Origin of the sequence: Paenibacillus pini JCM 16418, from assembly GCF_000576305.1 — a bacterium.
Lineage (GTDB): Bacteria > Bacillota > Bacilli > Paenibacillales > Paenibacillaceae > Paenibacillus_AQ > Paenibacillus_AQ pini.
In genome coordinates this window covers 1-57,671 of sequence record NZ_BAVZ01000016.1, presented here as the reverse complement: position 1 = coordinate 57,671, position 57,671 = coordinate 1, and the positions used below count along the sequence as shown (strand labels likewise).

47 protein-coding genes and 6 pseudogenes (1 of these 53 running past the window's edge) are annotated in these 57,671 nt (G+C 41.5%); 6 read left to right on the top strand and 47 right to left on the bottom strand.

Annotated elements, in window-relative coordinates:
- The 9 genes and pseudogenes from JCM16418_RS18375 to JCM16418_RS18335 form a co-directional block, all read right to left on the bottom strand.
- Positions 1–269 carry the start of an ABC transporter ATP-binding protein gene (locus JCM16418_RS18375; RefSeq protein WP_036651913.1) on the bottom strand. Its footprint begins 655 nt before the window's first position, so 269 of the gene's 924 nt are visible here — the first part of the coding sequence; its start codon is at positions 267–269; its stop codon lies off the left edge, out of view.
- A gap of 53 nt (positions 270–322) precedes the next feature.
- Positions 323–1,095: pseudogene (locus JCM16418_RS18370) on the bottom strand (ABC transporter permease).
- Positions 1,096–1,142: 47 nt separating this feature from the next.
- Positions 1,143–2,086 (bottom strand): annotated as a pseudogene (locus JCM16418_RS18365) (ABC transporter permease).
- Positions 2,087–2,144: 58 nt separating this feature from the next.
- A complete protein-coding gene (locus JCM16418_RS18360) occupies positions 2,145–3,767 on the bottom strand; it encodes an ABC transporter substrate-binding protein (protein ID WP_036651911.1) in 1,623 nt (540 codons plus the stop codon).
- A 359-nt stretch (positions 3,768–4,126) separates the two neighbouring features.
- Positions 4,127–4,870 carry a hypothetical protein gene (locus JCM16418_RS18355; RefSeq protein ID WP_036651909.1) on the bottom strand — a complete coding sequence of 248 codons (744 nt, stop codon included), beginning with the start codon at positions 4,868–4,870 and terminating at the stop codon, positions 4,127–4,129.
- Between the two features lie 14 nt (positions 4,871–4,884).
- Positions 4,885–5,220: an alpha-helical endospore appendage domain-containing protein gene (locus JCM16418_RS18350; protein WP_036651907.1), complete on the bottom strand. Its 336-nt coding sequence runs from the start codon at positions 5,218–5,220 to the stop codon at positions 4,885–4,887.
- Positions 5,221–5,280: 60 nt separating this feature from the next.
- Positions 5,281–5,685, bottom strand: coding sequence for a hypothetical protein (locus tag JCM16418_RS18345; protein WP_036651905.1), 405 nt, complete (start codon positions 5,683–5,685; stop codon positions 5,281–5,283).
- A 439-nt stretch (positions 5,686–6,124) separates the two neighbouring features.
- A complete protein-coding gene (locus JCM16418_RS18340; protein WP_052020519.1) occupies positions 6,125–6,718 on the bottom strand; it encodes a cupin domain-containing protein in 594 nt (197 codons plus the stop codon).
- Between the two features lie 166 nt (positions 6,719–6,884).
- Positions 6,885–8,150, bottom strand: a complete 1,266-nt coding sequence (locus tag JCM16418_RS18335; protein ID WP_036651903.1) for a chitinase — start codon at positions 8,148–8,150, stop codon at positions 6,885–6,887.
- A 397-nt stretch (positions 8,151–8,547) separates the two neighbouring features.
- Between JCM16418_RS18335 and JCM16418_RS18330 the strand changes: the two genes are divergently transcribed.
- The gene (locus JCM16418_RS18330) at positions 8,548–8,844 is read left to right on the top strand and encodes a response regulator transcription factor (protein ID WP_052020517.1); all 297 of its coding nucleotides are present in this window, start codon (positions 8,548–8,550) and stop codon (positions 8,842–8,844) included.
- A 245-nt stretch (positions 8,845–9,089) separates the two neighbouring features.
- Here the strand turns inward: JCM16418_RS18330 and JCM16418_RS18325 are convergent, their stop codons facing one another.
- From JCM16418_RS18325 to JCM16418_RS18270, 12 genes and pseudogenes are all read right to left on the bottom strand, one after another.
- Entirely contained in the window at positions 9,090–9,596 is a 507-nt protein-coding gene (locus JCM16418_RS18325; protein ID WP_036651901.1) for a DUF3231 family protein, read from the bottom strand.
- A gap of 259 nt (positions 9,597–9,855) precedes the next feature.
- Positions 9,856–10,455, bottom strand: coding sequence for a response regulator transcription factor (locus tag JCM16418_RS18320; RefSeq protein ID WP_036651898.1), 600 nt, complete (start codon positions 10,453–10,455; stop codon positions 9,856–9,858).
- Positions 10,452–11,591, bottom strand: a complete 1,140-nt coding sequence (locus JCM16418_RS18315; protein ID WP_036651897.1) for a sensor histidine kinase — start codon at positions 11,589–11,591, stop codon at positions 10,452–10,454. The genes JCM16418_RS18320 and JCM16418_RS18315 overlap by 4 nt, the downstream gene beginning before the upstream one ends.
- A 72-nt stretch (positions 11,592–11,663) precedes the next feature.
- Positions 11,664–12,719 carry a Delta(5) desaturase DesA gene (gene desA, locus JCM16418_RS18310; protein ID WP_036651895.1) on the bottom strand — a complete coding sequence of 352 codons (1,056 nt, stop codon included), beginning with the start codon at positions 12,717–12,719 and terminating at the stop codon, positions 11,664–11,666.
- Between the two features lie 388 nt (positions 12,720–13,107).
- Positions 13,108–13,812, bottom strand: a complete 705-nt coding sequence (locus JCM16418_RS18305) for a PIG-L deacetylase family protein (RefSeq protein WP_036651892.1) — start codon at positions 13,810–13,812, stop codon at positions 13,108–13,110.
- A 6-nt stretch (positions 13,813–13,818) separates the two neighbouring features.
- Positions 13,819–14,784, bottom strand: coding sequence for a GNAT family N-acetyltransferase (locus JCM16418_RS18300; RefSeq protein ID WP_036651891.1), 966 nt, complete (start codon positions 14,782–14,784; stop codon positions 13,819–13,821).
- A 42-nt stretch (positions 14,785–14,826) separates the two neighbouring features.
- Positions 14,827–16,023 (bottom strand): anhydro-N-acetylmuramic acid kinase, encoded by a 1,197-nt coding sequence (locus JCM16418_RS18295; RefSeq protein ID WP_036651888.1) that lies wholly within the window; start codon positions 16,021–16,023, stop codon positions 14,827–14,829.
- Entirely contained in the window at positions 16,024–16,884 is an 861-nt protein-coding gene (locus tag JCM16418_RS18290; RefSeq protein ID WP_036651886.1) for a carbohydrate ABC transporter permease, read from the bottom strand.
- A 20-nt stretch (positions 16,885–16,904) separates the two neighbouring features.
- Positions 16,905–17,813 (bottom strand): carbohydrate ABC transporter permease, encoded by a 909-nt coding sequence (locus JCM16418_RS18285; protein ID WP_036651883.1) that lies wholly within the window; start codon positions 17,811–17,813, stop codon positions 16,905–16,907.
- 91 nt (positions 17,814–17,904) lie between these two features.
- Positions 17,905–19,330 (bottom strand): annotated as a pseudogene (locus tag JCM16418_RS18280) (ABC transporter substrate-binding protein).
- 52 nt (positions 19,331–19,382) lie between these two features.
- Complete coding sequence (gene murQ, locus JCM16418_RS18275) at positions 19,383–20,297, bottom strand: N-acetylmuramic acid 6-phosphate etherase (RefSeq protein WP_036651881.1); 915 nt, start codon at positions 20,295–20,297, stop codon at positions 19,383–19,385.
- Positions 20,298–20,507: 210 nt separating this feature from the next.
- Positions 20,508–21,371 carry a MurR/RpiR family transcriptional regulator gene (locus tag JCM16418_RS18270; RefSeq protein ID WP_036651879.1) on the bottom strand — a complete coding sequence of 288 codons (864 nt, stop codon included), beginning with the start codon at positions 21,369–21,371 and terminating at the stop codon, positions 20,508–20,510.
- A 225-nt stretch (positions 21,372–21,596) separates the two neighbouring features.
- Here JCM16418_RS18270 and JCM16418_RS18265 point away from each other — a divergent pair, with 225 nt between their 5' ends.
- Positions 21,597–22,046, top strand: coding sequence for a copper amine oxidase N-terminal domain-containing protein (locus JCM16418_RS18265; RefSeq protein ID WP_036651876.1), 450 nt, complete (start codon positions 21,597–21,599; stop codon positions 22,044–22,046).
- A gap of 81 nt (positions 22,047–22,127) precedes the next feature.
- Here JCM16418_RS18265 and JCM16418_RS18260 read toward each other — a convergent pair whose 3' ends face one another.
- Positions 22,128–23,264, bottom strand: coding sequence for a 5-methyltetrahydropteroyltriglutamate--homocysteine S-methyltransferase (locus tag JCM16418_RS18260; protein ID WP_036651874.1), 1,137 nt, complete (start codon positions 23,262–23,264; stop codon positions 22,128–22,130).
- A 95-nt stretch (positions 23,265–23,359) separates the two neighbouring features.
- A complete protein-coding gene (locus tag JCM16418_RS18255) occupies positions 23,360–23,668 on the bottom strand; it encodes a hypothetical protein (RefSeq protein ID WP_373280732.1) in 309 nt (102 codons plus the stop codon).
- Between the two features lie 751 nt (positions 23,669–24,419).
- Here JCM16418_RS18255 and JCM16418_RS18250 point away from each other — a divergent pair.
- The gene (locus JCM16418_RS18250; RefSeq protein WP_036651870.1) at positions 24,420–24,728 is read left to right on the top strand and encodes a cyclic-phosphate processing receiver domain-containing protein; all 309 of its coding nucleotides are present in this window, start codon (positions 24,420–24,422) and stop codon (positions 24,726–24,728) included.
- Between the two features lie 82 nt (positions 24,729–24,810).
- Here JCM16418_RS18250 and JCM16418_RS26440 read toward each other — a convergent pair whose 3' ends face one another.
- The gene (locus tag JCM16418_RS26440; RefSeq protein ID WP_256203069.1) at positions 24,811–25,113 is read right to left on the bottom strand and encodes a 4-hydroxyphenylacetate 3-hydroxylase C-terminal domain-containing protein; all 303 of its coding nucleotides are present in this window, start codon (positions 25,111–25,113) and stop codon (positions 24,811–24,813) included.
- Positions 25,082–26,263 carry a 4-hydroxyphenylacetate 3-hydroxylase N-terminal domain-containing protein gene (locus JCM16418_RS18245; RefSeq protein WP_256203068.1) on the bottom strand — a complete coding sequence of 394 codons (1,182 nt, stop codon included), beginning with the start codon at positions 26,261–26,263 and terminating at the stop codon, positions 25,082–25,084. Before JCM16418_RS18245 ends, JCM16418_RS26440 begins: the two co-directional genes overlap by 32 nt.
- A gap of 71 nt (positions 26,264–26,334) precedes the next feature.
- Here JCM16418_RS18245 and JCM16418_RS18240 point away from each other — a divergent pair, with 71 nt between their 5' ends.
- From JCM16418_RS18240 to JCM16418_RS18230, 3 genes are read left to right on the top strand one after another with little or no spacing between them, the layout of a single operon-like run.
- Positions 26,335–27,267: a GNAT family N-acetyltransferase gene (locus tag JCM16418_RS18240; protein ID WP_052020515.1), complete on the top strand. Its 933-nt coding sequence runs from the start codon at positions 26,335–26,337 to the stop codon at positions 27,265–27,267.
- A gap of 38 nt (positions 27,268–27,305) precedes the next feature.
- Complete coding sequence (locus JCM16418_RS18235) at positions 27,306–28,169, top strand: class I SAM-dependent methyltransferase (protein WP_036651868.1); 864 nt, start codon at positions 27,306–27,308, stop codon at positions 28,167–28,169.
- 3 nt (positions 28,170–28,172) lie between these two features.
- Positions 28,173–28,892 carry an RluA family pseudouridine synthase gene (locus JCM16418_RS18230; protein ID WP_036651866.1) on the top strand — a complete coding sequence of 240 codons (720 nt, stop codon included), beginning with the start codon at positions 28,173–28,175 and terminating at the stop codon, positions 28,890–28,892.
- A gap of 92 nt (positions 28,893–28,984) precedes the next feature.
- Here the strand turns inward: JCM16418_RS18230 and JCM16418_RS18225 are convergent, their stop codons facing one another.
- From JCM16418_RS18225 to JCM16418_RS18120, 22 genes and pseudogenes are all read right to left on the bottom strand, one after another.
- Complete coding sequence (locus JCM16418_RS18225) at positions 28,985–29,737, bottom strand: SAM-dependent methyltransferase (protein ID WP_373280731.1); 753 nt, start codon at positions 29,735–29,737, stop codon at positions 28,985–28,987.
- Between the two features lie 86 nt (positions 29,738–29,823).
- Positions 29,824–30,477 (bottom strand): bacillithiol biosynthesis deacetylase BshB2, encoded by a 654-nt coding sequence (gene bshB2, locus JCM16418_RS18220; RefSeq protein WP_036651979.1) that lies wholly within the window; start codon positions 30,475–30,477, stop codon positions 29,824–29,826.
- A 32-nt stretch (positions 30,478–30,509) separates the two neighbouring features.
- Positions 30,510–30,853, bottom strand: a pseudogene (locus JCM16418_RS18215) (YojF family protein).
- A 172-nt stretch (positions 30,854–31,025) separates the two neighbouring features.
- A complete protein-coding gene (locus JCM16418_RS18210) occupies positions 31,026–32,246 on the bottom strand; it encodes an MFS transporter (protein ID WP_036651864.1) in 1,221 nt (406 codons plus the stop codon).
- A gap of 144 nt (positions 32,247–32,390) precedes the next feature.
- The gene (locus JCM16418_RS18205; RefSeq protein ID WP_036651977.1) at positions 32,391–32,801 is read right to left on the bottom strand and encodes a MarR family winged helix-turn-helix transcriptional regulator; all 411 of its coding nucleotides are present in this window, start codon (positions 32,799–32,801) and stop codon (positions 32,391–32,393) included.
- A 173-nt stretch (positions 32,802–32,974) separates the two neighbouring features.
- Positions 32,975–35,407, bottom strand: a complete 2,433-nt coding sequence (gyrA, locus tag JCM16418_RS18200) for a DNA gyrase subunit A (RefSeq protein ID WP_036651862.1) — start codon at positions 35,405–35,407, stop codon at positions 32,975–32,977.
- Positions 35,408–35,418: 11 nt separating this feature from the next.
- Positions 35,419–37,399 (bottom strand): annotated as a pseudogene (gene parE, locus JCM16418_RS18195) (DNA topoisomerase IV subunit B).
- A 79-nt stretch (positions 37,400–37,478) separates the two neighbouring features.
- Positions 37,479–38,468 (bottom strand): ABC transporter permease, encoded by a 990-nt coding sequence (locus JCM16418_RS18190; RefSeq protein ID WP_036651859.1) that lies wholly within the window; start codon positions 38,466–38,468, stop codon positions 37,479–37,481.
- Entirely contained in the window at positions 38,461–39,444 is a 984-nt protein-coding gene (locus JCM16418_RS18185; RefSeq protein ID WP_036651857.1) for an ABC transporter ATP-binding protein, read from the bottom strand. The genes JCM16418_RS18190 and JCM16418_RS18185 overlap by 8 nt, the downstream gene beginning before the upstream one ends.
- 45 nt (positions 39,445–39,489) lie before the next feature.
- Positions 39,490–40,395, bottom strand: a complete 906-nt coding sequence (locus JCM16418_RS18180; protein ID WP_052020511.1) for a GDSL-type esterase/lipase family protein — start codon at positions 40,393–40,395, stop codon at positions 39,490–39,492.
- A gap of 177 nt (positions 40,396–40,572) precedes the next feature.
- On the bottom strand, positions 40,573–41,331 hold the full coding sequence (locus JCM16418_RS18175) for a CAP domain-containing protein (RefSeq protein ID WP_036651853.1): 759 nt from the start codon (positions 41,329–41,331) through the stop codon (positions 40,573–40,575).
- Positions 41,332–41,599: 268 nt separating this feature from the next.
- A complete protein-coding gene (gene mglC, locus JCM16418_RS18170) occupies positions 41,600–42,625 on the bottom strand; it encodes a galactose/methyl galactoside ABC transporter permease MglC (RefSeq protein ID WP_081765501.1) in 1,026 nt (341 codons plus the stop codon).
- A 26-nt stretch (positions 42,626–42,651) separates the two neighbouring features.
- A pseudogene (locus JCM16418_RS18165) lies at positions 42,652–44,165 on the bottom strand (sugar ABC transporter ATP-binding protein).
- 95 nt (positions 44,166–44,260) lie between these two features.
- On the bottom strand, positions 44,261–45,313 hold the full coding sequence (locus JCM16418_RS18160; RefSeq protein WP_036651851.1) for a galactose ABC transporter substrate-binding protein: 1,053 nt from the start codon (positions 45,311–45,313) through the stop codon (positions 44,261–44,263).
- A gap of 133 nt (positions 45,314–45,446) precedes the next feature.
- On the bottom strand, positions 45,447–46,382 hold the full coding sequence (locus JCM16418_RS18155) for a substrate-binding domain-containing protein (RefSeq protein WP_242403899.1): 936 nt from the start codon (positions 46,380–46,382) through the stop codon (positions 45,447–45,449).
- 38 nt (positions 46,383–46,420) lie between these two features.
- A complete protein-coding gene (locus JCM16418_RS18150; RefSeq protein ID WP_052020509.1) occupies positions 46,421–48,223 on the bottom strand; it encodes a sensor histidine kinase in 1,803 nt (600 codons plus the stop codon).
- Complete coding sequence (locus tag JCM16418_RS18145) at positions 48,207–49,895, bottom strand: response regulator (RefSeq protein WP_036651846.1); 1,689 nt, start codon at positions 49,893–49,895, stop codon at positions 48,207–48,209. Before JCM16418_RS18145 ends, JCM16418_RS18150 begins: the two co-directional genes overlap by 17 nt.
- Positions 49,896–50,092: 197 nt before the next feature.
- Complete coding sequence (locus tag JCM16418_RS18140; RefSeq protein ID WP_036651845.1) at positions 50,093–50,554, bottom strand: GNAT family N-acetyltransferase; 462 nt, start codon at positions 50,552–50,554, stop codon at positions 50,093–50,095.
- Positions 50,547–51,734: a formate-dependent phosphoribosylglycinamide formyltransferase gene (gene purT, locus JCM16418_RS18135; RefSeq protein ID WP_036651973.1), complete on the bottom strand. Its 1,188-nt coding sequence runs from the start codon at positions 51,732–51,734 to the stop codon at positions 50,547–50,549. The genes JCM16418_RS18140 and purT overlap by 8 nt, the downstream gene beginning before the upstream one ends.
- Positions 51,735–51,941: 207 nt before the next feature.
- Positions 51,942–53,810, bottom strand: a complete 1,869-nt coding sequence (locus tag JCM16418_RS18130; protein WP_036651843.1) for an ABC transporter ATP-binding protein — start codon at positions 53,808–53,810, stop codon at positions 51,942–51,944.
- Positions 53,807–55,579 (bottom strand): ABC transporter ATP-binding protein, encoded by a 1,773-nt coding sequence (locus tag JCM16418_RS18125; protein ID WP_036651841.1) that lies wholly within the window; start codon positions 55,577–55,579, stop codon positions 53,807–53,809. Before JCM16418_RS18125 ends, JCM16418_RS18130 begins: the two co-directional genes overlap by 4 nt.
- 262 nt (positions 55,580–55,841) lie before the next feature.
- Positions 55,842–57,671: dynamin family protein (locus JCM16418_RS18120; RefSeq protein ID WP_036651838.1), on the bottom strand; the 1,830-nt coding region annotated here is incomplete at its 5' end.

Below are 57,671 nucleotides of genomic sequence, written 5' to 3'. Positions count from 1 at the left end.
TTCCCCCTTACAGCTTGTTGACGAGCTTGTGTAAGCTCCTCACCTTCAAATGTAATTACACCACTTACACTTGCATTGCTTGGGAGTATTCCTAGAATCGCATGAGCAAGTATACTCTTTCCAGAGCCACTTGCACCAACAACAGCAAGAATTTCACCTGCTTCTAGGTTTACATTTAAACTAGATATCACGTTATGCTGAATCTGTTTAAGCCCAGCTGTATATTGTTTAAACGATACGGATAAATTTTTGACCTCAAGAATAGACATTCGTAACTCCTCTTTCAATTAAAGAAAGTGCAACTTCTTAATCGCGATACCCATTAGTCCATTAGCAATCGGAGATTTTCTCCAATCTGATCAAACATTCTCACGATCATTAGCAAACAAAGTCCTGGAAAGAAGGCGAGCCACCACATACCTGACGATAAGTATTTCATCGATTCAGATAGAATGATCCCGATTGCGGGCTCATGTGGGGATAGACCTAATCCTATAAACGTAACTGCCGCCTCATGCAAAATAACATGGGGAAACAGTAGCATAAATCCAATTAAAAATTGCGGCAAAATATGTGGAAGAATATGATGTACAGCAATCCACCAGCGAGATTTCCCCATTTTCTGAGAAACCTGCACAAAGTCAGCAGACCTTATTTGCATCACTTCTGCCCGGATGAGTCTAGCAGCGTAGGCCAATGAGTTAGCGCTAATCCTATGACGATCCCTTTAAAACCTCCCCCTAATGTAAAAGCGATTAGAATCAGGGTTACGAGGTGAGGGACGCTCAGGAACAAATCGATAAACCATGAAATAAGACGATCCGCCGTTCTCCCCATTGTTGCAGCAGCTATTCCTAGGATCAGAGCAATGGACGCACTTCCAATCGCTCCAATTAATCCAACACCTATACTTAAAGTTAATCCCATGAACGTGCGTGTGAACATATCTCTTCCTAACCAGTCCGTACCAAAGAGGTTGTCTATGGATGGTGGAGAGTTTCGATTCGTAAGATTCGTTACAATTTTACCCTCATCTAGAAAGGAACCACCTAATATCACAAGTATAATAACACTAACGGAGAGCAGCACTTTCATTAGTGCCCATTGCTTTGTGTTTAGAGGCAATTTTTGGGGGATGGGTATCATACTTTCCTCCCCTCCCTCGTTCGCGGATCTAAAACACGATAGCTAATATCAGCAAGTACATTCCCTACAAATACAAACATCGTAGTAAAGATTACGATGCCGAGTAAAAGAGGAACATCACCTCTTAATCCTGCGTTAACTGTAGCCTGTCCTAGACCCGGATACGAGAAGACCTGCTCCGCCAATATCGCTCCACCAAACAATTCACTAAACGCTGCAAACTGCAAAGTGATCGCTGGCAATGCAATATTACGTAATCCATGTCTCCAAAATAATACAAATCCTTGTTCGCCTCTAGCTCTAGCGAATACAACAAAGTCACTTGAAAGAACATCAATCATCTTCTGACGTGTATGGAGAGCCACATTGGCAACGCAACAATACTAAGTGTCAGTGTCGGTAGAATAATATGTTGAATTCTATCCAAGAGTGTTACATCTTTCGCAAGAACTCCAGCTGGAACCCCCATTCCAACAGGGAACCACCGTAGCCACACAGCAAATACAATAAGGATAAGGAGCCCCATCCAGAAGGTTGGCACGGAAGCTAAGGTGAAGCAGTACCATTTGATGATGCGATCGATCCATGCCCCTTTTTTCATGGCTGCTACAACACCCATCACAAAGCCAATCACGCCAGATAGTAACCAAGCAGACACCATGAGAACAAGGGAATTCAAGAATCGTTCACGAATAACATCAATGACCGGACGGCGATAAATCATGGAAGTTCCTAAATCACCATTCAATACGGCAGAACCCCAATTCAAGAACTGCACCATCACCGGCTGGTCTACTCCCCAATATTCTGCAATTTTAGCCCGCTGCTCAGGACCTACCTTCAACATATCTGCACCGATGTAAGCTTGAATGGGATCAATCGGAGAATTTTTCACTAACATAAAGGATATGAAACAAATCGCAACTAATAATGAAGCCATCCGCAATCCTTTGCCCAAAATATACCATGCGAGCTTACTATTTATAGACTTACGCACATTATTCCGTCCATTTCCATTCAACAATATTATCTGTAGCAGGCCAACCATGCCCATGAACATGGATTCTTTGATCTCCGATATCAAGTCCATCTTTCACGAAATACAAATGGTTAATATTGACCAACCAAGCCCATGCAGCATCACCTTTTGCGCTGAGACCCGTTACACCATCCCATTGTGCTTTTTTCCAAAATTCATTAGCTTCTGCTTCAGTCTTCGCATGAAGGGCTAATTTAAAATATTCATCCACCGTCTTATTCGAATAAAAACCTGTGTTATTGTACTCTATCCCTGCCGTTTTGGTACTATATATATTGTATATTTCATGAGGATCATGGCTCCCCCAACCTAAAAGAACGGGATTTGAATGCATTTTCTGAGAAAGGATATCCCAGCTACCACCTTCTATTTTGATATTTATTCCAAGCGGGTTCATCATATCAGCAACAGAAATGGCAAGAGATTGTCTTATCGCATCATTCGCTAAGTAATACAGAGTGAACTCGGCCTTCAGGTTTCCTTTCTCAACGATCCCATCCCCGTTGTTATCCTTCCAACCGGCTTCTTCTAATAGCTTCTTTGCTCCGTCTAAATCACCATCTTGAATGACGGTATCTGGATTCCACCAAGGCAGACCATCCACAGAAGTATACGCCTTCGTTCCTTGTCCTTCTAAAATACCATCGACAAGTGCTTGCCGATCTACGGCCATATTAATGGCATGACGAATGGCTGGATCGGCTGTTACATCATTACCTATAGGTAATCCATCCTTTGTAACACTTCCTGATTTTACATATGGAAATGCAATTCCTCTGTTATCTACAGTTTGAATAGATTCTAACCTCATACCAGGTACTTTTTGTTTACTAAATGCCGCTGGTATATAGGCAAGGTCAACGGTCCCTGATTGTGCCGCAGCAAACGATGCATCCTCGTTTAAGAATAGAAAAGTTATCTTTTTGAAAAATGATTGTTTATCATAGTATTCAGGATTCGCTTTAATAATGAGCTGCTGACCTTTATCCCATTGCACAAGCTGATACGGTCCCGATCCTACCGGTTTCTCAGCGTAATCCTTGCCATAGGCATGCTTAGGTACAATGCCAGTTCCGATGATTGTATTAACAAACGTAGATTGGGGCTCTTTCAACGTAAATCGAACAGTGTAATCATCCACAGCCTCTACTTTACTCATACTATTAAGATCTACAACCGACCCATTGCTAGTTGCTGTTTCATATGTAAAGACAACATCCGAAGCTGTTAATGGTTGTCCATCCGAGAACTTCACATCCTCGCGAAGCTTTACTGTCCAAACTGTGCCATCTTTATTTACTTCATAACTTGTTGCAAGATCATATACAATGTTAAGCTTGTCATCTCTTTTTAAAAGAGTACTTTGAAATAGTGGTGAGCCATAACGCCCCCAGCCTGTTGTTGGATCGAAACCTGCTTCTGGTTCAGAATCAAAAGCTAACACCAACTCATCCTTTTTCTCTTGAATAACCGCACTATTCTCTTTATCAGACGGACCTGGTTTGGATGAATTACAGCCTACTAGCGTAAAAGTGGAAAATAAAACAACAAATACCATCATACCAACGAACTTCTTACTCATCTGTCTCACCTCATCATAAAATCACACTCAAAAACACCTTACTCAAAAAAGTAAGGAAAAGTTGAAGGGTGTGCAAAGCAATGACCTAAAAATAATGGTTAACAAACCAAAAACGTTTTCCAAATACATCGAATGACATATAACAAGGATATCCTTAAAGTCTTAATGAAGGAGTTGTTATAGGAGGTCTTACAAATTGCGTCATGCATGGAAGGTAGCGCATTTCACAAAAGTGAAATAGCGGAAGATATAAACATTTACATAAATCGATAAGGTAGCATGGTAGCATGTGTCGAAATTCCTTAACCTATCTTAATAGGTTATCTAACAATTGGCAACTTTTATCCTGCTGTATGGCACTATTTTATTAATATAAATGGCTTCGTTCGGCTATTCTTTAATGTTTTATCATTATTCCCAATACGTTTTTCTGTATCTAAAAACGTTTGAGATGGATAGGATTCTTGCGTAGTATTTTTAATATAACTTTTAATCTTATGTATGTAAGAAAAAGCTTCCGATGAGGAAGCTGAATGTCTGATGAGCACTTGATGACAGCGGTTGACGCTAGAAATTAAAGCTTCGAGCCATTCAGGCTTATTCTGCTGAATCAGCTTTGTTATCTCAGAAAATGGGCATACGGAATCGAAGCGAAATCGAATAGCATCATAGGTTTCCAGAAGATCCCATGTTGTACTCAGCAATTCAGTAAATAGGATCTTTAATTTTCTATTACTACTCATCGCATCTGTACTCACTGAACTAACCATACTCGCTCTCGCATACTTATCTACTAAACAAAGAAATTCTGTCATGGCCTGATGGAAGGATTTCATAGATTCTTGAATTATAGTATCGATTTCATCGCTCTTCACTACATAGCAATCTGAAATCATCGTAAGTCTTTCAAATACTAACCACCGCGAAATTTTGCTGTAATTCATCATCCTTAGCAGTGATTTCAAAGAACAGGATACCTCCTGCCCCATCATTTTGTTATTTATTTGAATTCGAAGTAGCAGCAATCTAGAAATCGAGAGATCCTCTCGAGCAATCCAGATGACAATTGTGGACCATTCGGGACTTGCCAATTCGAGATTCATATAACAACCACACCCTACTCTTCATGGTACTCTGCATGGTACTCATTATGGAACTCAGTATTAGAAGACATTTTCTCAAGTTTAATGATATCCTCTAGCTTAAATTGCAGAAGCATCTGATTTTTAATAATGTTACGCAACATACGTTCAACGCTCTCATTAATATCAAGTATGTCTTTTACATTACTATCTTCAGATTGGACAATTCTTTGTAACTTTTCGCCTTCCGCATTAATGATATGCGACAAACCCATTTCTTCCATGGCGATGGAAGATAGTAAGAGATTCACTACATCTTGTCTCTTAAGCTCAATTTCCGGCTTAATATCAGGAACGTTAGGCATACTCATAGTCATCTCTCCTTTACAATCCGTTTTATATTGAACGAGCGGTTATACTTACCCACAATCCTAAGTCTCCACATATTTGATAAACAATTCCGTCATCTCCTGTAGTTTTTTTCTATGCTTGGCATGAGTGAGGAGGAATTCTCTATGTTCATTACCTGCAAGTTGCAACATGATTCCGGCAGCATCCTCTCGGTCACTAGCCAAATTCATATGTATTAATTCATCTAACAAACACAATATATCAGATTGTACTTGAATACACAGCTGGACATATTCATGATCCTCATCTTCCAGAACCGTGGCTGTATCCTCAACAGAATCTGAGCTCATCATTAATGGTGAAGAAGGGAGTGCTTCAATATTCTCTTTCGAGCACTGCTGTACATTTGAAGTAAGAGACTTGAACGTCTGCACTCGCAATCGTTCCGCATTGTCACGAGCTTGTTGCTGTATATCCCTTGTCATTCATCATTTCTCCTTGATACACTCTAATGCTAAGCTACACGGTCCTTACGATATTGAAGTCTTGCCGAATTATCTCTCCGTATCCTCCTTCATGTTCTATATACCTACATGATATGAAATAGAGCTTATACTATATTCCTTAATAATATTTTTGTTATCTACGAATTGTAATTCAAGAAACATTTCAATCACAAATCAGTTAGCAATCCTAATATCAGATATTAGTCTCAGCATATTAAAAACCCCCAAAATCTTCAGTATAATAGAAGGGTTTGGGGTTCATATAATCCGACTTATCAAGTCAAGTGGAAAATCACTTCAAAGCGCAATATAGATAATGCTTACTCAGTAACTGAACAAAATGCACTAGAACTAGGCAGCATTGTCCAAAAAATGAACTTCTCTAATGATCCGCACTAACTCTTTATGATTTTCATCCTTAATACTGATGATGGTGTTGGGAGTAATAACCCATATGATTGGGATAGCGGGTATTCAATTGATTTGGAGCACATTCCACCGGAGGCCCCAGAATGACAGATTCCCGGATAGGGGCTACTGCCCTTGCATATTCCTGCTCGTTAATGCAGTAAGCACGTTGCATAACTTCCTTAGGTATGGACGCTAGGAAATCTGATCCATACACGATATCAGGTGTAGGATGATCGAAGATCGTTAGGATATGAGCATGATCCGTTTCTGCGACAATCCAGTGGAACCAGCCTTTAGGGAAAATGGACACTTGGCCAGGCTTCAAATGATAGGTCATGAGTCTTTGCTCAAATGGGTTAAACACGGACGTAATGACTTCGCCACTAATCACATAAACCATTTCCGTGACATTGGTATGCCAGTGTGGCTGAACGATAATTCCTTTGCTCAAGTGGGCGTTAAAAAAACCATTCTTGATTGCGGGAAGCTGCTCACCAAATAACTGAGTAATGTAATTTTGTGGATCACGCTTATAATTGAGTACTTGATTGGAATCCGCCGCAAGTTTTAAGTTCGGAGATTGCAAAACTGAATCCGTCATTATAATGGTCCTCCTTATTGGGTAAACGTCTACTGTACTGTATGCCCAGAAGGAGATAAAGGGTACTTATGATATGAGGTGCTCAAAAATACATTATGCATCCGAATACAAAAAAGATGACCCGGATATTAGCTTGGGAGTCATCTTCTTTTTCATCTCTCATTGGTTAGAAAGGTTTCATACCTAGTGTATCTACTTTCTCAGTTGAGATATCTAAGCCCATTCTACTCGCAATATCACGATAGTGGCCGGCTCGGCGCTTGACACCGCTGCCTTCCGTCTCACCTTGGTTCGCCTCTAGTCCATTAAGCACCATGATTGAAATCCCAAATCCTGGCTGACTCAAACCTTTTGCTACATCCTCTTTCGACGGTTTCCATCTATTTACGATGACGTCATGAGCAGAAGGTTTTGGTGCTTGTGGCGTCATCCAGAATAGAATTGCCGTCATAAATCCAACCTTTCCATCGGCTGAGACGATTTCTGGTTTGCTGAGCAGTACGCTTTTATCACCATAGATAATAGAACTGAATAAGCCATAATTGAAATTCCAGCTAAGCATAATAGGTCCACGGCCATAGTAACGTTTATCCTTTACACCAGGGTAGAGTTCGCTACTTGCTGGATCTACAAAGGCATCCTTATTCACACCTGTTCTACCAGCAATATTCTCATTCCAGAACAGTCCCCACTTCAATTCACCACCAGGTGCAGCAGGCCAGCCGCCTCCGGTTTCATGCGCAAGATTTGCGAGAAAGGCCGCCAGTTCACGTTTACGATCCTTCTTGAATCCTTCCTTCAAGAAAGTTCCACAATCCACAATAACCGTATCAATTTCCTTCTTCATATTCTCTGCCGAATTAAAGTCAGAAGAACGAGATATTAGAGTTTCAATCTTTGCATCCTTATCGAATCTTTGTATTTCCTGAGCTTTTCCCCCTTTACGAGTACTGATCTTTAACTTAATATTAGATACCTCAGTTACAGCTGCAATCAGATTGTCATAGGAGAAATAATCCGACTGATCCGCTTTAAAATATTCCTTGCCTTTGGCTACTTTATACCACTCTGGAGAGCCTAATCTATTCGGGAATAAAGCTTCATATTCCTTTTGTGGTAGCACTTCTTTAACCGCATTCACCGCTTGATCCGGTTTGTATTCTGGATCGATACCATCCCATTTTTCTTCAATTTGTGTCTTTGTAAGATAACGATTCTCGCCCAAAGCAAGATCACTCCCGGGGTAAGCGCTTACAATGTTTGTGACAATTTGACTTCCCTCACTTTTCAAAATAATCTGCCCACTAACGACTTTACTATTTGAATCTGCTGCAGCAACGGTAAGTGGTGAAGCTAACATAGTGGCACCAAGAGATAAGCAAAGGGTACGATGAATCATCTTTCTTGATAATGGATAATTCAATTTAGTCACAGACATTCTCCTTTTCATTAATTTACAATCACTCCTCTATTATAAGAATTGTAATTTAATTGTAAATAGTTCCAAACTACTGGAAATTTACAGAGTGTTTACAAGCGAATATGACAAAATTCATACTACATATTTCATAGTGAAAATGCTGTCTAAGAATTGCAGAAATAATTTGAAATGTACGTCATAAAATCATACTTTCTGTTTCACCTTAACTTTGATCACACAACATTACATCTATTACTTCAATTATAATAGCTATGAATAACATAGATAAAAATAAAAATTTTGACGTAGAAGACTATTCGCTGATTGGATATGTTATAAAATTCCTTTGACTACCATTACGTGGAAGTTGTAGGCTTATAAGAGAAACCACTTATTAAGGACTGACACCATGAGCGAAAAAGATAAACAATTATTACAAGAACGAGCAATGAACCATTTGGAATCTTGGAAAAAAAGCTTTGCTACTCGATATAATCTTACTCAACGAGAAGTCGAGATTTTGGCTTTAATTACTCGCCAGGGACTATCCAATAAAGAAATTGCTGAACAATGTTCGATATCTGAAAAAACGGTTAAAAATCATCTAACGAACATTATGAGTAAGATAGGAACTCGTTCTATGCGAAAGTTATTATCGCTCTTCATAAACCATGCTGCGAGATATATTTCAATATTTAAAGTTTAGATTGTGAGAAAAATTATTTCGAAACAATATGCTGTTCAATATAAGCAAAGGAGCCATCGACTAAGATGACTCCTTTGCTTATATATACAGATAAAAATTCTGACGATACTTTGGTTCAAACTAGCAATGGTTTTATTTGAAACATACAGAAGATACGCATCGATCTCTCAGATCAAAAGATATAGTTCTATCACAGAACATATTTTTAAAACTACCTTGAAAGTGAAAAAACGATTGATCTTATCCTATTCAGGTCTCTTTACTTGAAGTGGAGGTGGAATAAGCCAGCCCTTTTCTTTGTTCATTTTAAGTATACGAACTCCGAGCGCAGCTTTAGTTGCATGGTATTTAGCAAATAGTGCTCCGATATCTTCTCTAATGGATTGACCCATCGCCTGACTACAAGCAACCAACCCCAATGCGACCTCTGCCGAAATAGCTGCAGCTATTTCAGGATCAGTGAACCTTGCTCCCACAGGAATATCTTCAAGCTTCACTTCAGGTCTTTCCGGCATCATAGGCCCAGTTGCAATTCCATTCTCAGTGAGTAATCCATCGCACTCTTTAATCTCTAACTTCGCTTGATCAATAAGGTCATCCAGTACTTTCTTCAAATCCTTGTCTCCGGCATGATTTATATAAGCTTGGTAGCAGGAAACCGCAGCTCTCGCTCCTATCGAGCACAACCATACCGCATAAATTTCACCATAATGCATTGGTTCATCTTTAGAATTACCGCTTAATATTCCCATCTATCTGACACTTCCTCTTCCCCTTATTTTTAAAAAAATATAATATGCTCAAAAATCAGGGAAATTAAACGTTATAAGAGAAGGCGATCTTTAAGGACTAATGTACACAATTAGGTGAAGAGAAAAGTAAGGAGCTTATTGTCCTGCATCAAGCATGTACACAAAAAGCCGTCCATAAGAACGGCACAAATCCTAAACCATTATTTCACGGGGTGATTGATCACCTAGTGTTATTTTAAATGTACCCTACAACTATAATTCACTTAAACCATCCCTTTTCCTTGAATCGGTTGATGGCTTCAATGCGGTTCGTGACGCCAAGTTTATCTAGAATCACGGACAAGTAATTCCGAACAGTGCCGGTTGTAATATACATTTTTTTTGCAATTTCTTTTGTATTCAATCCGTCAGCAATGAGTCCAAGTACTTCTTTCTCACGCTCTGTCAGGGGGTTCTCTTCGCCATAAGCTTCATCGACGAGTTCCGATGCAAAAATGCGTTTACCTGCCATAATACTGCGTATTGAAGTTGCCAGTTCCTCACTTGGACTATCTTTTAACAAATACCCGTTAGCTCCAGCCTTAAGTGCTCGTTCAAAATAACCGCTTCGTGCAAACGTAGTAAGGATCATCACTCTACAGCCAAAACCTTTCAGCTCTTCAGCCGCATCGAGTCCAGATTTAATCGGCATTTCAATATCCATAATACAAATATCCGGCTTATGTAAATGAACAAGCTTTACGGCTTCCTCACCGTTATTCGCCCTTCCGACAACCTCCATGTCCTCTTCCAAGTCGAGTAGGGATGCAAGAGCGCCTAAGAGCATCCGTTGGTCCTCGGCAATCACAATTCGAATCATATCCCCGCCTCCATTTCTACTGGTTTGAGAACATACGGTACTCTAATCACGATCCTTGTTCCCATATCCGAAGTGATTTCCATACTTCCGTTGACGAATTCAAGCCGTTCTCTCATTCCACGCAATCCATTTCCTCTAGAATAAAGAGATTGATCGACTAGGATTCCTATACCATCGTCACTTAGTTTAACAACTAAATCACTTCGCGTGTGATCAATAACGATGGAACATTCCGTTGCACAGCTATGTTTAACAATATTGGTTACAGCTTCTTTAAGACACATACTGAGTACATTTTCGTTCATCAAGGAAATATTATGTAAATTCACGTCTCCTTCGAAAGTGAACTCAATTTCTGCAGCCTTCAGGATTTGTTTAATCCGAAATAACTCATCTGGAAGTCTTGTACCACGCATTTGAGTAACCATTTCCCGAACTTCCTTTAATGCCGTTCTCGCTGTCTGACGAACATCATTGATTTCAATTTGTGCCTGGGCTGGATTCTTCGTTATCAGTTTTCCTGCCAAGTCACTCTTTAAACCAATTAACGAGAGCTTCTGCCCGAGCGTATCATGTAAATCACGTGCAATTCTTTGTCGTTCTTCAAGTTTAACAAGTTCTGAAATTCTCTTATTGGCATCCTCTAGCTGTCCCTGAAGTTTCTCCCTGTTATTCCGATTGTAAGTCGTAACTGGCAGAAGAACGATACCTATTAAACACACGACCACAAAAGGAAGCTGCGTTATCACTATCGTATTTCGTGATACAATTTCATAATTAATCGCCACAATGGTTGTCACAAGATGAATGACATAGAACGTAACGAATGCGGGGCGATTTTTCATATTACCAATAATAAACGCAAGAAAAACAGAGAAGTATACATAACCGAATATTAAGGTCATGGCAATCGATATTAACATCTGTACACTTGTCCAAAAATAAACCGTCCATCCTTTAGAAACAAAGGAAAGGACGTAACAAACAAAGAACACAGCAATCATCACACTGCCGAGTACCACTTGGTACGTAGCTGAAGAACGAAAGATAAAATAAAAAGGGAGGATATAAAATACGACCCAAATATACGGGCTAAGCCCTGTATTCTTATGCAAAATTTGATACCACTTTTGCATAGTCTGGTCCCCCTTTTCAATTGTAATATTAACTATTATATATTCTTAAATCCTTTACATACAGTCTTAATTCTATTTACTCTCTGTAGTTGGTCGTGCCATTTTAATTTTTTCAGAGGCCACACTTGGTTTTTTCAGCAGATGTTTAATATCTCTAAATGTAACGAATGTCTTGGTCTTCTCATCCCATAAGCGGAAATTCAATGATTTCAGACTCGTACTGATCGTAATCGTTGTTGCCTTCTGTAAAGGCGGCGTTGCATTATGTGCTTTTTCCAAGTTATAGTTAGGAACCTTCGGACTCAAATGGTGAACATGATGGAATCCAATATTACCCGTGATCCATTGTAGAACTTTTGGCAACTTGTAATATGAACTTCCTTCAACTGCAGCATTCACATAACTCCACTCTTCATCATGCTCGAAATAAGAATCTTCAAACTGATGCTGTACATAGAAGAGCCAGATGCCCATCATACCCGATACTAAAAAGATAGGTGCTTGGACTAGAACAAATGCCTGCCAACCAATCGCCCAAATAAGTGATGAATACAAAACGACTAATGAAATGTTAGTGATGTAGGTACCTATCTTTTCCTTACGTTTCGCACCTTTACGATTAAAGCGATACGAGAACAAGAAAATAAAGATGGGACCTGCTCCAAAAAGTACAAATGGATTACGATAAATCCGATAGGCAAGACGAAGCCACACAGAAGCTTCTGCATATTCTTCAACCGTCAGAACCCACATGTCCCCGGTTCCTCTTTTATCAAGGTTACTACTTGTTGCATGGTGAATGGAATGTGTGTTTTTCCATTGTTGATACGGACACAGAGCGACAACACCTGTAATCGTACCTAGTATTTCATTCGCAAGACGATTCTTGAAGAATGACTGGTGACAACAATCATGAAATATAATAAATGTCCGAACAACAAATCCGGAAGTGATTATAGCAATAGGAATTGTAAGCCAATACGAAACAGATAAACTTAAGTAAGCGGCGTACCAGAGCAGCACTAGCGGCACGATCGTGTTGATGAGTTGTCTAATACTTGATTTCGTATCAATTTGTTCAAAAGGGGCAACATTTTTTTTCATATTGGATAGTTTAGCCTGATTCATTATTATGTTTCCTCCTCGAAATGACGCGTCGGAAACCGCTTCTGCTCGTCATTCGTAGTTTATAACCTTAATTATAGGGACTCCGCGCCTATCGCAACAGTCATAAACGTCTAGTGACAGGTATGACAAACGTCATATAGAAAAATGATGAGCGAAGCATTTTGTTTTCACAAGTATGTAAATGCAGAAGAAAAATGCTTTATTACCGCTATTACGGAAAGCTATTCCATCAGCCGAACAGCTATAAATAAGCATCTTCATGTTCTAACCAATGCGGGCCTGAAAGCATATGTTGAAACTGATAATGAGTAATCATTATCAGCAATTGAAACTCAAACAAAGAACACTGCGAGGATTCGTCGCAGTGTCTCTTTGTTTTCCAATATAGTTATAGCTCCGGTCTCAAAACACGCATGGTTTCTTCCGGAACCATAAAGGTTTCTGCATATTCTTTTCTAGCTTCAATACCACGAACTCGAACTAAATGCTTGTAATATTCTAAGAATGGGAATGACTTACTATTAGTTACAAACCAGTGCTTAGAAACGGCTGCAACCCACAAGTCATACGCTTCTTGATTAAAATCCACATATACATATGGTTTATAGTCAACAGCATCTTCCCAGTTCTCAGCATAATACAATTTAGAAGCGAAGAATGCTGGTTTTTCACGTTTGAATGAAGCTAGACCTGCAAAGAAGCGTGCGTCATTCACGATCAAATGCGTCGTCATATGATCTTTGTGCATGCTATTTTTAAAATGAGTAATGATGATATTCGGACGTACATCGCGAATTACATCACACACTCTCATCCGCATTTCTTCATTATTCTGTAATTCTCCATCGGGAATATCGAATACGATCGATTCGCCGCCCAGCATCTCAGCGAATTGCTTCGCCTCATTTACTTTCTGCTCACGATATTCAGCCATATCTTGACCCGCAGGAACACCGCGTTCCCCAGCAGTTAGTGCCAATGTAACAATTCGATCACCCTTAAGTGAATGGCTTGCGAGTACTCCACCTGCGGTAAGTTCTGCATCCCCTACATGGCCACCAATGGCCAGAATCGTTAACTTTTGTTCGCTCATCGTTCGTTATAACTCCCTTCTCATGATGGAAAATTGCTTAACCGTATTGAACCGAGCCTTCTTGTATATACCTATAGCAGGATTAGAGATGCCAGTATACAGTGACATATATTCAGTTCCGATATTTTTAAAAGCTTCACATAGCTTAAAGAATAAAATACTTCCCAATCCATACCCCTCGTGATCAGAATGAACTCCAATACCTGAGAAATACCCGCGTCCATTGTCTTGACGAATGACCGGTCCCGCAAAGCCAACAACACGTCCTTGCTGCGCTGCGATCACCACAGGCACTCCTTCGGAAGTATATCGAGAGATTTCTCGTTGCCATAACGGATTGTTAAATCCGGTAAGCATTTCTTCTACTCCGACATGCTGATCTGAATCAAACAATTCAACGGTATAGCCAGAGGCTGCTGCTTTATCTTGTTTAGCTCTAATATCATCTGGAACTTCAAATGTATCTAGGCTCAAATACATGGCACATTCTACTGCTCGTTCAACATATCCCTGACGAAGCAGAAACTTGTATAGCTTGCTTTCAATGGGTACTCCAGGAGCATTGTTATGTTCATGCTTATCCGTATTCGGAATATACCAAGGTAGCTGCATCGGGTTGAAAAAAAGAACATCCGACTGCTTCTTGCCTAATGCCTTAAAGTGATCCTCAAGTGCGCCAAGCAACTTTTGATAATTCTCATCGGTTTGATATCCATCCGATAACACGATACAAGTGATATATCCTGCAACATCTCCGAGAGGTAAATCATCACCCGTACAGCCACACGCGAATCCTTTGACCTGATCCGATTCTAGCAATACAAATGTATTATCCTTATCAAAATAAGGATTAGACAAAATAATATCTGTCATGCTTTGCACTGTTAGTTCCTTATATCCATCTTTCACGGCTTCTTCGTTCCATAGTGCTATGACCGCATAAGTATACTGATGCTTCCAAGATACAATCATGTTAAAGTGAAACCTCCACTCGCGCTCGACTCTTAGAATAATTTAGAAACTTATTTTCCCCATCACTACAGCTCGCTCAGCCCCTGTAACATTAGGTAGCGTATTCGGTAGTCTCGCTATGGTATAGTCGGCAAGTAAAGCGAATGCAATCGCTTCTTTAGCATCGCTACTTAGACCCACCTGCTCCTGCGTAAGCACCTGCACACCCATAGGCTCCATTTCCTGACGAAGGAATTCCAGTAGCACTGGATTATAACTTCCACCACCACCCACAAACAAGACGTCAGCTGGATGATTAGGTAGAATAAATCTTCGATATGCATCTCCAATTGACCAAGCCGTAAGCATGGTAACCGTAGCAACAATATCCTCAGATGCCAACCCATGCTCATCCGTATAACGTAGCAACCCATCTATATAAGAGGAACCAAATCGCTCTCTGCCAGTAGATTTCGGCACGGGTAACCCGTAGAATTCCTCTTGTTGTAATAGATGCAGAAGTTCAGCGTTGATTTTGCCTTTTTGCGCAATGGCTCCTCCAGTATCCATCGTTAATTCACCTTGATACAGACGCGCTACAACACCATCAATCAGCATGTTACCTGGCCCCGTATCAAAAGCGTATACTTGCTCTGGTGAGCAATCTGCCGGAATGACTGTAATATTGCCGATACCGCCAATATTCTGCATTAGCAATGTACGATCCATTTCACGGTACAGCAAATATTCTGTAAAAGGAACTAATGGCGCGCCCTGCCCACCCACAGCCATATCAGCAACACGAAAATCCGACACGCACGGAATACCCGTTCTCGCTGAAATTACCGACCCTTCGCCGATCTGCACAGTATAATGCACATCATAACCATTGAAGTGTTCATATTCGGGTGCATGGTAGATGGTCTGGCCATGAGAGCCGATTACTAGAATATCACTAGGAATCAAACCCGCTTTCTTGATCACGGATAGCGCAGCCTCTGCATATATCTCGCCAAGTAATACATTCATAGTTCCAACTTTATCTACAGTCGCATAGATCGGATCAAACAACTTAAATATGTCTTCTCTGACTTGAATTGGATAGGGCTTATTCTCAAAAGCAATTTGTTTGACCTGAGGTGACTCACCTGGGACGCCGCAAACTTCTATCACAGCAGCATCAACACCGTCCACAGAAGTACCGGACATTAAACCTACAACGTAGCGACGACGATGCGAATGGTTAGATGCAGTAGTCATTTAGCCTTTCACCGCTCCAACCGTTACTCCTTCTAAGAAGTACTTTTGCAAACTAAAGAAGAGAATAAACATCGGAACTGCAGAAATGGTAGCACCTGCCATCATTGGCGCAAAATACGTCGTATTTGCGAATTTAAAGTTTTTGAGTCCGACTTGAATTGTCTGCATATCCATCGTATTGGTGACTAGGAATGGCCAGAAGAACGTATTCCAGCTTTCCATGAATGTGAGAATAGCCATAACAGCCAAGACTGTTTTGGAAAGAGGCATGATAATTTTGTAGTAAATCTGGAACTGATTACAGCCTTCAATCTTGGCACATTCAATAACTTCATTCGGGATACTACCCATAAACTGCTTGGCAAGAAAGATGTTATATACCGTAACTAGACCGGGTAATATCAAGGCACTGTACGTATTCTGAATGTGGAAGATGTTAACGATCAAGATATACAGAGGAACTTGTGTTACCTGATAAGGAATCATCATGGCAACGAGCAGTACCATGAACAGAACGTTTCTACCTTTAAAACGAATCTTAGAGAATGCGTAACCCGCTAGACTGGCAAAGAATACATTTGAAATCGTAACGCAAGCGGCCACAATCGTGGAATTGAGAAGCCAGCGATACGAATATTCACTATAGTCGAAGAAAAACTTATATGATGCAAAAGATATTTTCGTTGGAATTAATGAATAGCTCATAGCTCCTGCTTCGACGGGATCTCCAAAGGAGGAAATGACCATGAAGTAAATTGGAAATATTGTAGCAATCGCAAACAAAACAAGAATCGTAACATTAACCGTATTTCTGGCATATCTAGCCTTATTATTTCCTGCATGTACGTTATACAATGCCATTGTTGTTTCTCCCCCTTCCCCTAATATTCCACGTCATCGCCAAGGAATTTAAATTGAGCCAATGAAATACCTGCAATAATAACGGCTAAGATTAATGATTGTGCAGCCGCTTTACCAAACTCAAAGTATTTAAATGCGTTATTGAAGATCAATAATCCGACCATGGTTGTTGCATTGTCTGGTCCCCCACCCGTCATTAGGTAAGCATTTTGGAATACTTGAAACGAACCGATTACACCTGTGACTAAAAGGAATAACGTTGTCGGTTTCAAACAAGGAATAACAATGTACCAAATCTTTTTCCAAAATGTTGCTCCATCAAGCTCTGCTGCCTCGTAATAGCTTTCATCAATACCCAGTAGTGCTGCTAAGTAGATAATAATGCTGGTACCATGACTTGATAGCCATGCCATAAGAACCAATGAGAACATTGCGGTAGCGCTTGATCCAAGCCAGTTCTGATTACTAATACCGAATACAGAAATGAGTTTATTGAATATACCTGAGGACATCGGATCGAACATCCAGAGCCATACCACCGACAATGCAACACCGGAAGCAACTGCTGGCAAGTAATAGATGGCTTTGAAGGTCGTCTGCAATTTTTTCTTCAGTGGTAATACCAAGATGGATACTCCAAATGAAAGAATCAATGCAACGGGTACGGTTAAAACGGTATACACTATCGTATTTACAACGGATTTTCCAAATAAGGGGTCTTTAAAGGTAGCGATATAATTATCGAATCCTACAAAACTGGAACCTAGTGGCTTATATTTCTGAAAACTGATAATAAATGCGCTTACAACTGGATAAGCGGTAAACATCGCAAATACAACCAATGCAACTGCGATAAACGCATATCCCCATGCTCCGTCACCTTTAATTTTCCGTCTTTTTTTCGGTTTAGTTAATTCGACTTGTGACATATTTGGAATCCCCCTCTCGAAAAATAGTTCCACAAACATAGTTCGGATAGCCACATGTGCTTCCACGCGACTATCCGAAATCAGTACTCTATTATTTCACAATGCCATCTTCGCCAAATGCTGCAATGGTCCCTTCTTAACGGCTTCAAACATAGCCTCAGGTGTAATTTCACCAGCGATTAGTGCTTGCAGTTTAGGAATGATAACTTCATCTTCCATTTTAATTGCTTTTGCACCTAGTTCAGTTGGAATATCAGGACGTGCAGGTGCTGCTTGTTTAAGCATAGTCTCAACAGCCGCTTTATTGTCAGCATCTCTAGTAACAGTCATGCTTTCCGCAGCTTTTCTTGCACTCTCTGCAATTTGCGCTACGAAAAGATCATTGTTTGTTGTTGCGGCTACTTTACCACTAGCTAAGAAATACGCAGCTTTTACAACGTTAGCTTTATGTTCAGCAGTTGGTTCTTTAGCTCCACGGAAAGTAACATATCCATCAACTGCAACGCTAGATTGTTGCTCTTGACCAGCGAATTTAGGTACGGGCAATACTGTGTAGGTAACTGGAATACTTCCTTTTACTTCACTACCATCTTTCGCTTTAATTTTTTCGTTGTTCTTATTGGCAGAGTTTTCGAATGTTGCAAGACCCTTACCTGTAATCATAGTTTGACCTGTTAGGAACATATTCCAACGTTTACCTGCATCTACAGAGCTAAGCTCTTTTGGCATCGAGCATCATCAATCATGCTGCGAATATCTTTCAACACTTCTAAGTAGTTTTTGTTGGTGTATGCATATTTGAGATCTTTAGTAAACGCAGAAGGCATACCTGCATTTTTGATCAAAATGTTCAAATAATCTTTAGATGCTACGCCCGCAGTTGCAAATACGAAACCGTAACGAGACGTTTTGCCACCTTCAGAAACTACACCTTTTTTGATAGCTTCGCGGAATTCATCGAAAGTCCATCCTTCTTTTTGAACTTTCTTCCAATCAATACCGGCTTTCTCTAGGTATTCTCTGTTACCACCCAATGCATGAACTTCCATGTAAGCTGGGAAGCCGTATAGTCCATCGCCATTCTTCATGTATTCGAGAGGCACTTGATCATAATCTGCTACCATTTCTTTAGTTGCTGTATCCGTGATGTCCATAAGCATTTCTTGTTGTACATATTTCGAAATACCGTCAGAACCGATAAATGCGATATCTGGAGGACTACCAGCATTCACTTGAGTATCAAGCTTCTGGGTCATATCTTCCCAGCTTGCAGGCTCAATTTTCAAGGTCAAGTTTGGATATTCTGCGGTAAAATCTTTTTGGATTTGTGCAAACGTATCTTGAAAATTACCTGATACTGGTGGAAGTAATGCAGTAATGGTATCTTTGGCACTTGCATCGCCTGTACCACCTGTTGTACCAGCATCTTTACTAGATGAATCTCCACATGCTGCCAGAGTAGACATAGCCATGGATAGAGCAAAGATAGATGCTAATACACGCATTTTCTTTTTCATTAGAAATACCTCCCAAAAATATTTTTTATTTATATCATTGAGCTATTAAAAATTAAATGACGTTGCTAAAATTTCGTATTGCTGTCTTTAAACTACCTTCACTTTTAACCAGAGCTTGCTCAGCCGCCTCTGCGTCGAGTCCCGTTTTAATCATCATAATAGCTAACTTACAACTCATGGAAGCGCTTTCCAAATAAGCAGCAGCCGTATGATCATCCACGCCTGTTGCTGACTTAATGATCCGAACCGATCGATCAAGCAACTTAATATTACTCGCTTTCAGATCTACCATGAGGTTGTTATATGTCTTCCCAAGCTTCACCATTGTACAAGTCGTAAGCATATTCAGAACCAGTTTCTGGGCTGTACCCGCTTTCAATCTTGTTGATCCCATAATTGCTTCCGGTCCAACGACAGGTGCAATGCACACATCGCAAACATTTTCTAATTTGGAGTTTTTGTTATTTACTACACCAATCGTTGCTGCTCCAATTTCTTTTGCCCTTTTCAAACCAGCAATAACAAATTGTGCGCTTCCGCTCGCCGTAATCCCAATAACAGCATCCTTCTCTGTTACGCCGCAACGCTCAATTAACGCGATCCCCTCTTCTGCATTATCCTCAAAGCCTTCAACAGCCAACCTGAGTGCACCATCGCCTCCAGCAATATGTCCTTGCACAATTAGAGGATCAATACCGAAAGTTGGTGGACATTCGGATGCATCAAGCACACCCAGTCTACCAGAGGATCCTGCTCCTATGTAGAACATTCTGCCACCATTTTTTAGTGTATGATGCAAAATATCGACTGCTTTACTAATTCGCGGAATTTCAGCTCCAACCGCAACCGGAACTTTAGCATCCTGTTCATTCATCAGACGTAGCATCTGTTCCGTTGTACACTCATCAATCATCAGTGTATGTTCATTAATTGCTTCTGTTGTCAATCCCGCCAGATATTCATCCATAGCCATCCTCCCATCCTCGTTACTCGCATTTCTTAATTTCATATTAACTAGAAATTTCAGTTTGGTCAACAGTTTTTGAAATATTATTTTATTATAAAACAAATAACTGTTTTTTTAATTTTTATTCTACAAAAAAAACATCAGCTCTAATGCACTAAAGCCGATGTCCTTCATTGTTCATATTGCTAAGGTAAGCTGAAGCTTGCCTTTTTATTTACGCTGTTTGCTAGCTATAATATTATGAGTTTTCGTTAGATATTTCTTCACACTCTTATATTCCGCACTGGCGACTCCAGCAAAAAGAATATCAATGACAGTAAGCATCGCAATTCTTGATCCCATTGCACCACTTCGAATCGTCACCTCTGGGGTAGAGATGCTCAGCACGATATTTGCCCTATCCGCAAGCCCGCTTTTATTGTACTTCGTAATGGCAATAATACATGCACCGTTCTTCTTAGCTATATCCAGAGCATCGAGAATCTCTATCGTGTTTCCTGAATTCGAGATAAAGATTGCCACATCGCCTTTTTCCAAAAGAGTAGCTGCAGTGAGCTGGCTGTGCCCATCTGTATAGGTATGACACATTTTGTTGATCCGCGAAAACTTCTGTTCTGCATCAATACCTACCAGTCCAGAAGCACCAATACCAAAGAAAGCAATCCGGTTACTTTGACGAAGCATCTTTACAGCTCGAGCAATTTCATTCTTATTGATGACACTAAGCGTGTCTTCAATGGATTTAATATTGTTGCGAGAAATATTTGAAATAATTACAGGTAATTCATCACCAGGTTGTATATCCGTATATTGATCTCTTGTCTCCTCTTCCATTGAACCGAGCGACGCTGAGATACTTACAATAAAGCTGCGGTATCCCGTATAGCCCATGGTTTTACAGAATCGAAGAACGGATGCGTCACTGGTCTTCGCCTGTTGCGCAAGGTTTTTAATCGAAAGATGAGGAATTTCCTCCAGATTCTCAAGTACATATTCTGCTACTAATTTCTCTACGGGTGTTAAACTGTGTTTCATGTCACGGATCTTAATTAAAATGTTATCATTAATTGACATATGTATTCCCTACTCACCATAGATTCTACTAGCTAAACTAGATCATATCATAATCGTAATTTGTTCAAAATACAAGATTAAGATCGAACAAACCAAATTCAGATAACAATTGTTCTCACTTACATATTTACAAATCATTAATAAATGAACTTCTTCATAATTAAAGTCGTTAACAATCATTGATTAGAGGGTAATAGCGAGTATTACAAACAAGGAGTGAATAAAGTGAATATAAAGAAAACCCTATTAGCATCCGTTATGACTGGATCTATGCTTTTTAGTTCAATCATTGTGGCTTCAGAGCCTACGTATGCTAGCAGTGCAAAACAGGTAGTTATTGAATTAAATGGAGTAACGCAGTCTTTCAAACAGCCCGCACTCATTAATAAAGGCACTACACTCGTCCCTATGAGGGATGTATTTGAAAAGCTTGGTGCACATATTCTATGGAATCCTGAAACATTGACCATCGTTGCAACCAAACATGATACATCCATCGAAATGCAGCTTGGCAACAAACAAGCCTATGTCAATGGCAAGGCCGTTAATTTAGGAGACCCTATAAAAATGGTAAACTACACGACCATGGTACCCTTACGTTTCGTGTCAGAAGCTTTTGACGCATCCGTGAGTTGGAATCAGAAACAGTTAAAGGCTAGTATCAATATGAAATAAATAGTCACAAAATAAGAATTAAAATAAGCCTTGTCAGATATGATCTGATAAGGCTTATTTTTCACGTAATGTTGAAGCATCCTATCCCCAAACTTCGTTAGCAATTTCTACGACAAGTCCAAGTTTGTTCCATTGATCCTGATCCGTAATTGTATTACCTTCTTCAGTTGAGGAGAATCCGCATTGAGGGCTCAAGCACAGTTGATCGAGATTCACATATTCCGTTGCTTCCGCAATACGCTGTTTAATCTCTTCTTTGTTCTCAAGTTCACCTGTTTTGGATGTAATTAAACCTAGCACCACATGCTGGTTCTTGATGAAACGTAGAGGTTTGAAATCTCCTGAACGGTCATTGTCGAATTCTAAGAAGAATGCATCTACATTGACACGCGAGAATAATTCTTCGGCAATGGGTTCATAACCACCTTGGTACAACCAAGAAGACTTAAAGTTACCACGACAAATATGAATCGTAATCGCCATATCCTTAGGTTTATTCTCAACAGCTTCAATAGTAATGTCCGCGAATTTTTTCACCAATTCATCTGGATCAAATCCTTTAGCTTGAATCTTCTCTCTGAAATCATCACTGAATAATGCGCCCCAACTTGTATCGTCGAGCTGTAAATACCGGCATCCTGCATCATAAAAGGCTTGAATAGCATCGCGGTACACCTTGACGATGTCTCCCGCTACCTCATCTAATGTTGGGTAAGCTGGATGATCTAAGTATGCTTGGCTGTTAACTACACCTGAGTAAAAAATCATATTAGGACCAGGGATTGTAAATTTAGCTATATGTTCTCCTGCGACACTTTTTAAATATTTAAAATCTTCTAAAAACGGGTGATTCTTCGGAAATCCCAATTTGGAATCTACAGTATATAATTTAGCTTTCTTCATTGCCCCGTGGAATAGACCAGAAGCATCAATTTCATACACTCGAATACCTTCTAAAGCTTCAATAAAATCTAAGTGCCACCATGTACGTCTAAACTCACCATCCGTAACAGCGGTTAAACCCACTTCCTTTTGCTTTTCAACCAGTTTAGCAATTTCTACATCTTCAATTGAACGAAGTTCAGCTTTTGTAATTTCACCTTGTTGATATTGTGCTTTTGCTTCTTTCAAAACTTGTGGACGAAGAAAGCTGCCTACTTGATCTGCCCGATATGGAGGTGCTACTCTTTTCGTAATTTTAGAATTGAATTGGCTCATGATGTGTCTCTCCCTTGACTGAGTATATACAACAAAAAAAGAAGGGTCTATTAGACCTCCTCTTTTAGGATAACATATCACTGCAATTGCTGTTATTATTTAATAACTTCAGTTTTGAATACATTGTCTAGAGTTTCTCCAACAACGATTCTTTTCTTCAAAGGAACTTTAACATCACGCGCTAGTTCTTTGAAGAATGTGTCAACATCACATTTAACATCTTCAAGTTTAACTTTCAGTGTTCCTTCTTCAACGATATTATGATTGGACTCTTCAGGTACAGACATTACAAGATCATACTTTTTCATCAAAGTTTTGCTGTATCTTGAGAATACTTCAATTAACTCATCATTTTTAAAATTCTCAATCGCATTTTTCCCTTTGTTCGTAAATATCAATTTCATCTCCACTGTTCATATCCCCTTTGTCTGTTAACCATTTTATTAGGTTTGCTTAGTGACTAGTCTATGGTACGTACAAAGAAAAGGTCAGATCCTCCTCCAGCAACCATGTTCTCTTATATAACATTATAACAGTCATTGAGCTTATTAACTAGGAAAAGGCGCCAGATGTTAAAAAATGTGATGATTTTTTACGTTATTAATCAAAAAAATTAGTTGCTATCAGAATTATCATAAACACATTCATCCATAAAAGAGATGTATTAGCATTAATGTAAAATTATTTATATTTTCTTATGAAACAACATCCAGCATTCCCATGAGAAATCGGGTTGGAATTTTAATGATATTCTCTCCTCTTCGTATCCATAATATCCATATTCTTTATAAATATAAAATGGGTACATTCAGAATAACAGCAAAAAAGAGCCGGAGCTGGCTCTTTTCCCCCAAACTACGACTTGCTCTTGTTGTTCACCAGTCCGATAATCATCACTATAAGTGCCAGCAAAGCAATAAGCTGTTCAATAGTCATTACCGTCCGCCTCCTTATCAAGCAGGATGGCTCTTCGAACGGCTTTCTCTCTCCCTGTTATACAGCTTTACGTTTCCCATACTATATGTATGTGGGTGCAAGTGACGATATGACTACTTCATTAAATAGTAAAAACATAGTTCAATTTATATTTTACGTAATATTCTAACACGCCCACCTCTAACCATAAATATACATAAGGATAAAGGAGGATCGTTTATGGATATTAACGTTTTTTTGGACGATCAGCGTCCCTGTCCATCTGGCTATAATCTGGCCAAAACTGCTGAACAATGCTGTCACTTACTAAATACCTGCACAGTTAAGGATCTTTCTCTCGATTATAATCTTGGTAAAAATCAACCTACAGGCTATGCTGTTGTAAAGTATATGATCAAACAAAAAATTTATCCTCAGCGAATTATCATTCACAGTTCCAGCTTAAGTGGCAGACGCAAGATGGCTTCTCTGCTCAGAAAACATAAACCGAGTTCCGTTCGTATTGTGATTGCACCCCAGCTCCGCTAAATAAAAAAACGCAACATGAATCTTGATTCAATAAACAAGGCGTCCTTTTGGATCTTTTCGATCAAGGGCGCCTTGTTACAACTTATGAGAGAAAAGGTTTAATGAGTTCCATATACTTTTCTTTATCCGGGTATCCGCTATATAGACGGTTAGTAACCGTTGTCTGATCACCAAAGAAAAAACGTTCATATAACATCTGACGCCCTCCGAAACCGTTGGAACTAAGCTCCCACGCCAACCGAAATAATGCGGTTTTATCCTGCGCTTTCCAGTCCGTACCTTTTAAGTACGTCGATAAATACTTATTCATTCCACTTCCAAAATCAAGTCCCGATGGGATCATAATAATCCCGCTACCTCCAATTAACTGTATGATTTCCATCATTCGCGGATAAATTTTGGGGAAAATACTGTTTGCTGTCCATAGGGGTCGTACCATCCGGAAGCATACTGCCCCATCGATCTATAGACGCCCCCGCTTCTGAAGCAAGCAGTAACGCTTTAAGTGTCTCGAGATTAACAATAACTTCCGTTACCTGTTCTTTTACTAATGGGTACGTTCCTTTATCTAAAGATTCCACCATATTCAGGATGATGCTCAGTACAAACTCCGTCTTGGCAACATAACGACAAACGACCGGATGAGCGGCATGCACGTGGAAATTACTCTCCGCGAAATAACGCGTGGACATACTGTCGCTGCCAAGAATAAAAACACGATCCCAAGGGACCTTCACTTCATCAAAAATAACGAGTGTGTCCATTTCTTCAAATTGCGAACTCAGTGGATAATCAAATGTAGAATCTCCACCTACTAAACTTTCACGACAGATCCATTTGATACCTGGCAGATTATTAGGCACGGCAAAAGCAAATGTATTCGGGTTATCCTCCTCTTGCATATAAAATGAACCCGGGGGATAAACAAGTATTTCATCAGCCGTTACTCCTTGTGTTGCAAGTAAGAAGGCTCCTGTCACGATAATGCCATCTTTATCTTGATCCACCACTTTGGCTGCGCAGCTAATAATTGTTCCATCTTCCTCAATGTCCGAATAGCGGCTGGCATGAGGCTGAATGAAGGCATGTGAAAGCGTAATATCATGTTCAAGGCAATAATGATAATAATTTTTCATATTTTCTGCAAATTGAGGATTATTCTCTGCTAATAAATCCGCTGCTGCATAATAAGCCATCATCGCGGTATTCATATAGTCGGGACTTCGCCCAAGTAAACCATGATGTTTTTGTCCCCATACGGACATCATGATTCTTCTTTTTTCCAACTCTTCCTTCGTCTTTGGCTGCAGAAAAGATAACCCAACGCTGTCCCCTGTTTCAGGCGACGTATAGGTCAGTTTATCCTTAAACTCATCCTTTAGCTGCATTTCATATAGATCTGCCTGCGTAGACATTAGACCACGAAAAGCCTTGTGCTCCGATAACATACCTGTAACCTGTTCTCCTCGTAACCACACATTAGGCTTGGCGTTATTAATTTGATCAATATACTGTTTACCATTTTTGACAGGCACAAGCATGACCACCTTCATGTAGAAATGTTACACCCATCTTATTCAGGTGAATAACCATATGGAAGCGGCGTATGCTATCATCTAATAAGATTGAATATGTAAACTCCCCACTGTACAATTACATCAAAACAACAATTGGGGGACTTATTATTTTAAACCATCAACAATTATTGGATATTGAGCAGTTACAACATTTGTGCGAACAGACTGATGGCATCTCTCTCAAATTAAACTGGGGTACACTGAACAATCGCATTGAAGGACAAGAAACGGACTTTTTTCGTTATGAAGGACAACTTTTAATTGGTTTTCTCGCTCTATACTCATTTGGAAATGAAGTTGAAGCATGTGGAATGGTACATCCAGACTATCGTCGACAAGGTATTTTCTTATCATTATGGAATGAAGCTAAAATTGCATTATGCAAACATGACGTTAGCTCCATACTTATGAATACCCCAGCTAAATCTAGCTCTGGAACTGCTTTTCTGAAGTCGATTGGATACCAGCAGTCCCATTCAGAATTCCAAATGCAATGGAGCCCGGATGTACCTCAAGACGTCACGAACCAAGAGAAACGGGTCCAGCTACGCCAAGCGACATCTCAAGACATACTTGATCTAATTACCATGGATATAGAAGCCTTTGGTATTACTGAATCCGAGGAAGAAGCTGAGCGATCCACTTCTGAACCTAAGAGCACAGTATATGTCATTGAACATGAGGACGACATGGCTGGCAAAATCAAACTCGAAACCATCGGAGATCGGATGTGGATATATGGATTTGTCGTCATACCTAGCAAACGAGGTCAGGGTATTGGAACCAGTACGCTTAAGCAGGTCATTTCATTAGCAAGACCCACTGGCCTAAGCCTTTGGCTTGAAGTAGCCTTACATAATCCTGGAGCATTACGACTTTATGAGTCATGTGGTTTCGTCATTCAGCAGCAACAGGACTACTACACAAAATGTGCATTCTGTCCTGAAAATGTTGTACAATAAAGGCTAAATGACATTTTGACAGAAGGATGGATTGGATTATGTATGTAGCTCGTGATTGGAAAGACTATGAATTAATTGATACCGGAGCCGGTGAGAAGCTTGAGCGTTGGGGCGATGTGATTCTTCGCAGACCCGATCCGCAAATTATATGGCCTTTGGAAAAAGAGACAGGTAAGTGGCGAGAAGTCCACGGACATTACCATCGCAGCTCCGCTGGTGGTGGTGAATGGGATATGAAGAAACAACTTCCGGATCGCTGGACCGTATCCTACGACAAACTGAAGTTTCATATTCGTCCTACGAATTTTAAACATACGGGATTATTCCCTGAGCAAGCAGCGAATTGGCGCTGGATGATGGACAAGATTGCTGCTGCGAATCGTCCGATTAAAGTGCTAAATCTATTTGCTTACACTGGTGGTGCTACCGTGGCTGCTGCTTCAGCAGGTGCAGATGTCGTTCACGTCGATGCTGCAAAAGGGATGGTACAATGGGCGAAGGAAAATTTAGCTCTTTCTGGGCTTAGTGACCGTCCTGTACGTTTTATTACAGATGATGTATTTAAATTTGTACAACGCGAAGAACGCCGCGGCAATAAATATGATGCCATCATTATGGATCCCCCTTCCTATGGACGTGGACCAGGCGGTGAAATGTGGAAGCTCGAGTCGAGTCTCTACCCTTTCCTTGAAAGCTGTATGAAGATTCTTTCGGACAATCCACTCTTCATGCTCGTGAATTCCTATACAACGGGTATTTCACCTACCGTACTGAACAATATGCTATCTATGACCGTATCGCGCAAATACGGTGGAAGTATCTCTGCTGGTGAGTTAGGACTACCTATCACTACTTCCGGAATGATGTTACCATGCGGAATTCTAGGACGCTGGGAGTCTTAAGCGATGAGCCAAGACATGCAGCATTCGCAAATTGAAATTTTGTTCGAAGATAATCATTTGCTTGGTATCGTGAAGCCAGTGAATGTTCCTACACAAGAAGACGCATCAGGTGATCCTGATCTAGTCAACTTGCTGAAGCAGGATATTAAAGAACGTTACAATAAACCAGGCAATGTATACGTAGGTCTCATCCACCGTCTGGATCGACCTGTCGGTGGAGCGATGATCTTCGCGAAAACATCCAAGGCTGCCTCTCGCTTGTCAGAAACAGTGCGCAGTCGTCATTTTCGCAAGTTCTATGCAGCAGTTGTTCATGGTAAATTACCTTCATCGAAGGGTACTATGACAAACATGCTGTTGAAAGACCCCAAAACGAATACGGTAACGGTTGTTCGCCCCGGTACACCGGGCGCTAAAGAAGCAGTACTTGATTACGAGGTACTGGGTACCTCGGATCATTTAAGCTTAGTCAAAGTTGAGCTGCATACAGGTCGTTCACATCAAATCAGGGTTCAAATGAGCCATGCGGGTTGTCCTTTGTATGGAGATCAGAAATATGGCAACGGCTTGAACAAAGTCGGTCAGCAAATTGCCCTTTGGTCCGTTCTTGTCGGCTTTCCTCATCCAGTGAGTAAGGAAGAAGTTACCCTGACTTCGATGCCACCGAGCCAACACCCGTGGAATTTATGGAATCCACAATTGCTTCAATCTTCGTTCAATTAGATAACAATAAAAGCCTTGGAGTCTTCTGCATTCAGAAGATTCCAAGGCTTTTTCTTATTCTACATCCTTAAGTTCAAATGCAACTTTCGCGATTAGCGTTTCTTTAGAACTAGCATCGAACTAGCATTCCGTTGAAATTCATAATCTACCTTTAGCTCTACCGAATCCCAGCCTTGGCGATCCACATAGGTCCTTAGCTCATCTAGTCGGTCATATTTCACGCCGCTCTGATCTACTAAAGGAAATATGCGAATTTCATTTTGTGTGACTCTCATCAGCTCCTGGAGCGTCTGTACATGAAAGGCATAGTCTAGCTTATCGTTATACATGAATAAGAAATGCGCCGATAGGGTCATTTCGAACTGCTCATCCTCGAAAGGAAGTACGGGCAATTTAACCGCAATATATCGATCAGGGTTAAGCCTCATATCTCTGACACAGTCAGTCAAAGCCTGTACTCGTGTCTGATTTAAAGTCTCTACCGATTCAAACTCACTCCAATGGTACAATGCGGCACTCTTCTCCACATGTTTCATCGCATGTTCAATATCCCGGTAGCCCTTCTCCTCAAGTTCATCAATGCCAAAATAATAGGCAATATCCGCAGCGATTACATCTGCACCTTGAGCATTTGCGACAGCAGTAAAGGAGCATGCTCCAGCGGGACAATCCAAAATTGCTCGACCCAATACATCCCTGTCTTCTAAATTAAACATCCGAATGTACTCGTCATAGGTTCTTCCAATAAATACAATTCGCTCTAGCCGAATGTCTTCATTGGCATTAGAATCCTCATTTTGCAACAACGTTTGACTGCTGACTTCACTCTTCTCATCTCGACTCATCTCAACTCAACTCACCTTTCCAACTGCTTGGAATAAATCCGCTAAGGATTTCCAAGATTGTAAAAGGAGATGTACTTTTTGTCAAGTTAAAAATGATACGTCCAGAAGCGCTCATTAGCAAATCTTTTTTGTACAGCTTCGTCTGTTTCCTTATTGTTACCAAGCATTTCATCCCAACGGAACTGCGAGGCATGCGCACGAATGGATGCGAATTTATTCTTAAGAAAAGCACTGACATCTACGGTCACGTCTGGCTCGCCTAAGATTGTCTCACAACCCTTTGAAAAAGCTACACAATACACTTTGGGACGATCCTGCTCAGGCATCGCTGTAACCGTGCGAATTACGGCAGCTCCAGTTGCATCATGATCTGGATGGACACTATATCCAGGATAAAAGGTCATAATTAGTGAAGGCTTAACTTCATCAATAAGACTACGCAGCCGTCCTGTCAGCATGTCCTGATCTTCAAATTCTATCGTCTTATCGTGGAAACCCAACATACGCAAATCCTGAATGCCAATTGCATCGCAGGATTTCTGTAGTTCTTGCTTGCGCAGTGCCGGTAAAGTGACTCGATTCGCCATCAATGGCTTGCCCATGTTACGAGCCATTTCTCCTAAAGTAAGACAAGCATAAGTTACCTGTGTTCCTTCTTGTATGTGTTTTGCAAGCGTACCGGAGATACCGAATGATTCATCATCGGGATGCGGCAGCACGACAAGAATATGTCTCTCCATCATGATTTCAACCTTCTCTCTAGTTCATTCTTTTAAAAGGGTTCACGGCTGAGCTGTAGTGCTACAACGAGCTTACCTTCACTATCATGTCCTGCCATAATTAGTCTTTCCGTTTCAGACTCATCCAATGCGTAAGGCCTTGGCAATATACCCAGCCTTCTTGCATCTTCAGTCCGACGCGATAAGGACCAAACCCTGAGATCGATCCAAGATTATACTGCACCTTACCATTACGAATAAATGTTGACGCCGTAAACTTAGAGTCATCTTCATGAGATGCATAGGCTCCAGTGGTCATCTCTAGATGTATATATAAATCTTCATTCTTTAACGAATCAATAAGCAACTGTACACTAGCTGGATTAATAAGCTCCAAAATCGTTACCTCCATTTACCTGACTTATAACTGCAACAAGTTTAATTATAGTACACTTCATGCTCTTTTCACAAACGGCAGTTGCCTTAAGACTTCTAATTTCCGCTCTATATCTACAAATAATACAAAAACGAGGCTACACTTCCGTGGCCCCGCTTTGATAAACTACTTATTAATCTGTCAATTCTTTACCCTTCGTCTCGATTCCAAGAAATAATACAGCGAAGGCTCCGATCAGAATGACAGCAAAGAACATACCAAAAATCATGCTGATGCTCACATTGTTTCCGACAAGTGTACCCACTAGTAACGGAGCAATAACTCCTCCAATTCTACCGATGGAAGTCGCGAGTCCCACACCAGAAGAACGAACGGAGGTAGGATATAATTCAGGGCTGTACGCATACAGTCCTCCCCATGCACCGAGATTAAAGAAGGAAAGACAGATGCCTGCCGCAATCAGCATACCTGCTGATTCAGCAGATCCGAACCAAGCGGCACTAACAGCGGTAAGGATCAAATAAATGACGAGTACAAACTTCCGGCCAAACTTCTCGATGAAATATGCTGCTGTAAAATAACCGGGAAGCTGAGCAATTGTCATAATGAGCACATATTCAAAACTTTTAATCATGCTAAAGCCTTTAAGCCCCATAATCGTGGGTAGCCACAAAAACATGCCATAGTATGAAAAAACAACCGTAAACCATAGTATCCATAACATCACCGTTGTGCGACGATATTGCGGTGCCCAGATGGAAGCTATCTTCTCTCTCAGGGAAATCTTGATCCGTTTATTACGCTGCTCTTTATAACGAGGTGAATCCTCAATCGCCCGCCGTAGATACAGCGCATAGAAAGCCGGTAGTGCCCCGATTACGAATGCCATCTGCCAACCATACTTCGGAATAACGAAGTATGCAATTAGCGCTGCTACAATCCATCCCCCTGCCCAAAAGCTCTCTAGAAGCACTACAGCTCGTCCACGATCCTTTACAGGCATAGTCTCTGATACCAGCGTAGATGCAACCGGCAGTTCGCCTCCTAGCCCAATTCCTGTGATAAAACGGAGCACGCACAGCACCGCGAAGCTACCTGCTAACGCTGATAATCCACTAGCAGCTGAGAATAAAAGCAGCGTCCATAACAGAATTGTCTTCCTTCCATAACGATCGGCTAGAAAACCTGCTGCTGCTGCTCCAATCACCATGCCGATCGAATTCATACTTGTAAGAACACCCACTTGCTGAGGTGACAATTTCCATTCTGCGGTTAGTGCGGCCACAATAAAAGAAATGATACCTACGTCCATCGCATCGAACAGCCAACTGAATCCAGCGCTGACAAGTAGCTTACGGTGTTTAGGATTTTTTAAGAGTTGTACATTGCCCATCTGTGATAGCTCCTTCTTCTCTGTCCTTGTATACTAATTATTCATAGTATATGACAAGGCGAGATCCAATCCCAAACATTTTATGTATGATAATAAAGTTAAAACATATTTATTTTTAAAATAATAGTCTACCTTTCAGTAATTCTATGAAACCACTGTAATTTTACCAAGTAAATACAATAAAAGCTGCTGATTATGAGAAGAAATACGACTCAGCACTGTAGATAAAAAAGCATCCCTAATACGCAGTCCACGTATAACTTCCTCACGACCTTTCGGTGAGATCGATACCCATACAATCCTGCGATCACTGCTGTCACGTTCACGTGTGATTAAATCGTTCTTCTCCATACGATCAAGCAGCATTGTAACTGCAGCAGGACTTGTTGCAAGTAATGGTGTTAGCTCAGAAGGCTTCATCTTTTCCTGTTCTTGAATGACCTCTAGAACCGTCAGCTGAGATTCAGTAAGTGTAGGTGCTAGTTCATTCTCCATGTGTAACCGGTAATCTTTGCTTAATTTAGACCATATTTTCGCAAATTCGGATGTCTGCACTAGTGTTCCGTCCTTTCCGCCCTGCAATCTTTTATATGATTAATTTTCGCTCATTTTGTTCCAATTCCTTCCTGTTTACAAAAATTTGTCTGCTCGCGTCGTTCTCTTTCACAAAAAAAGCATCTTCGCTATACAGCGAAGATGCTTTTTGTAAGCTTTATGGGTATTAAGACTTAACGTATCACCAAATCGATGATCTCATCCTTTTTCTCCAAATGAACAAGCCACTTTCCAGTCGCTTTACGCTCTGCAAGAGGTGCTTGTTCTGAGGTAAAGTTGTAACTTTGTCCATCTTTAGTCATTGCCGTAATCTCAAGGGACTCTCGGCAATAGAAAGCACCAGCAATCCGACTACCATTTGGTTTAACCCGCTTGCCTTCTTTAAATTCAAATGTGACAAGTCCTTTGCCGCCCCTACTTTGCGTCATATAGTCCAAAAGCAATGAGCGTTTCGCATAGCCTTGGTCAGTTATGGCAAGGATTTCGCCTTCATCTTCCTCAACCCATAGGGCTGAAACGATTTCATCTCCTTCACGCAGCTGAATGCCACGCACACCCGATGATACGCGTCCCATTGCATTGACTTCCTGCTCCTTGAACCGGATACTCATGGCTTCCTTACTGACCAGCAGAATATCTTTACTGCCATCACTCAGTGTGACAGAAATAATTTCATCATCTGCTCCGACTTTACAAGCCGACACGGCATTGGAACGATTGGTCATGTATTCTTTCAGCTCAGTTCGCTTCACTTGTCCACGTTTCGTAACAAATACAAGTGACCTGCCTGGTTCCTCAAAATTTGTTACCGGAATCAAAGCAATGATTTGATCTTCTTTAGGCAGATGGATCACGTTAACGATTGCCGTTCCCGGCTCCTTCCACTTGAATTCAGGAATCTGATGAACTGGAAGTAAATAATATTGCCCTTTTTCCGTAAAAATCAGCAAATTATCAAGTGTGTTAAGATTCAGCACTCTAGATATGTAGTCGCCTTCTTTCACACCAGACCCATCACGTTCACCACCTGATCGTGTATAGGATAGCATGCTCGTTCGCTTAATATATCCGTCCCTAGACATGGTTACAAGTACATCCTCGGCATTGACCAAAACTTCTAGGTTCACTTTAATTTCTTCGACTTCGCCCTGAATCGTTGATCTTCGATCCAACCCATACTTATCACGAATTTCCATCAGCTCTTTGCGAATCAAAGCAACCAATTTCTTATCGCTTTCCAGAATGGAACGGAAATTTTCAATTTTCTTATTCAGTTCATCGAGTTCCTTTTGAAGCGTCGTAATTTCTAGATTTGTTAATCTATAGAGCTGGAGGGTCAGGATTGAGTCGGCCTGCCGCTCTGTAAAGCCAAACATCCACTGCAAATTGTTCTGAGCATCTTGACGGTTGTTGGAAGCTTTAATCGCCGCAATAACCTCGTCCAGAATATTTAAAGCTTTTACTAGCCCATCCAATACATGGGCACGATCGACAGCCTTCTCCAAATCATATTGCGTACGGAAGGTTACCACTTCACGCTGATGCTCAATATAAGCTTCAAGCATTGGTTTCAGTCCAAGCTGCTGTGGAGCTTTATTGACGATAGCCACCATGTTGAAGTTGTAGTTGATTTGTAAATCAGTCTTTTTAAGCAAATAGGCCAAAATTCCCTGTGCATCCGCTTCTTTCTTGACTTCTATGACAATGCGTAAACCCTCACGTCCGCTTTCATCACGAACTTCGGTAATACCGTCTATTTTCTTCTCCAGACGGATATTCTCTATCGCTGTTACGAGTCGTGATTTTACGATTTGATAAGGAATTTCAGTTATGACAATTTGTTGTTTACCACCACGTAGAAATTCAATATCTACTTTCGAGCGCAGATAGATGCGTCCTTTTCCTGTGCGGTAAGCATCCTTAATACCTTCGCCGCCCATGATGAGACCGCCTGTTGGAAAATCGGGCCCTTTTATAAAGGTCATAATCTCGTCCAGCTCAATATCAGGTTTTTGCATCACTGCAATACAAGCATCAATGACCTCACGTAAATTATGAGGCGGAATGTCTGTTGCGAAACCAGCCGAGATTCCGGTTACACCATTTACCAGTAGATTTGGATATCGCGATGGAAGAACAACAGGTTCTTTGGTCGTGTTATCAAAATTATCCTTAAATTGAACGGTACGCTTCTCAATATCACGTAACATTTCTAGCGCAATAGGTGATAATCTTGCTTCTGTATAACGCATAGCCGCAGGTGGATCATCATCAATGGAACCTAAGTTACCATGACCGTCAACAAGCTCATGAGCCATTTTCCATGATTGAGCCATACGGATCATACCCTCGTAAATGGAGGAGTCCCCGTGTGGATGGTAATTACCCATAACATCTCCGACCGTTTTCGCAGACTTACGGTATGGTTTGTCTGGCAGATTGCCCGAATCATACATCGAATACAGAATACGCCGCTGTACGGGCTTGAGACCGTCCCTCACATCGGGTATAGCACGATCTTGAATAATATATTTCGAGTACCGGCCAAATCGGTCACCCACGACCTCTTCCAGAAAAGCCGGCAGAAATTGCTCCGATAAATTCATGTACTCACCTTCTATTCCTCTATCTCTCTAAAATCAACATGATCTATAATCCAGCGTTTACGAGGATCAATCTTATCACCCATAAGCGTGGATATGCGTTTCTCGGCCTTAGCTTTATCTTCGATTTGCACCTGAAGCAATGTGCGCGTCTCTGGATTCATGGTCGTTTCCCATAGCTGCTCCGGATTCATTTCGCCGAGTCCTTTATAACGCTGAAGCTCATAATTTTTACCAAATTCTTTTAAATAGTTTTGCAATTGTTCATCGTTGTAGGCATATCTAACCGTCTCCAGCTTCCCGGATTTACGTGTAATTTTATATAATGGCGGCTGCGCAATATATACCCTGCCCGCATCAATCAAGGGCTTCATATAACGATAAAAGAAAGTAAGCAGTAGCACCTGAATATGTGCTCCATCGGTATCAGCATCGGTCATAATTATGATTTTGGAGTAATTACTATCTTCGATCTCAAACTCACTTCCAATGCCTGCGCCAATAGCGGCCACAATCATCCGGTATTCCTCGTTCTTCATGACTTCTGCAAGGCCAGCCTTCTCAGGATTGAGCGGTTTACCTCGAAGGGGTAGGATAGCTTGAATCTTAGAATCACGCCCCTGCTTAGCAGAACCACCCGCAGAGTTACCTTCCACGACAAATAACTCGGTACGTGAGAAATCCTTCGACTGAGCTGGTGTAAGTTTACCTCCAAGAATCGAGCTTCCGCTCTTCTTCTTGCCATTGCGCATATCATCACGAGCTTTACGTGCAGCTTCGCGTGCTTTGGACGCCTGTACTGATTTCTTAATGAGGAGCTGCGCAGTCTGAGGATTCTCCTCAAGAAAAATCTGCATTTTCTCCGTTACAATTGCGTCCACCGTGCTTCGTGCTGATGCGCTGCCCAGTTGATCTTTCGTTTGACCAACGAACTCCACATCGGACATTTTAACACTAATGACAGCCATCATACCTTCTCGAAGATCGTTACCTTCCAGATTCTTGTCTTTTTCTTTGAGCATATGGGTTTTGCGAGCATAATCATTCATCACGCGTGTATATGCCGTCTTAAACCCGGTTTCATGTGTACCCCCGCCCCTTGTTGGATGGAGTTCACAAAGGATGCCAAAGTCTCGGTATACCCGGCATTATACTGCATGGCTACTTCAACCTCAACGTCATCTCTCTCACCGGTAAAATGTATGACCTCGTGCATGACATCCTTGCCCTCATTCAGAAACTCAACAAACTGGCTGGCTCCGCTTCGTAATAAAATTCATCCTGTTTATCAGCACGTTCATCTTTCAAAACGATTCGAAGTCCTGAATTTAAGAATGCTATTTCTTGAAGACGTTCCGTAAGTGTGTCGTAGTTCAGCTGAATACCGCTTTGGAAAACACGGATATCCGGTTTAAATGTAACTTTCGTGCCACTCTTGTTTGTATTTCCAGTTACCTCAAGTCCGGTAGTGGGTTCACCAACATGTTCTTTTCCATTCTTATCCTGCCAATACTCGAAGCGTTGTTTGTGTATTTTACCCTCACGGAAAATTTCAACTTCCAGCCATTCTGACAAGGCATTTGTTACGGATGCACCAACGCCATGCAGACCTCCGGATTTTTTATAACCTGAACCACCGAATTTACCACCGGCATGCAAAATCGTAAATACAACTTGCGGTGTAGGAACACCCGTCTTGTGCATGCCTGTTGGAATTCCCCGTCCATTGTCTATAACAGTAACTGAACCGTCTTTTTGTAATATTACATCAATTCTCGTGCAGTATTTGGCAAGATGCTCATCGACAGCGTTATCCACTATTTCCCACACCAAATGATGAAGACCCGATGAACTCGTACTACCAATGTACATACCAGGTCGTTTGCGAACCGCAACCAGACCTTCGAGCACTTGAATGTCGTCAGCATCGTATCCAGTTCCGGCGCCAGCGCCGCCCTTTGATGACTCTGCAAACCTATCGACCTGCTCGACCATTCATGCTCCCCCTTTGTGTTTCTTTATGTAGATGACGATCATCCAAATGCAAACAGATGTTTTGTTATCCTTGTCCATTCTAATTCAAGATATCCCTTTTCGTAAAGACGGCGAACGACACAATAATGGCTGCGATGGCCCAAATAGACAAAACAATTAGAGAAAAGGTCAAATTCATCCCTTCAATTGGTGCCGGAGTTCCAGATAAATAATCGGTCAATTGTAGGTTGACCATAAACAAGTATTTCGCACTGTTCCATGCTGCAGCCATATTCGTAAGAATGGAGCCAGCAATAAGTGCTGCCATCATAACAACGATGCTCGCAGCCGTGCTTCGCACAAGTACGGATACCATGAAAGCAAGGATCGCAACCGTTAAGCTAACGAACCAGATCAAACCTGACTGCATCAGAATATATTCCCACTGCGGAACTGCATGTACAGCCGACATATCCACATCAGAGCCGCTAATCTGAAAGCCAGTGAATACCGGAATATCAAAGCCTTTATATCCGAAGACAAGGCCGGAAATAGCGTATGTGATAACGAATGTCGATAATACAATTAGAGAGGTAAACATGATTAATGTAATGAGTTTACTTAGCAGCACCTTCCACCTTTTTACAGGACGTGTGAGCAGCATCTTAATTGTACCTGTCGTTCGTTCACTCGAAACGATATCCGAAGCAATTGCCATAATTAACAGTGGAATAAACAACGAGACTGAATTATTCATGAATTCCCTCGTAAAGGTAACCCCGTTGGGTTCCTTGGGATTGACATCATGATCAAGATAATACTGCAGTTGCTGTACAATAATCTTCCTGAATTTCTTCCATTCATCCGGAACACGGTCACTGCCTAGCGAGTTTTCGTTATCTGTAATTTGCTGCTGCGTTTCAAGCCGCCAATCGCCATTAAACTTCTCACGCGAGTGTTCGGCAGAGCGCATCTGAGCATATGTAAAGATGGGTACGAGCACGAGCAGGATCAGTAAAATCACGTAAAACCGCTTCTTTTTAATAATCTTAATGGTCTCATTCTTTACGAGTGGAATCAAGCTACTCAATGATCTCACCCTCCGTCATCTTAAGGAATAGCTGTTCCAAAGTCGGATTAATGTTATGCACACCACTGACTTCAATACCTAAATGAACAAGCTGAGTTACTAGGGAACCAATACGATCTTCATTCATACGTGTCACTAATGCATGTTCACCCATACCTGCTATGATACTGTCATCCAGAACAAGCTCCGGATGATTGACAATTTCCACATCAGATTGCTTCTCGAGCACTGCTCTGCCTTTCTCCCATGGAGCAACATTCCAAACCACATATTTAGCATTTTGCTGTACAAGTTCATTTACTTTACCTACTGCAAGCACTTTACCCCGGCTAATAATCGCGACCCGATCACATAGTAGCTGAATCTCACTGAGCAAGTGACTCGATACAAACACCGCAAGTCCCTCATCTGCCAAACGACGGATAAACTCGCGCATTTCTTTAATCCCTTTAGGATCCAGTCCATTCGTTGGTTCATCCAAAATAAGTAATTTGGGTCTCCCCAGCAAAGCTTGTGCAATACCAAGACGCTGACGCATCCCCAGTGAATAGGTGCTCACTTTATCATGGATACGCTGCTGCATTCGTACTGTGTCTACTACCTCTTGAATGCGGTTACGATCTACTCCTGGCTGCATACGGGCAAAATGCTCCAAGTTCTCCCATCCAGTTAAGTAAGTATATACCTCAGGATTCTCGACAATCGAGCCAATATACTGTAACGCTTTCTCTTGATCTCGATTCACATTAAAACCACAGACTTTAATTACACCTGACGTGGGTTTGATCAGATCAACGAGCATGCGAATTGTTGTAGTCTTGCCTGCACCATTGGGTCCTAAGAAGCCAAAAATTTCGCCTTCCTGCACATCAAATGTAACATCTTGAATAATCCATTTTCGACCAATCTTTTTCTTCACATGCTCTACGGATAGGACGACATTATCTTTGCGTTCTGATTGTTCCGTAATTCTCATATCCATGCTCCTTTGCAACCGATTTCCCTGTTGATCAGCGGTATACTAACGAATACTTTGTACAATCCGCTCGGCAATCTGCTGATAACCATCCCCATTGGGATGAAAATGGTCCGATGACAAATATTTATTCAAATTCTGCTGAAACAAATCAAATGTCGGAACAAGCATCATGTTGCCATTTTTGTTAATCAAGGATAACGCAGCATTATTCCATGTAGTCACAGCTTCATTTCCCGGTATCTTTAATTGCTCAAGATCGCCAAATGGGTTATAAAGACCCACATAGATGATTACTGCATTTGGATTAATCTCCCTCAGTTTAACGAGAATTTTCTGAAGCTTGAGCGAAGCCTGTGGCAGTGCCTTCAGTATATCTTCAGGCTTAATTTCCTGGACTTTGGCCTGTGTGCTTGTCTTACTTACTTCAGAATCTTTTTTCACAGCTGAAGATGAAGACTCATTTGGTGAAGTATTCTTAACGCTCGTAAATAAATCTGCACCCCTAAATAAATCGTTTCCACCAATAGATAATAAAATCACATCCGCTTTTGCGAGCACATACTGGGTACCTTGTTCTTCAAGTTTAGGAAGTAATGCAGTAGTTGTAAGTCCATTAATCCCTAAATTGTTAAGCAAGGTTACCTTCTTACCCGTGTCTTTAGAGTACTCTTGCACACTTCTGCGTACAAATCCGCTTCCCGTACTATCCCCAGTCCCTTTGGCAAGCGAATCTCCGAGGGCTGCGACCTTAAGCTCTTTTTTATCCTGTATTGCATCATTTGAAGTGCCCTTAGGCGGCTTAACAGATTCTGCAAGATCTCCTGCACCTTGGGCCCTTTGAGGATAATTAACATCTTGAATAGCGTACACAAAACCGGCAATCAGCAATAGTGTTGCAGCAGCGGAGATGATACTCACACTGCGCCAAATCCAATTCGAAGAATTCAAAACGATCCCTCCATGATGATCAGTCAGTTCATATGTACATAAACATAAGACTTCTCTCCTGAATTTGCAAATGATACCAATATCCCTTGGACGACGAATTGACTGTAAACTTACCTGTTACGCACAAAAAAACCGAAAGTCTCTCTTTTCAGAGAAAACTTCCGGTTATTAATTGTATTAGTTCGCTGTAAATTCTTGAACCCAGCATCCATTGTAATAAGCTACACCAATCGTAGTAAAGTTCTTACTCAAGATATTGGCTTTATGGCCTTCACTATTCATCCATGCATTCATAACATCAGCAGGTGTCTTTTGACCTTTCGCAATATTCTCACCAGCATAGCTGTATGAGATACCATATGTCTTCATCATGTCAAAAGGTGATCCGTATGTTGGTGAATTATGATCGAAGTAGTTATTATTATACATGTCTTTAGCTTTATCCAATGCCATTGCAGAAAGCTTAGTATTTTCAGAGAGTGCATTCAGTCCAGCTTTGCTGCGCTCCTGATTTACCAGGGTAATTACCTGAGCTGCAAAACTTGATTTGTCAGATGTGCTTGGTTGCTCCGGCGTTGGCTCTGGCTTCTTGTCTGGTACGACTGTACCCGGTGTTGATGTTTCTGGCTTCTTATCTGGTACGACTGTACCTGGTGTTGATGTTTCTGGCTTTTTATCTGGTACGACTGTACCTGGTGTTGATGCTTCTGGCTTTTTCAGGCTCAATTTAATTAAATTTTCGTATTTTTGTATTAGTGAGTTTAGATTGTCATTATTCTTAAGAAATTGTTGCAAGTACACTTGTGCACTCTTCGTATCGATCGGGGTAGGAGCACATGCTGCAGCAGATGCTGAACTTGTTCCTAGCAGACTTACACCTAGTACAGCTGCAAAAGCTCCGCTAGCCACCATTTTCATCCATTTGTTGTTCTTCATTCATACATCTCCTTCATGATGTTTACCGGGTAATTATTACGATCCGGTTACAAAGTTGTCATTTCTCTCAAACACATTGTAGCATGTTTATACAAACTGTAAACTTATAAAATAATGGTAAAATAATTAGTAATATCCATTCCTCTGATCCTGTTAAAAAACTTCATTTGCGCTTATGAACGCCAAAATGACCACAGCAAATGATGCTGCAGCCTTGGTGGCCCATCTTTTCTCATAAGAACATTTGAAGAAGAATTTTTGCCCTGGTCTATTTTTTATTAGCATATTTACGCATATCGAAAGCTACAGCTGCGACAATAATTAATCCCTTAATAATAAGCTGCCAGTACGGGCTGATACCAATAAATGTAAGTCCATAATTAATAATCGTGAAGATAAGTACACCGACCATTACACCTGGCACGGTCCCAATTCCACCCGTTGTAGACACACCACCGACGACACAAGCAGCTATCGCATCCAGCTCATACATATTACCGTAGTTGTTGGTAGCTCCACCTGTTCTAGAAGCTTCCAAAACCCCTGCTAGACCATACAAGGCTCCTGCAATAGCATAGATATATATGAGATATTTGGCTACGTTAATACCGGATACTCGTGCAGCTTGAATATTACCGCCAATCGCATACATATTCTTACCAAGCTTCGTTTTATTAAAGACTACCCATACGATGAAGGCAACAAAGATAGCAATTAATACGATATAAGGAATGGAAAATTGTCCACTGCCGATAGAGCCTGAGCCTATATCCGTAAAATCATTTCGCAGTCCACCGATCGGCTGTGAATTATTCGGCTCCATATCAAAATATAATGAGTTAACCCCATACACGGCGACCATCGTGCCTAGCGTAGCAATAAAGGGCGGAACATTTAGTTTAGATACGACAAATCCATTCACTAGACCACAGATCATCCCAACCAGAATCGCTAATATGATGGGAATAAAAAGCTTCATATGCGGTAGATCGGGAAAGAATCTAGCGGCATAGTTTTCATTTTGTAACATCGAAGCGGAAATGACGGCTGTTAAACCTACAATCCGTCCTGCCGATAAGTCTGTACCTGCGGTAATTAGGATAAAAGCTACACCGAGTGCAATAATTGCACGCGTTGAGGATTGAATAAGAATATCACGTAAAGAGTTAACCGATAAGAACGCCGGATTATAAATGGTAATGCCGATAACAAGTAGAACGAGTACGATATATATGGCATATTGCGAGGTAAACCCTTGTATGCGTTTGCTATCAAACTTTTTGACGTCCAACATGAACGTTCCCTCCCTCTTCGATGTCCTTAATGCTGAGCGGCCAGCCTCATAATTTCTTCTTCTGTGGCGGCATCGCCTTCCAAAATTCCGGTTAGACGGCCTTCGGACATCACCATAATCCGGTCAGACATCCCAAGCAATTCAGGCATTTCGGATGAGATCATAATGATGCTTTTGCCCTGTTTTGCTAAGTCCTTAATAATGGTATAAATTTCGAATTTCGCCCCAACATCAATCCCGCGCGTCGGTTCGTCTAATAACAGAATATCCGGCTCTGTTAGCAGCCATCTAGCAAGAAGTACTTTCTGCTGATTACCACCGGACAAATTCATAATTAACGTCTTTGTGGACGGTGTCTTTGTTCGTAATTTATCGACCATAATATCAGCTTCCCGCTTCTTACGTTTACCATCTAATAGGAAGAATCCCTTACGATATCGACCTAAGTTCGCAATCGATGCATTCTCATGTACAGCAAGTACAGAGAAAATCCCCGTGACACGTCGTTCCTCCGTAAGAAGTGCCATACCGAGCTTTTTAGCATCTTCCGCTGATTTAATTTTCACTTTCTTCCCATTCAGTGCAATACTCCCTGATGAAATGTCGCGTAGACCGAAGAGTGCTTCAATCAGCTCGGTTCGCTGGGCCCCAACAAGTCCACCAATACCTAAGATTTCACCCTTCCGGAGTTCAAAGGAAATATCCTTAAATGACTTCGATATGGGCGAGGTAAGCTCACTCACTTTAAGAATGACATCACCAGGAACATTCTCTTTTACCGGAAAACGATGAGTTAAATCACGTCCTACCATTTTCGAAATCATAGTGTCGGTCGTTAGCTCAGAAGCTGGCCAAGTACCAATTTTCAGGCCGTCACGCATAATGGTAACCTCATCTGATATTTGCAAGATCTCTTCCATTTTGTGTGAAATGTAAATAATCGCAACTCCGCGTTTCTTCAAATCTCGGATGATACGGAATAAATGCTCCACTTCAACCTTAGTTAATGAGGACGTAGGTTCGTCCATAACAATCACCCGCGAATGAAATGAAACTGCTTTTGCAATTTCGATGGACTGAATCTTGGATACGGATAACTTGCCGACAATGGTATTCGGTTTAAGATCTATATCTAATTCTCGGAATAGCTCCTCTGTGTCCTTATACATTTTTGATGATCCACAAATAACTGTAGTGGCCCTATTCCCTTCGTTGGAAAACGACCTAACCAAATGTTCTCCATAACATTGCGAAAAGGCACCGGATGTAATTCTTGATGAATCATTGAAATGCCTAGATTGAGGGCATCCTTGGAGTTGTGGATGTTTGCATGAACCCCATCCAATATAATTTCGCCAGCATCTGGCGCGTAAATTCCATATAAACATTTCATAAGCGTCGACTTTCCAGCTCCATTTTCGCCCATCAGTGCATGAACCGTACCTGGCCTTACCTGCAATGTAACACCGTCGAGCGCTTTCACACCGGGAAACTCTTTGCTGATCCCTTTCATCTCCAGTAAAAATTCGTTCTGAGCCATGGATTACCGCTCCCTACTCTCCTCCTCTCGGCGGAGGCGAACAGCTATTCCATCGCCTCCCGATTGGATTATTGATGTATACATCCGATATTAAATTATTTCGCGTCGCTCATGTTTTCTTTCGTAATCTTCTTATAAGATATCCATACATATTGATTGTCAGTGATATCGAAGCCTACATTATCTTTAGTTGGAACTTCTTTTGTAGCAAGTAGTGTTGCAAGTGTAACTGCTGCTTTACCCTGATTGTTTGCATCGTTCAGAACGGTTCCTAGCAAAGTTCCATCTTCAAGTGCCTGAAGAGCTGGAGCAGTAGCATCAACGCCTACAACTGGCATCATCTTGTCACCTTTGAAGTAGCCTGCTGCTTTTAACGCTTCAATAGCACCAAGCGCCATATCGTCATTATTAGCTAGAACAGCTTCAATTTTATCGCCATTAGAACCCAAGAAAGCGGCCATTTTCTCTTGACCTTTTACACGATCCCACATCGCTGTATCTTCAGCGACTTTTTCTACTTTAACGCCTGCTTTTTCTATCGCTTCTATGGAGTATTTTGTTCGAAGCTCTGCATCTTGGTGACCTGGTTCGCCTTTCAGCATCACGTACTGAAGTACGCCATCTTTATTCTTATCTGCTTCAGGATGAGCTTTCCAATAATCAGCTATGATTTCACCGGACATGGTACCGGATTCTTCGGCTTTAGCACCAACATAGTACACTTTATCCCATTTCTTCATATCTTCAGGAAGAGGTTCACGATTTAAGAATACAACTGGAATATCCGCTTTTTGAGCCTTATCAATAATGACACCTGCAGCTGTGCGGTCGACTGGATTTATTAAGAGTGCGTTTGTTTTCTTTGTAATAAACATATCCACTTTATCATTCTGTGTAGGTTGTGAGTTCTGGCTATCTACAATATCTACTTGTGCCTTACCCTCTGCATTGGACTTAATGGAATTGCGGACACCTGTCATAAAGGTATCGTCAAATTTGTAAATGGCAACACCGATGGAAGGCTCTTTACCACGATCTGAGCTTCCTCCTGCTGCACCTGTATCTTTAGTGTCACTAGAATCTCCACATCCAGCCAGCACCGAACCGAGCAGAGCACCAGCAAGTAAAACAGAAGTAATTTTTTTCATCGAACATAGACCTCCTCATTTTCTTCTCTTGTCAACGCATCACTTGGATACGCTCTCATTATGCGGGATGTATCATGTGATTCGAATATAAAATTCTCATGTGTTCTAGCAAAATTCTACTGGCTTATTATCATTATCTTACAAACGGAAACAGAAGCTTCTGATTTTCCGGCCAAAGCATATTGTCCAAATCAATCATTTTCGTATGAGTATCTACACGTTCTTGGATGTCATCGCCTTCTATCGCCTTGACTGCCTGCTGAACTGCCAAATATCCGTTGTTAAACGGATTCTGGATCACTGTGGCCTGCACAATCCCTTCTTGCAATAGCTCCATTACCTTATCTGGACTATCAAATGCGATAACCTTGACACGCCCCCCGATCCCGAGCTTTTGAATTTCTTCCGCTGTGCCAATGGAGGCGACCTCATTTAGTGCTACGATGCCGTTCATTTCTGGATGCTCAGCTACCATCTTCCGTGTAAGCGTACGGGCAATTTGCTCATCCGATTCGCAGTACTCGACAGAAACGACTCTTACATCTGGATAACGAGCAATATAATCCATAAATCCTTCTTCACGCTCATCGCCATTCTTAGATCCTTTAACGAAATTCATTACACCGATGCGTCCTTGCTCACCTGTAAGCATAACCAGTCGTTCGGCTGCCATTTGCCCTGCTTCGTAATTATTTGTACCTACAAAAGACTTCACACGAGCGGATGCAACCTCCGAGTCCATGGAGATTACAGGAATTTTGTAAAAAGCCGCACGGTCTGTTACTTGCGCGAGTTTCATATAGTCACTTGCAGACAAAATAATAGCATCCGCCTTGCCCTTGATCGATTCATCCATCAACTGGATTTGTCCTTCGATATCGTTCTCGTTCTGTGGGCCTTTGAACTTGAGGTCGACATTATATTCTTTAGCTGCCACTTCTGCCCCCATTTTAACGGTCTTCCAAAAATCTCCATGATTCATCTTCACAATCATATCCACTCTTCGAATAGTGCTTGATTCATGCAGCGTAGCCCCTGAACCTGTGCATGATACGAGTACGGTGCTCAATACTATAAGCAAACTGGATTTAAATAGGCTTACCCTTCTCATGACATCCCTCTTTCCTGATTCTCCATATTGAATGGAATAACCGGTAGGATTATCGTAACTTTCGTTCCAACTTCCTGTTCGCTTTCAAAAGACAAGCCGTATGCTTTACCATAAAGCAATCTGATCCGCTCATTCACATTTTTTACGCCTACGCCTGAACCACCCGTATGACGAATATGGCCACTGAGCAGTTGTTCCATGACTTGTGTACTCATGCCCAATCCATTATCGGCTACCGTAATGATGAGCCGTTCATTCTGAATGAATGCTCTGATATGTATCCAGCCTTCATCAACCATTTGCTCCAATCCATGATAGATGGCATTCTCCACAATCGGCTGTAAAATCAGCTTCAAGGTTGTACAATTCAGCGCTTCTTCCTCACATTCAATGGTGTACTTAAACTTATTCTTGTAACGAATGGTTTGAATGATCAGATAATGCCTAACATGCTCCAACTCTTCTTCAAGCGTAATCGTATTTTTTCCTTTACTTAAGCTGATGCGAAAAAACTTCGAAAGCGAAGTAATCGTAGTCGTCACTTCTTCTTTCTTGCCCCGCTCCGCAAGTCGGATGACTGAATTCAGCGTATTGTACAGAAAATGAGGATTAATTTGTGCCTGTAATACATCCAGCTCACTCTTTCTCTTAGCCTCCTGCTCATGAATAATCTGATCCATCAACTGCCGTATTCGGTGAAGCATGAAGTTGAAACGCTTCGAGAGCTGCTCTACTTCATAGGCACCACCAACATGAATCGGAGTGCTGAAATCTCCCTCACTGACGATTTTTACCGAACGCTCCAATCGCCGTAGCGGTTGCGAAATTTTAGCAGATACAAATATGGATAACACGACTACCACTGCGATGACTACCACCAAGAACCAGAAAATGAATTGATTTAAGTCCTTCTTAGTCGTTACAATTTCATCTAGGTAGGCCACCCCGACGATTTTCCAACCAATGGGTTCGACTGTCCTCACCGTAATAAACCGAGGTTCTCCCGTCGAATTATCCATATAACTTCGAAAGGAGTATTCTAATACAGATTCCAAGTTTTCATATTTAAGCCCTGCGTATATGAGCTGCTGTTGTGGATGATAAACGATGTTACCTAGATCATCAATAATATAGGCATATCCTTTTTTACCTAGGCTGACCTTGCGACTAAGCTCATCAATCGTTCTAAAATTAACATCCACAAGCAAGATTCCTTGCTTCAGTTCTCCTCTATCTTTATACTGAATCATTCGACTTAAAGAAACGACCCATGTGTACTTACCTTTGTAGAGATTCTGAATATGAGGTGCTGAAAAAGAAAGCTTCTTAGGTTGCTCCAGAGCAGTTTCATACCAACTCTGCTGTCTCAGTTGCGTATTGCGCCGCATATCGACATTCGGAATATCGAGAATGAGCTGACCTTCTGGCGTAAATAGTCCAACAGATACGAGATCTTCACGCGTTTGCAGCAGTGTATTCAACTGCTCTCTTAAGATTGGACGGTCGATATCTGCAGTTTGGTTGATCTGTTCTTCCACAACTTCATATATATCCTGCATACCTTTGACATAGAGCTCTAGATGGTAGTTTACCTGCTGAATAATTTGCTGAATGTTCAAGGAGGCATTCTCTTCGGCTGTTCTCGTGAATTTGTTATATAACATAATGCTAACTAGCAGTACGATAAGTATGGTTAGAAGTGTAAAAGATAGTGTTATGATGACTTGAATACTTCGCACATTAAATGAGAGTTTCTCTGCGGGGAATTTTCTTTTTGGACGCTTATCTTGTATTTTCAAATGGTTCTACACCTCGGCTTCCATTCCTATATTCTTTTGGCGAGATACCAAATTTTTTGCGGAAGCAGAAGCTAAAATAATTCGGATCAGCAAATCCAATTTTCTCTGCAATTTCAAATGCCTTCATATCTCCTGTTCTCAGCATTTCCTTTGCGGCATCCATTCGGATCTGCATTAAATAATTTACAAAAGTCATTTTTACTTCCTTCTTAAAAATACTACTGAAATAGCCGGTACTGATATGCAAATGATTGCAAACTTTACGAATGGAGATGTCGCTTTCTGCGTAATGCTTACGGATATAGTCCTTTGCATCGTTCACCAACTGACGGTAACCTGACTGTCGGCCTAATGCGATGCTACTTCGAAGCTTAGAACACAGACCATAAGCCCACTGCTTCACTTCCTGTAAGTTGTTATATTTAAACATGTCCGTAAATAAAAAATCGGCGCTACCGAAAAGCTCTTCTAGCTCAATATTAAATTCCTTGGCTATTTTCATAATGGAGGTCAGCATTTCTAGTAAATAGACCTGACAATCTTTAACGGATAATTGTTTCATACTTAAGTCACTGAATAAACTATCCATTGTTGCTGTCAGTTCTTCCAATGTGCCTAATTTAATTGAACGAACTAAATCATGCTCCTTCTGTTCATCAAAATGAAGTGAGTCGTAACGCCGTGTTTCCACGTCATTAATCCAAATTACACGATTGTTGCCAAGAATCAGTCTATAATCTAGAGCCTGAAGCGCCTCCTTATAAGATTGATAAACATCCGCAATGTGCTGAAATACAGATCCTGCCCCGGAAGTGACGGTAAGCTTGACGTATTTATGTACGTTTTGGCGAATCTCTTCTAGTAAAGTAAGCATACGCTCAGCTAGTATCTCCAGATCTGCCTGTTTGCCTACAGCCAGCAGGACGCACTCATCATGATGGATGAACACTTTAAATCCGGATGTTTTCTGGCAAATTTCATCAGCCACATTATAAACAGCAAATAACTGAAGATAGCGGTCTTCTGTATATTTTAATGAAACTGAACTTTTCAGATTTCCAGCCATTTGTTGATCTATCTCCCGATCTAGATCTTCGTGTACATAATCAATTCTGATGGCTGCAGCCATAAAAGCTTGGCCAGATAAATCCATTCCATAGCTTGCACTTTTCTCTTCAATCTCGTGAATAGTTAGCTTTCGAGTTACCATGGAAGACAAAAAAAGCTCCCTGAGCACAGGAATGCTTTTGCGATAATGCTCCTTTAAAATTTGAACATTCTCCTTCTCTGCCATTTCAGCTTCCATATGCCTTTTAACTTTAAGAAGAACTTCTATTAGCTCTTGTGAAGAAAAGGGTTTAAGTATATATTCATCGATTTGCAGCTTTATGGCTTTCTGCGCATATTCAAATTCATCATAACCCGTTAGAATGATAATCTTAATCATCGGGTGATGTTCGCGAATCCAACTCGCAAGCTGCAAACCATCCATAAATGGCATATGTATATCGGTTACAACGACATCGGGTAGGTATCGATCGACGAGATCCATTGCTTCTCGTCCATTCTCAGCACTATCAACCACCTCATATCCAATGCTTTCCCAGTGAATCTCTTCAATCAATCCATCCCTTACATCTTCTTCGTCTTCTACTAGCAGCAATTTATACATGGTTCACCACCTTTGTGCTTTATTTTCAGAAAAACATATAATTGAAATCGCTTTCATTAATTTACTCACGTATTCTATCTTACTTCGGAAATATTGTAAATATGAAGAAATATGACAAATCCATTTGAATGGAATGCCAAAGTTAAACTAAAAAACCCATCCGAAATCGGGATGGGTACGTACATTTTTCATATAAATTATTTCAATTTTTTGCTGAAACGGTAACCCGTTTTTTCAAAACCGATATGTTCATAGAAAGCATGTGCAGGTGCACGTTCAACACGATTTCCGCTGGTAAGAAACAAGATCTTACTGCCTTGTGCTCTTCCCCACTCCTCAGCACTGTTTATCAAGCGTTTACCAAGGCCTTGATGACGGTGCTCTTCGGAGACAATAAGGGCTGACACTTGAGTAGCCTTTTCGCTTTTTGCATAAGAGAAAATCTGATTTAAAGCTATCATACCTACGACTTCACCATCAAGCTCTGCCACTAGTGTGCAGGACGAGGGATTGGTTTCGGAAGCTTCCATGCGTTCACGCATCACATTTACGGTTGTTGGATAGCTTAACTGACGCATTAAGCTGATCACCGCATTCAAGTCACTGTTACATTGGGATTTGCGAATTTGCAAGGTAGGAGCAGATAAACTACTATTCATGATTAATTTCCTCCACTTTTAAAAGACTTGCGGCTTGCTTCGCCGTGTTCCGTGCTTTCTCGATATCCTGGTCTGCACTTAAAGCGACTGCCATTCTCCGCCCTGGTTTCGTTTCGGGCTTGCCGAATACACGAACTTGGGTACGGGGCAAGCGAAGTGCTTCTTCTATACCACTGACAACAAAATGGGCACTAGTACGCTCAGCTTTTAAGGTTGCTGAGGCACCAGGCGTAAGAAGTTCTACTGATGTAATCGGTAGACCGAGTATAGCTCTGACATGCAGTGCAAATTCCGATAAGTCTTGCGTAATCATAGTCACCATACCGGTGTCATGAGGACGCGGTGATACTTCACTAAACACAATTCCATCAGCAGTGACAAACAACTCTACGCCAAAAAGGCCGTATCCCCCAAGTTCGTCTGTAATCGCTTTTGCAATGGACTGCGCCTCTAACAGGTGAGCTTCACTCATAAAATGAGGCTGCCATGATTCAACATAATCTCCATCACGCTGAATGTGACCAATCGGCTGACAAAACGTCGTTCCAGTTACGGATCGAACGGTTAACAGTGTGATCTCGCTTTCAAACGTAACGAAAGATTCTACGATCACTCGAGTACTCTTAGCTCGTCCACCTTCGAGAGCTGCATTCCAGCAGTCAACCGCATCATCCGGAGTGCGACATACGCTCTGGCCTTTTCCTGAAGAGCTCATAATCGGCTTAATCACACAAGGTGTGCCCAAGTCAGCTACAGCTTCTTTCAGTTCATCCAAGCTATTCGCAAAACGGTAGTCTGCGGTTGGCAACTTCAAAGTTTCCGCTGCCAAGCGGCGAATACCTTCACGGTCCATTGTCAATCTTGCCGCACGAGCGGTTGGAATGACGTTATAACCTTCTTCCTCCAGCTCCAGTAAGACATGAGTTGCAATCGCCTCAATTTCTGGAACAATCAGATCCGGCTTCTCCCGCTGAATAATGACTTTCAGGGATTCGGCATCGAGCATATCAATCACATGGGACCTGTGTGCAACCTGCATCGCAGGAGCATCTGCATAACGATCCACGGCAATGGTCTCGACTCCCAAACGCTGAGCTTCAAGAACCACTTCTTTTCCCAATTCACCGCTGCCTAATAGCAGCATCTTTTTGGCATGTGCAGAAAAAGGAGCACCCCACACCACTTCCCATTCCCCCCTAATAAGTCTCTCTCAACTTATATTTTCAGGGTTTCTGCGAAAGAATGCAAGCATGCTCCGACATTTTTCTGCAAAAGTCACAATTATTCCATATTTCTCTCCAAATAAATAGGAGATATATGGAGTAAATTGATTATTTTGCAATGATTAGAGGGCTATTAAGCTAATGTAATGCGTTTGTAAAATAAATTATACGAACCGAAATTGTGCTTCGATTAATCCGTGGTACGTGCCTTGATGTTGCATTAGTTCACTATGATTACCCTCTTCTTTGATCTCTCCATGATCCAATACGACTATTTTGTCAGCATGACGAATCGTCGACAAACGGTGAGCTACAATGAAAGAAGTACGACCCTTCAGCAGAACCTTCAAAGCTTCCTGAATTTTGATCTCGGTCTCTGTATCGATACTAGCCGTTGCCTCATCTAGTATGAGAATGCGCGGATCTGCAAGCAATGCTCTGGCAAAGGACAGCAACTGCCTTTGTCCCATAGATAGCATATTACCGCGTTCTTCAACCTCAGTATCATAGCCACCTGGAAGCTTCATAATGAATTCATGCGCGTCAACCGCTTTTGCAACATCCTCTATCTCTTCATCCGTAGCATCCAGACGTCCGAAACGAATATTATCCCGAATGGTTCCAGAGAAGATAAATGTATCTTGAAGCACAATACTGATCTGACTGCGCAAGCTCTCCACCGTGACATCTCTGATATCATAACCATCAATCGTAATTTTCCCGCTCGTAATATCATAGAAACGACTGAGCAAGTTAATAATTGTACTCTTACCAGAACCCGTGTGACCGACGAGGGCAATATTCTGGCCTGCCTCCACATTGAGATTAATACCTTTTAGTGCCTGACGTCCCTTCTCGTATTCAAATACAATGTCTTTTAACTTAATATTGCCTTTAATTTGCGGAATGGGCTTCGCACCAGGCTTATCATCAATGCTAGGCTTCTCGTCAATAAACTCAAAGATTCGTTCCGAAGAAGCCATAGCCACCAATAATTGATTGTACATTTGGCCCAACCGGTTGATTGGCTCCCAGAAGTTACCTACATAACTTGAGAAAGCAACCAGATAACCGACCGTCAGCTGATCATGCTGAATCAGATATGCACCAAACCAGAATAAGATTAATGTACCTAGACCCCCTGTAATTTCAATAAGAGGACCAAAAGCTTGGTTCATGGTTGATGCCCGATCCCATGACTTTTTACTATCATTGTTCACTTCATCGAAGAATTTAATATTCTCCTGTTCTTGCGTATATGCTTGAGTCACGCGAATACCTTGAATAGATTCGTTCAAATGAGAGTTAATCCGGGAGTTCTTCATCCGGACAACTTGCCATGCAAGGCGAATTTTCACTCGTAATTTAGTGGAAATAAAGAACATCAAAGGCACCGTCAGAATCACAGCAAGCCCTAACTTCCAATTAATCAGGAGCAAAATAACGACGATACCTACCAATTGAACACAGTCGATCATTAGGTTAACGACACCACTCGTAAACAGTTCTTGCAGCGAATTGACATCATTCGTCACCCGGACGAGTACTGAACCAGCTGGTCTTTTATCAAAGAAATTAAAGGATAGCTTCTGAATATGCTTAAACAAATCAGTTCTTAAATCGTAAATCACACGTTGCCCAATAATATTGGTGAATTTAATGCGGTACGTGCTTGCTAGCCATTGAACAATATACAATACCAACACAATGCCAGTTATGATATATAACATCTTCAGACTGGTGTTTCCATCCTCAGGTGCGATAGCCTTGTCAATCGCAAGACTCGTTAGAAATGGGACCGTTAATTTAGTAACTGTTCCGAGAATCATCATTAGTATGACCAAAGGTAGCAATTGCTTAGCGTACGGTTTCATATATCCAAATAGACGGGCAAACTGTCCCCAATCAAAGGACTTATCCATGATTTCATCATCTTGATATACGAATCGTTCTCCTGTTTGACCCGTGCTTGTACCTTTGCTTTTACTACTTTTCTGCTTAAGGTGTTGCTTCGTATTCACTTCTGGATTCATGAACTCACCTGCTCTCCTGCATTACCGTTCATTCGGGCAATGTGGTCTGCATATTGAATATGATATACATCTTGGTAAGGACCTTGCTTCGCAATGAGCTGTTCATGTTTACCCCGCTGCACGATTTGCCCTTCGTTCATGACAAGGATTTCATCAGCATGACGTAATGATGAAATTCGGTGAGCAATAATAAATGTCGTCCGTCCCTTCATGACTTCCTGGAATCCCGACTGGATTTCATGTTCTGTTTCCATGTCGACGGCGCTAGTAGCATCATCAAGAATGAGAATTTTCGGATTTTTCAGTAGCGCACGAGCAATGGCAATCCGTTGCTTCTGTCCTCCAGAGAGTCCCATTCCACGTTCGCCTACAATCGTGTCATAGCCCTCTGACATTTCCATGATGAAATCATGAGCTTTGGCAAGCTTTGCTGCTCTGATAATTTCATCCATCGTTACATCCTTTAATCCATAAGCGATATTATTACGGATGCTGGAGGAGAATAAGAAAGTCTCTTGGAATACGGTTGCGATCTGACTTCTCAGACTCTGAACTTTAATATCTTTAATATCAACCCCATCAAGTCGGATACTACCTTCAGTCACATTATAAGCATGCATTAGGAGCTGAATGATTGTTGATTTACCTGAACCCGTACCGCCAAGAATTCCGATAACGGAGCCTGAAGGTGCATTCAATTGAATGTCCTTAACTGCAGGTAACTTATTCCCATACGCGAAAGTTACATGATCAAATGTAACATGACCTTTAACATCCTCAGCACGTAGCGTCACGGCATCTTCTTTATCCTTCACGTCAACTTGTTGATTCAATAGCTCAAGCACACGTTCACCTGAGGCTTCCGACTGGGTATAGTTATTAATCAGATAACCAATATTCCACATCGGACCAATTATGTACCAAATTAAGCTAAAAAAAGCGACCAATCCTCCGAGTGTTAGTGATTTATGAATAACAAGCGTACCACCTACACCGAGCAGGATAACCACACACACACATGCGAGCATTTCCATGAGTGGAAAATAGCGGCTCCAAAGGGTTGATGCGAAAATCTGATTATTCTTGTAGCGTTCATTTTTCTCCGAAAATTTGTCTACCTCATAAGGCTCGCGAGCAAAAGATTTAACGGTGCGCACTCCGGTAATATTCTCTTGCACTGACGTTGTCAGCGAGCTAAGTGCTAGCCTCATTTCTTGAAACGCCGGATGAATCCGGTTCTCAAATCTCAATGCAACGACAACAAGAAATGGAATACTAATCATCGTTACTAAGGTTAACTGCCAGCTAATCGACAGCATCATAATGGCTCCGAATATAACCATTAGTATAGTGTTCAGAATTTGCGGTATACCGAAAGCAATAAAAAGACGGATCGCTTCCAGATCCCCAGTTAGGCGTGACATTAAATCACCTGTTCTAGCCGTGTCATAATAGCGGAAAGATAGTTCTTGCAGTTTCTCATAGCATCCGTTCCGCAAACGGTACGCGAGGTAGTTCCCTAGTCTTCCACCCAGCATTCCGCTGAGAAACTGCATCATTGCTTTTAGGATCACGACTAGAATGACCGTTAATGCAATCATGGGAACGTTTTCGAAATGCTTCGGCATGATCACATCATCAATCAATTTCCGCAGTAAGATTGGGGTTACAAGCCCGAGCGCAGTAGCTATGGCGAGGAAGAGTATTGATAAATATAGATAACTCCGCTTCGCCCAGAAAAATCCCTGCAGTTGCCTGAGAACATTCATGGTTCTCCTCCTTCAAGTCCAGTGAGTATGAGATAATAATTCATAAAAATTGAATATTTATGAAGTTTACCATCGTCTATCCTGAGGTCGCAAAGAGCAAAGTAGGTCATAAATGGGCTACTTTGTCAACTAATCGTCATTCATTAGACATAATCATAGGTTAATGACTAAATCATTCATTATCCTCGGTATCCCTGCCACACCCAAAAAAAAGTCAGGAAACACTGTAAAAGTGCTTCCTGACATGGATATGAATTCCATTTTAATGGATGCTTTGTTCAATGCTCATCAATTGATTAGCAAGCAAGTCCCATGATTCTGTGTCATCTGGCGATTCCAACATCTGTAACATGGATTGAAGCATGTCCTTCAATTGTTCCTGCATAATCGAAGCCTGCCGTTCCTGCGCTCCAGCAGCTTGGGAGCAATAAAAGTCGATTAATTGCTGCTGTTTTTCTTCGGATGCCACTCCAAGTACCTCTTTGATTAACGGATCTACGGTTTGGCGCAATTTGTCGCGGCCCCCGCCTTCAAAGAAGTTTTTAGGTGATTTAAAAGAGGAGGCCATGGATGACCAATCTATAAATGCATCCATTTGAAGATCTCCCCAGTCCGGTGAAGGCCAGCTCTTTTCTTCAGGAATCGTAAGCAACAGAACGGCATCCCGATCATGGATGTCTTGGACAGTGGCTGCTGCTGCCGTATGAACAAGTGCTTTACCTTTATTTTCTAGTCGTAAAGTCGTAGCCCAAAGTTCCTGATCCAATTCACGCACAAGTGTCCGCTCCAGCTCTCGTCCGCAATCGACAAAGACCTGCTTCAGTTGACCTGCGTCCTCTCTTAGTACGGAAGGATGAAAGGCTTCCAAGAAAAATTCACCGAGATTAAAACCTATTCGCTGACGAACATGAAACAGAAGCTCCTGGATCTCCTGTACCATATCACGACTAAGATCTACCGTACCAAAAGTCTTAATCCGCTCAGCGGCTATTTCTTTCGTTTCAAGCAATTGCTGTATTCTCTTCTGCCTTGCTCCCTCATCCTGCTTTGCCATCGCGCTCCATTCTTGTGCGCGTTTGCGAGCAGCTGCGACATCTTGAATAGCCGCCTGCAATGACAGGCGTGGCAACTCTTCACCCGCGAATTCTCCTAACGCTTTTTCGAATGATGCAAAACCACTGGATTGATAAAGAGCCTCATCACCAGAAGTTTTTGCCTCTAGCGCATTCATGCTAGACAATGGATAGATATGTGGCAGTCGAATACCACGGGCACGTAAATTTTGATCCACATGAGTAACGACTTGCTGCAATTCATCTTCTGAGGATGCCAAATCGGATGCATTCACAATAAAGAACATCTTATCCAGCGCAAAGCTATCTTTTACTCTACCCAGTTGAGTTAGGAACTGACGATCCCCTTTGGAAAAGGCATGATTATAATAAGTTACGAATACAATAGCATCCGCATGCTTCATATATTGAAAAGTTACCCCTGTATGCCTTGCATGTAGTGAATCTGCCCCAGGTGTATCTACAAGTACAATACCCTGTTCAGTTAGAGGACAGCTATAATATAGATCAATACTTTCCACAAAACATGACCTAGACTCATCAGCCACAAACGAATGATATTGTTGTAGGTCCGCCGTAATTGTCGTACCTAACTGTGCTTGTATTTGATCCCAGCCTAATGCTGCTGCCTTCAAAAAACCAAAATGCGGAAGTCCAGCAGGGTGAATCCCTTCTGGCGATAAAGAACTCGCAATTTGTCTCCAACCATCTATCGTAGCCTTGCCCAGATGCAGCACAGAGAATGAATAATTCAGATCATCCTGCAGAGCCTCTAAAGTCTTCAGCTTAACCTGAGCTGTACCGTGTTTAAAATCATCCTGAGGTGCAAGAATGCGGTTAATTGCCGCGGTTGTTGGATGCGGCGATACGGGCAGTACATCTTCGCCAAGCAATGCATTGGCGAAGGAAGACTTACCGGCGCTGAATGCTCCGAACAGCGCCATCGTGAACGAGCCGCCGGCCAGTGCCTCGGCTCGGCTGCTCAGACCCCGCGCTGCTCCGCCCAGCGCGGGGTACCG

Coding starts and splice junctions, on each gene's coding strand:
- JCM16418_RS18320 (WP_036651898.1), bottom strand. CDS start 10,455: ATGATTCGAATTGTGATTGCCGAGGACCAACGGATGCTCTTAGGCGCT.
- JCM16418_RS18305 (WP_036651892.1), bottom strand. CDS start 13,812: ATGAGCGAACAAAAGTTAACGATTCTGGCCATTGGTGGCCATGTAGGG.
- JCM16418_RS18125 (WP_036651841.1), bottom strand. CDS start 55,579: ATGAATGTTCTCAGGCAACTGCAGGGATTTTTCTGGGCGAAGCGGAGT.
- JCM16418_RS18160 (WP_036651851.1), bottom strand. CDS start 45,313: ATGAAAAAAATTACTTCTGTTTTACTTGCTGGTGCTCTGCTCGGTTCG.
- JCM16418_RS18140 (WP_036651845.1), bottom strand. CDS start 50,554: ATGAATAGTAGTTTATCTGCTCCTACCTTGCAAATTCGCAAATCCCAA.
- JCM16418_RS26440 (WP_256203069.1), bottom strand. CDS start 25,113: ATGATGGAAATCATACAGTTAATTGGAGGTAGCGGGATTATTATGATC.
- JCM16418_RS18360 (WP_036651911.1), bottom strand. CDS start 3,767: ATGAGTAAGAAGTTCGTTGGTATGATGGTATTTGTTGTTTTATTTTCC.
- JCM16418_RS18295 (WP_036651888.1), bottom strand. CDS start 16,023: ATGACTACTGCATCTAACCATTCGCATCGTCGTCGCTACGTTGTAGGT.
- bshB2 (WP_036651979.1), bottom strand. CDS start 30,477: ATGGAGAGACATATTCTTGTCGTGCTGCCGCATCCCGATGATGAATCA.
- murQ (WP_036651881.1), bottom strand. CDS start 20,297: ATGGATGAATATCTGGCGGGATTGACAACAGAAGCAATTAATGAACAT.
- mglC (WP_081765501.1), bottom strand. CDS start 42,625: ATGTTGGACGTCAAAAAGTTTGATAGCAAACGCATACAAGGGTTTACC.
- JCM16418_RS18185 (WP_036651857.1), bottom strand. CDS start 39,444: ATGAGAATTACGGAACAATCAGAACGCAAAGATAATGTCGTCCTATCC.
- JCM16418_RS18315 (WP_036651897.1), bottom strand. CDS start 11,591: ATGCAAAAGTGGTATCAAATTTTGCATAAGAATACAGGGCTTAGCCCG.
- JCM16418_RS18130 (WP_036651843.1), bottom strand. CDS start 53,810: ATGAATCCAGAAGTGAATACGAAGCAACACCTTAAGCAGAAAAGTAGT.
- JCM16418_RS18145 (WP_036651846.1), bottom strand. CDS start 49,895: ATGTATAAATTGCTGCTAGTAGAAGACGAAGAAGATGTAAGGGATGGA.
- JCM16418_RS18270 (WP_036651879.1), bottom strand. CDS start 21,371: ATGTCAATTAATGATAACATTTTAATTAAGATCCGTGACATGAAACAC.
- JCM16418_RS18300 (WP_036651891.1), bottom strand. CDS start 14,784: ATGATTGTATCTTGGAAGCATCAGTATACTTATGCGGTCATAGCACTA.
- JCM16418_RS18250 (WP_036651870.1), top strand. CDS start 24,420: ATGGATATTAACGTTTTTTTGGACGATCAGCGTCCCTGTCCATCTGGC.
- JCM16418_RS18175 (WP_036651853.1), bottom strand. CDS start 41,331: ATGAAGAACAACAAATGGATGAAAATGGTGGCTAGCGGAGCTTTTGCA.
- JCM16418_RS18355 (WP_036651909.1), bottom strand. CDS start 4,870: ATGAATCTCGAATTGGCAAGTCCCGAATGGTCCACAATTGTCATCTGG.
- gyrA (WP_036651862.1), bottom strand. CDS start 35,407: ATGAATTTATCGGAGCAATTTCTGCCGGCTTTTCTGGAAGAGGTCGTG.
- JCM16418_RS18340 (WP_052020519.1), bottom strand. CDS start 6,718: ATGACGGATTCAGTTTTGCAATCTCCGAACTTAAAACTTGCGGCGGAT.
- JCM16418_RS18260 (WP_036651874.1), bottom strand. CDS start 23,264: ATGAGCCAATTCAATTCTAAAATTACGAAAAGAGTAGCACCTCCATAT.
- JCM16418_RS18240 (WP_052020515.1), top strand. CDS start 26,335: ATGCTATCATCTAATAAGATTGAATATGTAAACTCCCCACTGTACAAT.
- JCM16418_RS18285 (WP_036651883.1), bottom strand. CDS start 17,813: ATGTCACAAGTCGAATTAACTAAACCGAAAAAAAGACGGAAAATTAAA.
- JCM16418_RS18345 (WP_036651905.1), bottom strand. CDS start 5,685: ATGACAAGGGATATACAGCAACAAGCTCGTGACAATGCGGAACGATTG.
- JCM16418_RS18230 (WP_036651866.1), top strand. CDS start 28,173: ATGAGCCAAGACATGCAGCATTCGCAAATTGAAATTTTGTTCGAAGAT.
- JCM16418_RS18235 (WP_036651868.1), top strand. CDS start 27,306: ATGTATGTAGCTCGTGATTGGAAAGACTATGAATTAATTGATACCGGA.
- JCM16418_RS18225 (WP_373280731.1), bottom strand. CDS start 29,737: ATGAGTCGAGATGAGAAGAGTGAAGTCAGCAGTCAAACGTTGTTGCAA.
- JCM16418_RS18290 (WP_036651886.1), bottom strand. CDS start 16,884: ATGGCATTGTATAACGTACATGCAGGAAATAATAAGGCTAGATATGCC.
- JCM16418_RS18350 (WP_036651907.1), bottom strand. CDS start 5,220: ATGAGTATGCCTAACGTTCCTGATATTAAGCCGGAAATTGAGCTTAAG.
- desA (WP_036651895.1), bottom strand. CDS start 12,719: ATGAATCAGGCTAAACTATCCAATATGAAAAAAAATGTTGCCCCTTTT.
- JCM16418_RS18210 (WP_036651864.1), bottom strand. CDS start 32,246: ATGGGCAATGTACAACTCTTAAAAAATCCTAAACACCGTAAGCTACTT.
- JCM16418_RS18330 (WP_052020517.1), top strand. CDS start 8,548: ATGAGCGAAAAAGATAAACAATTATTACAAGAACGAGCAATGAACCAT.
- JCM16418_RS18255 (WP_373280732.1), bottom strand. CDS start 23,668: ATGAAATTGATATTTACGAACAAAGGGAAAAATGCGATTGAGAATTTT.
- JCM16418_RS18325 (WP_036651901.1), bottom strand. CDS start 9,596: ATGGGAATATTAAGCGGTAATTCTAAAGATGAACCAATGCATTATGGT.